The 54,399-nt window shown below is 67.9% G+C and carries 54 protein-coding genes and 1 pseudogene (1 of these 55 only partly in view); 23 read left to right on the top strand and 32 right to left on the bottom strand.

Annotation, left to right across the window (positions count from 1 at the left end; translation table 11 throughout):
- On the bottom strand, window positions 1-522 hold the 5' portion of the coding sequence (gene rsmG, locus VNT59_RS15990; protein ID WP_325499853.1) for a 16S rRNA (guanine(527)-N(7))-methyltransferase RsmG. 132 nt of this gene lie to the left of the window's left edge; 522 of the gene's 654 nt are visible here — the first part of the coding sequence; its start codon is at window positions 520-522; the stop codon falls past the left edge of the window.
- A gap of 20 nt (window positions 523-542) precedes the next feature.
- The gene (gene mnmG, locus VNT59_RS15985; RefSeq protein ID WP_325499851.1) at window positions 543-2,495 is read right to left on the bottom strand and encodes a tRNA uridine-5-carboxymethylaminomethyl(34) synthesis enzyme MnmG; all 1,953 of its coding nucleotides are present in this window, start codon (window positions 2,493-2,495) and stop codon (window positions 543-545) included.
- A gap of 138 nt (window positions 2,496-2,633) precedes the next feature.
- Here mnmG and VNT59_RS15980 point away from each other — a divergent pair, with 138 nt between their 5' ends.
- Complete coding sequence (locus VNT59_RS15980; RefSeq protein WP_325499849.1) at window positions 2,634-3,215, top strand: NAD(P)H-dependent oxidoreductase; 582 nt, start codon at window positions 2,634-2,636, stop codon at window positions 3,213-3,215.
- Entirely contained in the window at window positions 3,212-3,490 is a 279-nt protein-coding gene (locus VNT59_RS15975; RefSeq protein WP_325499847.1) for a YkgJ family cysteine cluster protein, read from the top strand. The genes VNT59_RS15980 and VNT59_RS15975 overlap by 4 nt, the downstream gene beginning before the upstream one ends.
- A 165-nt stretch (window positions 3,491-3,655) precedes the next feature.
- Here VNT59_RS15975 and VNT59_RS15970 read toward each other — a convergent pair whose 3' ends face one another.
- From VNT59_RS15970 to VNT59_RS15960, 3 genes are all read right to left on the bottom strand, one after another.
- Window positions 3,656-5,110, bottom strand: coding sequence for an aldehyde dehydrogenase (locus tag VNT59_RS15970; RefSeq protein WP_325499844.1), 1,455 nt, complete (start codon window positions 5,108-5,110; stop codon window positions 3,656-3,658).
- Window positions 5,111-5,264: 154 nt separating this feature from the next.
- The gene (locus tag VNT59_RS15965) at window positions 5,265-6,110 is read right to left on the bottom strand and encodes a transglutaminase family protein (protein ID WP_325499841.1); all 846 of its coding nucleotides are present in this window, start codon (window positions 6,108-6,110) and stop codon (window positions 5,265-5,267) included.
- Between the two features lie 105 nt (window positions 6,111-6,215).
- Window positions 6,216-7,481, bottom strand: a complete 1,266-nt coding sequence (locus tag VNT59_RS15960; protein WP_325499838.1) for an AsmA family protein — start codon at window positions 7,479-7,481, stop codon at window positions 6,216-6,218.
- A gap of 81 nt (window positions 7,482-7,562) precedes the next feature.
- On the opposite strand from VNT59_RS15960, the gene gstA reads away from it, so the two are divergent.
- Window positions 7,563-8,171, top strand: coding sequence for a glutathione transferase GstA (gene gstA / locus VNT59_RS15955; RefSeq protein ID WP_325499836.1), 609 nt, complete (start codon window positions 7,563-7,565; stop codon window positions 8,169-8,171).
- A 161-nt stretch (window positions 8,172-8,332) separates the two neighbouring features.
- Window positions 8,333-9,445 carry an alkene reductase gene (locus VNT59_RS15950; protein ID WP_325499833.1) on the top strand — a complete coding sequence of 371 codons (1,113 nt, stop codon included), beginning with the start codon at window positions 8,333-8,335 and terminating at the stop codon, window positions 9,443-9,445.
- A 15-nt stretch (window positions 9,446-9,460) separates the two neighbouring features.
- On the opposite strand, the gene VNT59_RS15945 is transcribed toward VNT59_RS15950, so the two are convergent.
- A complete protein-coding gene (locus VNT59_RS15945) occupies window positions 9,461-11,656 on the bottom strand; it encodes a heavy metal translocating P-type ATPase (protein ID WP_325499830.1) in 2,196 nt (731 codons plus the stop codon).
- 147 nt (window positions 11,657-11,803) lie between these two features.
- On the opposite strand from VNT59_RS15945, the gene VNT59_RS15940 reads away from it, so the two are divergent.
- The 3 genes from VNT59_RS15940 to VNT59_RS15930 are packed head-to-tail and all read left to right on the top strand — an operon-like array spanning window position 11,804 to window position 13,379.
- Complete coding sequence (locus VNT59_RS15940; protein ID WP_325499828.1) at window positions 11,804-12,001, top strand: heavy-metal-associated domain-containing protein; 198 nt, start codon at window positions 11,804-11,806, stop codon at window positions 11,999-12,001.
- A gap of 7 nt (window positions 12,002-12,008) precedes the next feature.
- Complete coding sequence (cueR, locus tag VNT59_RS15935) at window positions 12,009-12,440, top strand: Cu(I)-responsive transcriptional regulator (protein WP_325499826.1); 432 nt, start codon at window positions 12,009-12,011, stop codon at window positions 12,438-12,440.
- A 60-nt stretch (window positions 12,441-12,500) separates the two neighbouring features.
- Entirely contained in the window at window positions 12,501-13,379 is an 879-nt protein-coding gene (locus tag VNT59_RS15930) for a pirin family protein (RefSeq protein WP_325499824.1), read from the top strand.
- A gap of 12 nt (window positions 13,380-13,391) precedes the next feature.
- Here VNT59_RS15930 and VNT59_RS15925 read toward each other — a convergent pair whose 3' ends face one another.
- Complete coding sequence (locus tag VNT59_RS15925; protein WP_325499822.1) at window positions 13,392-13,787, bottom strand: hypothetical protein; 396 nt, start codon at window positions 13,785-13,787, stop codon at window positions 13,392-13,394.
- A 197-nt stretch (window positions 13,788-13,984) separates the two neighbouring features.
- Between VNT59_RS15925 and VNT59_RS15920 the strand changes: the two genes are divergently transcribed.
- Window positions 13,985-14,491 (top strand): Spy/CpxP family protein refolding chaperone, encoded by a 507-nt coding sequence (locus tag VNT59_RS15920; RefSeq protein ID WP_325499820.1) that lies wholly within the window; start codon window positions 13,985-13,987, stop codon window positions 14,489-14,491.
- A gap of 65 nt (window positions 14,492-14,556) precedes the next feature.
- On the opposite strand, the gene VNT59_RS15915 is transcribed toward VNT59_RS15920, so the two are convergent.
- Together VNT59_RS15915 and VNT59_RS15910 are read right to left on the bottom strand one after the other, a co-directional pair.
- Window positions 14,557-14,991 (bottom strand): hypothetical protein, encoded by a 435-nt coding sequence (locus VNT59_RS15915; RefSeq protein WP_325499818.1) that lies wholly within the window; start codon window positions 14,989-14,991, stop codon window positions 14,557-14,559.
- A gap of 123 nt (window positions 14,992-15,114) precedes the next feature.
- Window positions 15,115-15,654, bottom strand: coding sequence for an acyloxyacyl hydrolase (locus VNT59_RS15910; RefSeq protein WP_325499816.1), 540 nt, complete (start codon window positions 15,652-15,654; stop codon window positions 15,115-15,117).
- Between the two features lie 202 nt (window positions 15,655-15,856).
- Here VNT59_RS15910 and VNT59_RS15905 point away from each other — a divergent pair, with 202 nt between their 5' ends.
- The 5 genes from VNT59_RS15905 to VNT59_RS15885 are packed head-to-tail and all read left to right on the top strand — an operon-like array spanning window position 15,857 to window position 20,319.
- Complete coding sequence (locus VNT59_RS15905) at window positions 15,857-16,615, top strand: endonuclease/exonuclease/phosphatase family protein (RefSeq protein WP_325499814.1); 759 nt, start codon at window positions 15,857-15,859, stop codon at window positions 16,613-16,615.
- Between the two features lie 10 nt (window positions 16,616-16,625).
- Window positions 16,626-17,861 (top strand): cardiolipin synthase ClsB, encoded by a 1,236-nt coding sequence (gene clsB, locus VNT59_RS15900; protein ID WP_325499812.1) that lies wholly within the window; start codon window positions 16,626-16,628, stop codon window positions 17,859-17,861.
- 2 nt (window positions 17,862-17,863) lie between these two features.
- Window positions 17,864-18,910 carry a lysylphosphatidylglycerol synthase domain-containing protein gene (locus VNT59_RS15895; RefSeq protein WP_325499810.1) on the top strand — a complete coding sequence of 349 codons (1,047 nt, stop codon included), beginning with the start codon at window positions 17,864-17,866 and terminating at the stop codon, window positions 18,908-18,910.
- Between the two features lie 48 nt (window positions 18,911-18,958).
- A complete protein-coding gene (locus tag VNT59_RS15890; protein WP_325499808.1) occupies window positions 18,959-19,642 on the top strand; it encodes a TIGR03915 family putative DNA repair protein in 684 nt (227 codons plus the stop codon).
- On the top strand, window positions 19,639-20,319 hold the full coding sequence (locus VNT59_RS15885; RefSeq protein WP_325499806.1) for a UdgX family uracil-DNA binding protein: 681 nt from the start codon (window positions 19,639-19,641) through the stop codon (window positions 20,317-20,319). The genes VNT59_RS15890 and VNT59_RS15885 overlap by 4 nt, the downstream gene beginning before the upstream one ends.
- A 318-nt stretch (window positions 20,320-20,637) precedes the next feature.
- Here VNT59_RS15885 and VNT59_RS15880 read toward each other — a convergent pair whose 3' ends face one another.
- A complete protein-coding gene (locus VNT59_RS15880) occupies window positions 20,638-21,084 on the bottom strand; it encodes a hypothetical protein (RefSeq protein ID WP_325499804.1) in 447 nt (148 codons plus the stop codon).
- A 153-nt stretch (window positions 21,085-21,237) separates the two neighbouring features.
- Here VNT59_RS15880 and minC point away from each other — a divergent pair, with 153 nt between their 5' ends.
- The 4 genes from minC to VNT59_RS15860 are packed head-to-tail and all read left to right on the top strand — an operon-like array spanning window position 21,238 to window position 23,653.
- A complete protein-coding gene (gene minC, locus VNT59_RS15875) occupies window positions 21,238-21,987 on the top strand; it encodes a septum site-determining protein MinC (RefSeq protein ID WP_325499802.1) in 750 nt (249 codons plus the stop codon).
- Between the two features lie 32 nt (window positions 21,988-22,019).
- Window positions 22,020-22,835: a septum site-determining protein MinD gene (gene minD, locus VNT59_RS15870; RefSeq protein WP_325499800.1), complete on the top strand. Its 816-nt coding sequence runs from the start codon at window positions 22,020-22,022 to the stop codon at window positions 22,833-22,835.
- A 3-nt stretch (window positions 22,836-22,838) separates the two neighbouring features.
- Window positions 22,839-23,114, top strand: a complete 276-nt coding sequence (minE, locus tag VNT59_RS15865) for a cell division topological specificity factor MinE (protein WP_325499798.1) — start codon at window positions 22,839-22,841, stop codon at window positions 23,112-23,114.
- A 44-nt stretch (window positions 23,115-23,158) separates the two neighbouring features.
- Window positions 23,159-23,653, top strand: a complete 495-nt coding sequence (locus VNT59_RS15860; RefSeq protein ID WP_325499796.1) for an SRPBCC domain-containing protein — start codon at window positions 23,159-23,161, stop codon at window positions 23,651-23,653.
- On the opposite strand, the gene VNT59_RS15855 is transcribed toward VNT59_RS15860, so the two are convergent.
- From VNT59_RS15855 to VNT59_RS15840, 4 genes are all read right to left on the bottom strand, one after another.
- A complete protein-coding gene (locus VNT59_RS15855; RefSeq protein ID WP_325499794.1) occupies window positions 23,631-24,590 on the bottom strand; it encodes an alpha/beta hydrolase in 960 nt (319 codons plus the stop codon). The genes VNT59_RS15860 and VNT59_RS15855 overlap by 23 nt on opposite strands.
- Before the next feature lie 148 nt (window positions 24,591-24,738).
- Window positions 24,739-24,966, bottom strand: a complete 228-nt coding sequence (locus tag VNT59_RS15850; RefSeq protein ID WP_325499792.1) for a hypothetical protein — start codon at window positions 24,964-24,966, stop codon at window positions 24,739-24,741.
- 98 nt (window positions 24,967-25,064) lie between these two features.
- A complete protein-coding gene (locus tag VNT59_RS15845; protein WP_325499790.1) occupies window positions 25,065-25,715 on the bottom strand; it encodes a 3'-5' exonuclease in 651 nt (216 codons plus the stop codon).
- Entirely contained in the window at window positions 25,715-26,293 is a 579-nt protein-coding gene (locus VNT59_RS15840) for an NnrU family protein (protein ID WP_325499788.1), read from the bottom strand. The genes VNT59_RS15845 and VNT59_RS15840 overlap by 1 nt, the downstream gene beginning before the upstream one ends.
- A gap of 182 nt (window positions 26,294-26,475) precedes the next feature.
- On the opposite strand from VNT59_RS15840, the gene VNT59_RS15835 reads away from it, so the two are divergent.
- Entirely contained in the window at window positions 26,476-26,874 is a 399-nt protein-coding gene (locus VNT59_RS15835) for a DUF3175 domain-containing protein (protein WP_325499786.1), read from the top strand.
- A 45-nt stretch (window positions 26,875-26,919) separates the two neighbouring features.
- Here VNT59_RS15835 and VNT59_RS15830 read toward each other — a convergent pair whose 3' ends face one another.
- The 7 genes from VNT59_RS15830 to VNT59_RS15800 are packed head-to-tail and all read right to left on the bottom strand — an operon-like array spanning window position 26,920 to window position 35,340.
- A complete protein-coding gene (locus VNT59_RS15830) occupies window positions 26,920-28,494 on the bottom strand; it encodes an FGGY-family carbohydrate kinase (protein ID WP_325499784.1) in 1,575 nt (524 codons plus the stop codon).
- Between the two features lies 1 nt (window position 28,495).
- Window positions 28,496-30,019: an alkaline phosphatase D family protein gene (locus tag VNT59_RS15825; protein WP_325499782.1), complete on the bottom strand. Its 1,524-nt coding sequence runs from the start codon at window positions 30,017-30,019 to the stop codon at window positions 28,496-28,498.
- Window positions 30,020-30,027: 8 nt separating this feature from the next.
- Window positions 30,028-30,792: a glycerophosphodiester phosphodiesterase family protein gene (locus VNT59_RS15820; protein WP_325499780.1), complete on the bottom strand. Its 765-nt coding sequence runs from the start codon at window positions 30,790-30,792 to the stop codon at window positions 30,028-30,030.
- Between the two features lie 25 nt (window positions 30,793-30,817).
- On the bottom strand, window positions 30,818-31,702 hold the full coding sequence (locus VNT59_RS15815; RefSeq protein ID WP_325499778.1) for an ABC transporter permease subunit: 885 nt from the start codon (window positions 31,700-31,702) through the stop codon (window positions 30,818-30,820).
- A 6-nt stretch (window positions 31,703-31,708) separates the two neighbouring features.
- The gene (locus tag VNT59_RS15810; protein ID WP_325499776.1) at window positions 31,709-32,617 is read right to left on the bottom strand and encodes an ABC transporter permease subunit; all 909 of its coding nucleotides are present in this window, start codon (window positions 32,615-32,617) and stop codon (window positions 31,709-31,711) included.
- 16 nt (window positions 32,618-32,633) lie between these two features.
- On the bottom strand, window positions 32,634-33,956 hold the full coding sequence (locus VNT59_RS15805) for an extracellular solute-binding protein (protein WP_325499774.1): 1,323 nt from the start codon (window positions 33,954-33,956) through the stop codon (window positions 32,634-32,636).
- A 16-nt stretch (window positions 33,957-33,972) separates the two neighbouring features.
- Window positions 33,973-35,340: an iron-containing alcohol dehydrogenase gene (locus VNT59_RS15800; protein ID WP_325499772.1), complete on the bottom strand. Its 1,368-nt coding sequence runs from the start codon at window positions 35,338-35,340 to the stop codon at window positions 33,973-33,975.
- Window positions 35,341-35,444: 104 nt separating this feature from the next.
- Here VNT59_RS15800 and VNT59_RS15795 point away from each other — a divergent pair, with 104 nt between their 5' ends.
- Both VNT59_RS15795 and VNT59_RS15790 read left to right on the top strand, forming a co-directional pair.
- Window positions 35,445-36,389, top strand: coding sequence for a sugar-binding transcriptional regulator (locus VNT59_RS15795; protein ID WP_325499770.1), 945 nt, complete (start codon window positions 35,445-35,447; stop codon window positions 36,387-36,389).
- A 172-nt stretch (window positions 36,390-36,561) separates the two neighbouring features.
- Window positions 36,562-38,325 (top strand): DEAD/DEAH box helicase, encoded by a 1,764-nt coding sequence (locus tag VNT59_RS15790; protein ID WP_325499768.1) that lies wholly within the window; start codon window positions 36,562-36,564, stop codon window positions 38,323-38,325.
- A 70-nt stretch (window positions 38,326-38,395) separates the two neighbouring features.
- Here the strand turns inward: VNT59_RS15790 and VNT59_RS15785 are convergent, their stop codons facing one another.
- Window positions 38,396-40,375 carry a DUF2075 domain-containing protein gene (locus tag VNT59_RS15785; RefSeq protein ID WP_325499766.1) on the bottom strand — a complete coding sequence of 660 codons (1,980 nt, stop codon included), beginning with the start codon at window positions 40,373-40,375 and terminating at the stop codon, window positions 38,396-38,398.
- Between the two features lie 357 nt (window positions 40,376-40,732).
- Here VNT59_RS15785 and VNT59_RS15780 point away from each other — a divergent pair, with 357 nt between their 5' ends.
- Both VNT59_RS15780 and VNT59_RS21895 read left to right on the top strand, forming a co-directional pair.
- Window positions 40,733-42,451 carry an AAA family ATPase gene (locus tag VNT59_RS15780; RefSeq protein ID WP_325499763.1) on the top strand — a complete coding sequence of 573 codons (1,719 nt, stop codon included), beginning with the start codon at window positions 40,733-40,735 and terminating at the stop codon, window positions 42,449-42,451.
- Between the two features lie 876 nt (window positions 42,452-43,327).
- On the top strand, window positions 43,328-44,290 hold the full coding sequence (locus tag VNT59_RS21895; RefSeq protein ID WP_414708401.1) for a metallophosphoesterase family protein: 963 nt from the start codon (window positions 43,328-43,330) through the stop codon (window positions 44,288-44,290).
- Here VNT59_RS21895 and VNT59_RS15775 read toward each other — a convergent pair.
- The 10 genes and pseudogenes from VNT59_RS15775 to VNT59_RS15735 form a co-directional block, all read right to left on the bottom strand.
- Window positions 44,180-45,022: a hypothetical protein gene (locus VNT59_RS15775; RefSeq protein WP_325499761.1), complete on the bottom strand. Its 843-nt coding sequence runs from the start codon at window positions 45,020-45,022 to the stop codon at window positions 44,180-44,182. The genes VNT59_RS21895 and VNT59_RS15775 overlap by 111 nt on opposite strands.
- Before the next feature lie 264 nt (window positions 45,023-45,286).
- Window positions 45,287-45,556: pseudogene (locus VNT59_RS21890) on the bottom strand (hypothetical protein); the annotation flags it as partial.
- Window positions 45,544-47,046, bottom strand: a complete 1,503-nt coding sequence (locus tag VNT59_RS15770; RefSeq protein WP_325499759.1) for a TniQ family protein — start codon at window positions 47,044-47,046, stop codon at window positions 45,544-45,546. The pseudogene VNT59_RS21890 and the gene VNT59_RS15770, both read right to left, overlap by 13 nt.
- Window positions 47,030-48,025: a TniB family NTP-binding protein gene (locus tag VNT59_RS15765; RefSeq protein WP_325499757.1), complete on the bottom strand. Its 996-nt coding sequence runs from the start codon at window positions 48,023-48,025 to the stop codon at window positions 47,030-47,032. The genes VNT59_RS15770 and VNT59_RS15765 overlap by 17 nt, the downstream gene beginning before the upstream one ends.
- 12 nt (window positions 48,026-48,037) lie before the next feature.
- The gene (locus tag VNT59_RS15760) at window positions 48,038-50,092 is read right to left on the bottom strand and encodes a hypothetical protein (protein WP_325499756.1); all 2,055 of its coding nucleotides are present in this window, start codon (window positions 50,090-50,092) and stop codon (window positions 48,038-48,040) included.
- Window positions 50,089-50,808, bottom strand: coding sequence for a Tn7 transposase TnsA N-terminal domain-containing protein (locus VNT59_RS15755; RefSeq protein WP_325499754.1), 720 nt, complete (start codon window positions 50,806-50,808; stop codon window positions 50,089-50,091). Before VNT59_RS15755 ends, VNT59_RS15760 begins: the two co-directional genes overlap by 4 nt.
- Window positions 50,809-51,113: 305 nt before the next feature.
- Entirely contained in the window at window positions 51,114-51,548 is a 435-nt protein-coding gene (locus VNT59_RS15750; protein ID WP_325499752.1) for a helix-turn-helix transcriptional regulator, read from the bottom strand.
- A gap of 1,145 nt (window positions 51,549-52,693) precedes the next feature.
- A complete protein-coding gene (locus VNT59_RS15745; protein WP_325499750.1) occupies window positions 52,694-52,849 on the bottom strand; it encodes a hypothetical protein in 156 nt (51 codons plus the stop codon).
- 116 nt (window positions 52,850-52,965) lie between these two features.
- Complete coding sequence (locus tag VNT59_RS15740) at window positions 52,966-53,451, bottom strand: helix-turn-helix domain-containing protein (RefSeq protein ID WP_325499748.1); 486 nt, start codon at window positions 53,449-53,451, stop codon at window positions 52,966-52,968.
- Between the two features lie 31 nt (window positions 53,452-53,482).
- On the bottom strand, window positions 53,483-53,755 hold the full coding sequence (locus tag VNT59_RS15735) for a PsiF family protein (protein WP_325499746.1): 273 nt from the start codon (window positions 53,753-53,755) through the stop codon (window positions 53,483-53,485).
- A gap of 269 nt (window positions 53,756-54,024) precedes the next feature.
- Here VNT59_RS15735 and VNT59_RS15730 point away from each other — a divergent pair, with 269 nt between their 5' ends.
- The gene (locus tag VNT59_RS15730; RefSeq protein WP_325499744.1) at window positions 54,025-54,306 is read left to right on the top strand and encodes a hypothetical protein; all 282 of its coding nucleotides are present in this window, start codon (window positions 54,025-54,027) and stop codon (window positions 54,304-54,306) included.
- Window positions 54,307-54,399: the final 93 nt, after the last annotated feature.

The following is a 54,399-nucleotide window of genomic DNA, read 5'->3' as shown; positions in this document are numbered from 1 at the left end:
CTTCATCGCCAGCCAGACGCCGTCAGCCGCCAGCGCCGCCGCCGACCAGCCGACGAAATCCGCCAGCGACGCGAAGGCCCGCGAGGTCACGACGTCATAGGGACCGGCGAGCCGCTCGACCCGGTCATGCAGCCCCCGCAGGTTCGGCAGTTGCAGCGTCGCGGCAACCTGCTGGATGAATGCCGCCTTCTTGGCCACCGTGTCGACGCAGTCGACCCGCAGCTCGGGCCGACAAATGGCAAGGACGACACCCGGCAGTCCGGCGCCCGAGCCGACATCGAGCACACGCAGCGCCCTGCCCTGCGTCCGGCGCAGCAGCGGCGGCACCACCGCCAAGCTGTCGAGCAGATGCTGCGTCAGCATCTCGGCCGGCGCGCGCACCGCGGTCAGGTTGTAGACCCGGCCCCACTTCTGGATCAGCTCGAGATAGTCGAGCAGCTGCTCGACCTGCCGGTCGTCGAGCCCGATGGCGAGCGCGTCGGCGCCGGCACGCAGCGCCCGATCGAGCCCCGGCCGGTCCATGGCGGCAACGGCGTTCGGACTCAAGCGGCCGCCTTGTCGCCCTGGTTCGCCGCCTCGGCAAAGCCCTTGAAGCGGTGCTTCTTCAGATGGATCAGCAACAGCGAGATGGCGGCCGGCGTGACCCCGGAAATGCGCGAGGCCAGGCCGAGGGTCTCGGGCCGGTGTTGGCTCAGCTTCTGGCGGACCTCGATCGACAACGCCTCGACCTGCATGAAGTCGAGATCGGCCGGCAGCTTCAGCTGCTCATAGGCGGCCGCCCGCTCCACCTCGTCCTTCTGCCGCTCGATGTAGCCGGCGTACTTGGCGGCGATCTCGATCTGCTCGATCACCGGTTCGCGCAATGCGCCCAGGGCCTCGACCGAGGTGTCGGGACTGGCATAGACGCCGCCGTTCAGCGACATCAGCGCCGCATAGCTCACGTCCGGCCGGCGCAGCAGGTCGGCCAGGTGGTACTCGCGTTCGATCGCCTTGCCCAGCACGCGCTCGGACTCCGAGGCCGGCAGGGTGCGCGGATTGACCCACACCGAACGCAGGCGCTGTGTTTCACGTGAAACAGCGTCCCGCTTGCGGTTGAAACGGTCCCAGCGCGCGTCGTCGACCAGACCGAGCCGGCGGCCGGCCTCGGTCAGCCGCATGTCGGCGTTGTCTTCCCGCAGCTGGAGCCGGAACTCGGCCCGGCTGGTGAACATGCGGTACGGCTCGGTCACGCCCTTGGTGATCAGGTCGTCGACCAGCACGCCCAGGTAGGCCTCCTCGCGGCCGGGCACCCAGGGCTCGCGCCCCTGGCTGTGCAGCGCCGCGTTGACGCCGGCGAACAGGCCCTGGGCAGCGGCTTCCTCGTAACCGGTGGTGCCATTGATCTGTCCAGCGAAGAACAGGCCGCCGATCTGCCTGGTCTCGAAGCTGCGCCGCAGGCAGCGCGGATCGAAGAAGTCGTATTCGATCGCATAGCCCGGCCGCAGGATGTGGGCGTTCTCCAGTCCCTTCATCGAGCGCACCAGCTGGTACTGGATGTCGAACGGCAGGCTGGTGGAAATGCCGTTGGGATAGAACTCGTTGGTCGTCAGTCCTTCCGGCTCGAGGAACACCTGGTGGCTGTCCTTGCCGGCGAAGCGGTTGATCTTGTCCTCGACGCTCGGGCAGTAGCGCGGCCCCACCCCCTCGATCTTGCCGGTGAACATCGGGCTGCGGTCGAAGCCGGAGCGGATGATCTCGTGGGTGCGTTCGTTGGTGTGGGTGATCCAGCACGGCACCTGCCGCGGATGCATGGCGGCGTCGCCCATGAAACTGAACACCGGCACCGGGTCGAGATCGCCAGGCTGCTCCTCGCACTGGCTGAAGTCGATGGTCCGGCCGTCCAGGCGCGGCGGCGTGCCGGTCTTCAACCGGCCCTGCGGCAACCGCAGCTCCTTCAGCCGCGCCGACAGCGACACGGCCGGCGGATCGCCGGCGCGGCCGCCGGAATAGTTGCTGAGGCCGACATGGATCTTGCCGTCGAGGAAGGTGCCAGCGGTCAGCACCACGGCGCGACCGCGAAAGCGGATGCCGGCCTGGGTGACGGCGCCGACGACCCGGTCGCCCTCCACCATCAGGTCGTCCACCGCCTGCTGGAAGAGCATCAGGTTGGGCTGGTTCTCCAGCCGCCGCCGGATCGCCGCCTTGTACAGCACGCGGTCGGCCTGGGCCCGGGTCGCCCGTACCGCCGGACCCTTGGAGCCGTTGAGGATGCGGAACTGGATGCCTGCCTCGTCGGTGGCGATCGCCATGGCCCCGCCGAGGGCGTCGACCTCCTTGACCAGGTGGCCCTTGCCGATGCCGCCGATCGACGGATTGCAGCTCATCTGGCCCAGCGTTTCGATGTTGTGGCTGAGCAGGAGCGTGCGGCAACCCATGCGGGCCGCGGCCAGGGCGGCCTCGGTCCCGGCGTGGCCGCCGCCGATCACGATGACGTCGAATTCCTGGGGATAGAGCATGGGCGGGGGCCGCGGGCCGGGCGGCGGCGGCGCTGGGGACAGGGGCGTCGATTTTACCGGCCGCGACCCGCCGGCGCAGGCTGCCCGCCAAAGCACCCGCGCAGCCATGGCCTCGCAGTGCTGTGGTGCAATCAGGCCATGAAGCTCCTCGTCTTTGCCGGCAGCACCCGCCTCGGCTCCTGGAACCGCAAGCTGGCCAGCGTGGCCGCCCGGCTCGCCGCCCAGGCCGGTGCGGAGGTCACCCATCTCGAACTGGCCGACTTCGAGCTGCCCATGTACAACGCCGACCTCGAGGCGCGGGGCACGCCGGCCGACGTCCTGAAGCTCAAGCAGATCTTTTTCGAGCATCCGGCGTGGCTGGTCTGCACGCCCGAATACAACGCCAGCTACCCGGCGCTGGTGAAGAACACCTTCGACTGGATCTCCAGTCCGGTCCAGGGCGATCCGGTCTGGGGCGATGGCTTCCGGTCCACGCGCGGCAAGGTCGCCGGCGTTCTCAGCGCCTCGCCCGGGGCGCTCGGCGGGCTGCGCTCGCAGAGCCACCTGGTGCCGCTGCTGTTCAACCTGCACTGCTGGGTGGCGCCGACGACCTTCGGGCTGTCGCGGGCGGCGGAGGCGTTCGATTCCGACGGCGGCCTCGCGAGCGAAGCCGCGCGGGCCAGCGTCCAAGCCGTCATCGATCAGTTGCTGTGGGCTGCAATCCGCATGAATGCTGAATGACGCGCTCCGTTTTTGATAGCACTCCGTGCCGCGCCGGCTGCGGCGCCTGCTGCATCGCGCCGTCGATCACGTCGCCGATCCCGGGCATGCCGGACGGCAAGCCGGCGGGCGTGCGGTGCGTGCAGCTGGACGAACGGCAACGCTGCCGCCTCTTCGGCCATCCCCAGCGCCCGGCCGTGTGCTCGCAGCTGCGGCCCTCGCCAGAGATGTGCGGCACCGATGCCGGCGGCGCGCTGCAATACCTCGCCCGCCTGGAGCTGCTGACGCAGCCTTGAAGCGAATTCAAACCCAACGGCCGAACGCAGAGGGCGCAGAGACCGGCGGAAGACGCAAACGACCAACAAGTGGACGAAGAAGCGCTTTCGTTGGTCCACTCTTCTGCAATTTTCTGCGTCCTTCGCGCCCCGTTTGCGTCCTCGGCGTTGGGGTGATCGTCCGATTCAGAACGGATAGTGCCGCGGCGAAGTCTGGACGGTGATCCAGCGCAGGTCGGTGAACTCCGCGATGCCGGCCCTGCCGCCGAAACGGCCCATCCCGCTGCCCTTGACGCCGCCGAACGGCATCTGCGCCTCGTCGTGCACCGTCGGCGCGTTGACGTGGCAGATGCCCGACTCGATCCGGCGCGCCACATTGAACGCCCGCGCGATGTCCCGGCCGTACACGGCCGCCGACAGGCCGTACTCGTTGTCATTGGCGCAGGCGATCGCCGCTTCGGTGTCCGGCACGCGCACGACGGCCTTCACCGGCCCGAACGTTTCCTCGTGATAGATCCGCATCTGCGGCGTGACGTAATCCAGCACGGTCGCCGGCATCAGGGTCGTGTCGGCGCGGCCGCCGCACAGCAGCCGGGCGCCCTGCGCCAGCGCGTCGTCGATCAGCGCGTTGCAATGCTGCACCGTGCCCATGCCGATCACGCTGCCCAGCACCACCGGGTCGGCGCCGCGCGGGTCGCCCAGCGGCAAGGCCCGCGCCTTGGCGACGAACTTGCGGACGAACTCGTCGGCCACCTTCTCGTCGACGATGATGCGTTCGGTCGACATGCAGATCTGGCCGCTGTTGGCAAAGCAGCCGAAAGCGGCGCCATTGACCGCGTCGTCGATGTCGGCGTCGTCGAGGACCAGCAGCGGCGCCTTGCCGCCCAGCTCCAGCACGGCCGGCTTCAGGTACCTGGCGCAGGTCTGCGCGATCAGACGCCCGACCTTGGTCGAGCCGGTGAAGTTCACCCGGCGCACGGCCGGATGGGCCACCATCGCCTCCACGACGGCAGCGGCGTCGGCCGGCGCGTTGGTGACGTAGTTGACGACGCCGGGCGGAAAGCCCGCCTCCTGGAAGGCCTCGACGATCAACTGGTGCGTGCGCGGACAGTTCTCCGAACCCTTGAGCACCACCGTGTTGCCGCACGCGAGCGGCGTCGCCACCGCGCGCACCGCCAGGATGATCGGCGCGTTCCATGGCGCGATGCCGACCACCACGCCAGCCGGCTGGCGCACGCCCATGGCCAGCGACCCGGGCACGTCGGAGGGGATCACTTCCCCGGCGATCTGCGTCGTCAGCGACGCCGCCTCGCGGACCATGCCGGCGGCCAGCATCACGTTGAAGCCGGCCCACATGCCGGTGGCGCCGGTTTCGGCGGCCACCGCGGCGGCGAACTGCGACCCTTTCGCCTCCATCTTCTCGGCCGCCTTCAGCAGCAGCATGCGCCGCTCGCCGGGGCCGGTGTCGCGCCAGGTCTTGAAGGCTTCGGCGGCCGCCTCCACCGCCCGCACGGCGTCGGCGGGCGAGGCGGCGGGCGCCCGGGTGGCCACGCTGCCGTCGAGCGGGTTGCGGCGCTCGAACGTGGCGTTCTTTTCGGCGTTGACTTGCAGGCCATTGATCAGCATCGAGAGGTCGGACATGGGGGCTCCAGTGGGTGGCGGCAGGGGCCCGCGCGCCGGTGCGGCCGCGGCCCAGGCGGCGTAGTGTGCGCCAAGCGCGCGGCCCGGTCACCGCCTCAGGCATCGCGCCCCATGGCGGCGCCCACCGCGGGCCGGGCCGAGGCCGCCGTGCCCCTCAGCCGCCGACCGCGGCCAGCTCCACCACCGCCGCGCCGCTGTCCGCCGTCGCGCGCGGCTCGTGTTCCAGCACGTTGACCTCCTTGCGCGTCATCTGCACCGAACCGAAGAAGGTGCTGAAGGCGACGTCCTTGGCATCGCGCCCGGTGCCGATGCGCACCAGGCGATCGACCGGCGCCATCCCGGTCGCATCGAACAGCACCCAGCGGCCGCCCAGCCAGGCCTCGAAGATCGCGTGGAAATCCTGCGGCGGCTCGTCGAACCACACGTAGCCGACCACGATGCGCGCCGGGATGTTGAGGGCGCGGCACAGCGTGATGCCCACATGCGCGAAATCGCGGCAGACGCCGACGCGCTGCTCGAACACTTCGTGCGCCGTCGTCGTCGACGTCGTGCTCCCGGGCTGGTACTTGATGTTCTCGTGCACCCACTTCACGATCGCGCGCACCCGCGAGATGCCAGCCGGCTCGTGGCCGAACAGGCGCTGCGCCTGCGGCCCCAGCAGGTCCGACTCGCAGTAGCGGGTGGGCAGCAGGTAATGGAAGATGTCGTCGGGCAGCTGTCCCACCGGCACCTCCGGCAGGTGCTCGTCGACGCTCTGCGAATGCACTTCCACGTCGGCCTTGTAATTCACCAGCAGCGGGCCCGGCAGCGCATCGAAGCGGAAGAACCGGTTGCCGCTGCCGTCGTCGGTGAACCTGTGCGGCGCGACGCCGGAGGACACGGCCAGCCGCTCGCTGACGATGCGCTGGGTCGGCCACTTGGCCGCCTCGATGTTGAAGCAGAAATGGGTCGGGACCTTGACCTCGTACTCGAGCACGGTTTCGACCGTGGATAGATGCATGACGACAGCCGGTGGCGCAGGCACCGCGCCTGCATCCGCATCGTCGCAGCCGGCGGATCGCCGGCGAATCGGCGCCCGGCCCAGCCAGCTGTAGGACGCCGGCTGTTACTTCCCGAACAGGCTGCGCAGGCCTTCGCCGAGCCGGTCCCCCAGCTTCGCGCCGGCGCCGGTGCCCACCCCTGGCGCGATCGCCGTGCCGATCGCCGCCCCCAGCAACGCGCCGCGGGTCAGCGTCACCGACGGCGCATCGAGCGTGCCGCCCACGGCCAGCGGCACGCCGATCGCGCCACCGGCGGCCGCCGCCGCCAGGTCGACCGAGAGCCGCCCGCTCAGGCTGCGGTTCGGGGCCATCGCCACGGTCCCCGTCATCGACATCGCGCCGGAGGTGGCGACCAGGTTGTTCAGCTGGAGCGAGCGGCCCTGGCTCACCACCTGTCCGGCCAGCGTGTCCAGGGCCGTCTGGCCGCCGCGACTGAGTCCGATCGTCTTGACCGCCTGCGCCAGGTCGACGCCGTGCACCACCGCGTTGCGCACGCTCAAGCGGGTCTGGCTCTGCAGCGAATCGACGAAGCCGACGCCGCCGCCGACCGTGGCGCGCAGGCTGGTGTGGGCGTCGAGGCGCCCGGTCAGCGTGCGGCTCGGTGCGGTGAGCGCCGCCACTTCGACGGCGTTGGTGTCGAGCTGGGCCTGCAGGCTGATCGCGCCCGCCGGCCCGGGCTGCTGCCGCACCTGGCCCTTGACGGTGCCGCCGCCGATCTGCGCCTGCAGCGTCCAGCCGCCGTCGGCCCGCTCGAGCGCCGCCTTGGCGCCCTGGAACTTGCCCTGGCGCACGGCGACGCGGGCCTCGCCCGGCAGACCGTCGTCGTCCATCCGCAGCTGGGCGTCGATGGTGGTGCTGCCGCCGCCGGCCGCCACCCAGGTGACGCCGTCGAGCACGGCCCGACGCGGCCACGCGGCCGGCGCCGCCGCAGGGGCCGGCGCGCCCGCGGCGCCCCGCTGCTTCTGCGTGCCCGCCAGCAGCACGGCGATCGCCTGCTCCGGCAGGACCGCCCGCCGCACCACCAGGGTCGCGATCTCGAGCCGGCCGCGCAGCAGCGGCGCCCACCGCGGTCGCGCCTCGATCCGCTCCAGGGTGACGGCCGGTTTGGTCCTGACCTGGACCCGATCGAGGGCGACGGCCGGCACCGGCCACACGTCGACGGTGATCTGCCCGAGCTCCACCGGCACGCCGACGGCGGCGCTGACCTGCTGCGCCACCCGCTGGCGGAAGTCGGCGCTGCCCACCCAGTGCTGCAAGGCCAGCGCCACGCCCCCGAGCAGCAGCGCCAGCGCCACCAGCCCACCCACCAACCACTTCAGCACCCGCCTCATGGTCCGATTGTGGCCGCTCGTGCAGGGAAAGCGGCCAGCCGCTAGCATGGGCGGCTCCTGTCCACTGCACGAGAACAACACATGAAGCTTTACTACTCGCCGGGCGCCTGCTCCCTGTCCCCGCACATCGCCCTGCGCGAAGCCGGCCTCGCCTTCGAACCGGTGCTGGCCAGCACCAAGAGCCACAAGCTGCAGGACGGCACCGATTACTACGGGATCAACCCGCTCGGCTACGTGCCGCTGCTCGAACTCGACGACGGCACCCGGCTGCGCGAAGGTCCGGCCATCGTGCAGTACGTGGCCGATCAGGCGCCGTTGAAGAACCTGGCGCCGGCCAACGGCACGCTGCCGCGCTACCGGCTGCAGGAATGGCTGACGTTCATCGGGACCGAGATCCACAAGACCTTCTCGCCGCTGTTCAACCCGGCGATCCCCGACGACGTCAAGCAGATCTTCCGCGACAAGCTGGTTTCGCGCTTCAGCTGGGTCGATGGCCAGCTGGCCGGCAAGGCGTACCTGATGGGCGACCACTTCACCGTGGCCGACGGCTACCTGTACGTGGTCACGCGCTGGAGCAAGCCGATGAGCGTCGACATCGGCGCGCTGGCCAACCTCGCGGCGCACCACGAGCGCGTGACGGCGCGCCCCGCCGTGCAGGAAGCGCTCCGGGTCGAAGGGTTGCTCAAGTAGGCATCGGCGGGTGCCGGGGGCGCATCGTCGCGCAGCGCGCCGGGCCGATTCTCGGGAACAGTTTGCGCTGGCGCAAACTGCAACGCCGTGCAATGGGCCAGAACTCCGCGAGGCGAATAACCTCCTTCGTAGCACCGCACACCAACATCAAGGAGCCCTGCATGCCGAGCCTGTTCGATCCCATCCAGGTGGGAAAACTGCATCTGCCCAACCGCATCGCCATGGCGCCGCTGACCCGCAATCGCGCGCCCGGCGCCATTCCCACGCCGCTGATGGCCGAGTACTACGCCCAGCGCGCCAGCGCCGGACTGCTGATCACGGAAGCGACCGCGATCAGCGCCCAGGGCCAGGGCTACGCCGACGTGCCTGGCCTGTACGGCACCGAGCAGCTCGACGGCTGGAAGCAGGTGACGCAGGCGGTGCATGCGCGCGACGGCCGCATCGTCGTGCAGCTCTGGCACGTCGGCCGCGTCTCGCACGTGGACCTGCAGCCCGAGGGGCAGGCGCCCGTGGCCCCGTCGGCGATCGCCGCGCACACCAAGACCTACCTGATCAAGGACGGCGTCGGCAGTTTCGTCGCCACCTCCGAGCCGCGCGCGCTCGACCCGACCGAGCTGCCCGGCATCGTGCACGACTACCGCCATGCGGCCCGCCATGCCGTCAGCACCTGCGGCTTCGACGGGGTCGAAGTGCATGGCGCCAACGGCTACCTGCTCGACCAGTTCCTGAAGACCGGCGCCAACAAGCGCACCGACGACTACGGCGGCCGGATCGAGAACCGCGCGCGGCTGTTGCTGGAGGTGATGCGGGCGGTCGTCGGCGAGGTCGGCGGCGGCCGCACGGGCGTGCGCCTGTCGCCGGTGACGCCGGCCAACGACGTCGAGGACGAGAACCCGCAGCCCTTGTTCGAGTACGTGGTGCGCGAGCTGGCGCCGCTCGGGCTGGCGTACATCCACGTCATCGAGGGCGCCACCGGCGGACCGCGCGAGATCGCGGAGCGCCCGTTCGACTATGCCGCCCTGCGCAACGCCTACCGTTCGGCCGGCGGCAAGGGCGCCTGGATGGTGAACAACGGCTACGACAAGGCCATGGCCGAGGCCGCGCTCGCCCATGGCGCCGACCTGGTGGCGTTCGGCAAGGCCTTCATCTCGAATCCGGACCTGGTGGAACGGCTGCGCGCCGGCGCGCAGCTCAACGAATGGGACAAGGCCACCTTCTATGGCGGCGGCGCCAAGGGCTACACCGATTACCCGGCGCTGAAGAAGACCGCCTGAAGACCGGCCACCCTCTCAAGCGCGCCGCAGCCGCCAGCGCTTGAGCAACAAGGCGTTCGACATCACGCTGACGCTCGACAGGGCCATCGCCGCCCCGGCAATCACCGGATTGAGGTAGCCCAGCGCCGCCAGCGGGATGCCGGCCACGTTGTAGGCGAAGGCCCAGAACAGGTTCTGCCGGATCTTGCGCACGGTGCGGTGCGAGATGTCCAGTGCGCCGCCGACCAGCGCCACGTCGCCCCGCATCAGCGTGATGCCGGCCGCATGCATCGCGACGTCGGTGCCGGTCGCCATCGCCATGCCGACGTCGGCGGCCGCCAGTGCCGGCGCATCGTTCACGCCGTCGCCCACCATGCAGACCAGGTGGCCGCCTTGCCGCAGCGCAGCCACCCGCGCCGCCTTCTCGCCGGGCAGCACTTCGGCCAGCACCTCGTCGTCGCGCAGGCCCAGCCGCGCGGCCATCGCAAGCGCCGCCGCCCGGTTGTCGCCGGAAATCAGCACCAGCCGCAGGCCGCGCGCGCGCAACCCAGCCAGCGCTTCGCGCGCGCCGGCCTTGGGTTCGTCGGCGAAGGCCAGCAGCGCCAGCGGCGCCAGCCCTTCGGTGCGGCGCTCCGCCAGCAGCGACAGGGTCGCGCCCTCGCCCTGCATCTGCGGTATCGCATCCTGCAGCGCGCCCGGGGCGACGCCCAGCTCCTCCATCCAGCGCAAGCTGCCCAGCAGCAGGCTGCGCGGCCCGACCTGGCCTTCGGTGCCGCGGCCGGGGACCGCCCGGGCACTGTCGGGCGGGCCGAACGCCAGGCCGCGCTCGGTGGCCGCGGCGAGCACGGCGCGCGCCAGCGGGTGCTCGCTGCCGCTTTGCAGCGCCGCCGCCGCCGCCAGCGCATCGGTTTCGTCGACCCCCGGCGCCGGCACGAAGGCAGCCAGCCGCGGCTGGCCGACCGTGAGGGTGCCGGTCTTGTCGAACGCCACCGTATCGACCCGGTGCGCGATCTCCAGTGCCTGCGCGTCCTTGATCAGGATGCCATGCCTGGCCGCCACTCCCGTGCCGGCCATGATCGCCGCCGGCGTCGCCAGCCCGAGCGCGCAGGGACAGGCGATCACCAACACCGCCACCGCCGGGATGAGCGCGGCCTCGACGCCGGCGCCGGCCCACAGCCAGCCCAGCAGGGTCGCGAGCCCGACCAGCAGCACCACCGGCACGAACACCGCCGAGACCTGGTCCACCAGGCGCTGGATCGGCGCCTTGGCGGCCTGGGCGTCCTCGACCAGCCGGATGATCCGCGCCAGCACGGTCTCCTGCCCGACGGCCGTGACGGCCATCACCACCCGGCCCTCGCCGTTGATGCTGCCGCCGGTGAGCTTGGTTCCCGCGGCCTTGGCCACCGGCAGCGGCTCCCCGGTCAGCATCGATTCGTCGACCTGGGTCTCGCCCTGCTCGACCACACCGTCCGCCGGCACGCGCTCGCCCGGCCGGACCACCAGCCGGTCGCCGGTCAGCACCTCCGCCACCGGCACGTCGCTCTCAGCGCCGCCGCGTCCGACCACGTGGGCGATCTCCGGCTGCAGCGCGTGCAGCGCGCGAATCGCCGCGGTGGTCTGGCGCTTGGCGCGGGCTTCCAGCCACTTGCCCAGCAGCACCAGCGTCACCACCACCGCCGAAGCCTCGAAGTACAGGTGATCGGTTCCGGCGCTCAGCCACAGCCAGACCGAGAGGCCCCAGCCGGCCGACGTGCCGATCGCCACCAGCAGGTCCATGTTGCCGGCGAGCGCCTTCAGCGCGTGCCAGCCGGCCTTGTAGAAGCGGGCCCCGAGGATGAACTGGACCGGGGTCGCCAGCACGAACTGCAGCCATGCCGGCAGCATCCAGTGCAGGCCCAGCGGCTGGGCCAGCATGGGCGCGAGCAGCGGCGCCGACAGCAGCAGCCCGGCGGCGACGGGCGCGAAGCCGGCCCAGGGCGACGCCTCCGGCGCCTCGGCCGCGGCGACCGTGCGCGGCTCGTAGCCGGCATCGCGCACCGCACGGCGCAGCCGCGCCTCGATCTGTTCGGACGGGGCGTAGGTGACCCGTGCCGACTCGGTGGCCAGGTTGACGGTGGCCTCCTGCACGCCGGGCACCTTGCGCAAGGCGCGCTCGACCCGCGACACGCACGAGGCACAGGTCATCCCGCCGATCGGCAGGTCCAGGGTGGGCGCAGCGGTGCTCGAGTTCATGGGTCGGAGAATGGACCTTGCCATCGTAGGAAGGTCAAGTCTTGATCTGCATCAACCCTCGGCCCGGCACGGTCGCAGGGCCCGCGGTTGACCTTCCCACGGTGACAAGGTTCAAGCTATTCTTCGATCAACCGACAGGAGCGCAATATGAACCAGATTTTCAACGTGCAGGGCATGACCTGCGGCCATTGCGAGCGGGCGGTCACCCAGGCGGTGCAGTCCGTCGACCCCCAGGCCCAGGTGACGATCGACCGGCCGGCCGGCAAGGTCGAGGTGCAGACCACGCGGCCCCGCGAAGCGATCGCCCGCGCGATCGCCGAGGAAGGCTACGAGGTGGCCGCCTGAGCGAGCGATGAACGCCGCCGCCCTCGCCTGGCCAGTCAACATCGGCATGGCCTCCCGCATGTCGGGCGTCACGCCCAAGATGATCCGGCACTACGAAACGCTGGGCCTGCTGCCGGCGGTGGGCCGCACCGACAGCGGCTACCGCCAATACGGCGAGGCCGACGTCCACACGCTGCGCTTCATCAAGCGCGCCCGCGAGCTCGGCTTCGCGATGAGCGACATCGGCGAGCTCGTCGGCCTGTGGCGCAATCGCCGCCGCGCCAGCAGCAGCGTCAAGCGCATCGCCCAGAAACACACCGACGAGCTGTCGCAGAAGATCGCCGCGATGCAGGCCATGCAGCGCGCACTCGACCAGCTGATCTACTGTTGCCAAGGCGACGAGCGGCCGGACTGTCCGATCCTGGACGACCTCGCCGGCCTGCACGACGACCATCCCTAGCCCCCGCGCTCCTTGCACCCGAGGCGGGCAGGGGCTTGGCCCGTGCTGTGTAATCGGCCGATGAACCAGACCCTCCAGCAGCCGCGCCGCGTGGAGCGGCTCGTCACCGGCCAGCGCACCTCGGATGGCGCCGGCGTCAAACTCACGCGCGTGCTCACGTCCGACCTGCAGCAGCGGCTCGATCCCTTCCTGATGCTGGACAACTTCGCCAGCGACGACCCCGAGGATTACGGCGCCGGCTTTCCCGACCACCCGCACCGGGGCTTCGAGACCGTGACCTACATGATCGAGGGCCGCATGCGGCATCGCGACAGCGCCGGCCACGAGGGCCTGTTGCGCAACGGCGGCGTGCAGTGGATGACGGCCGGGCGCGGCCTGGTCCACAGCGAGATGCCGGAACAGGAGAACGGCCGCATGGAAGGCTTCCAGCTGTGGCTGAACCTGCCGGCCAGCGACAAGCTGCGCGACCCCTGGTACCGCGACATCGCGAGCGAGGAGATTCCCGAGTTCACGACCGCCGAGGGCGTGCTGGTGCGGGTCATCGCCGGCCAGAGCCAGGGCGTGGCCGGCGCGGTGCAGCGCGAGCGCACGCAGCCGCTGTACCTCGACTTGCACTTCCCGCCGGGCGCGATCGAATTCCGGCAGCCGCTGCCGGCCGGCCACAACGCCTTCCTGTGCGTCTACCGCGGCCAGGTGGAGGTGCTGGATGCCGGCGGACAGGCGACGCCGGTGCCGCGGCAGTCGATGGCGGTCCTCGGCCAGCAGGGCGACGGCGTGGTGCTGCGCTCGGCAGCCAACGGCGAAACGCCGGCGCGGGCGCTGCTGATCGCCGGCCAGCCGCTGCGCGAGCCGATCGCGCAATACGGACCCTTCGTCATGAACACGCGCGAGCAACTGCTGCAGGCAGTCCAGGACTTCCAGAGCGGCCGCCTGGGCTGAGCTGCCCTGGCGCTACCGCTGATTCAGGCTGGCCGCGCCGCGGCCCTGCAGCTCGAGCGCCTCGTTCAGGCGCACGGCCGCGAGGTCGGCCTCGGTCTGCTGGCGCATCGTGGCCCGCAGCACGCCGCGCCCGATGGAAGCGACGCCGGTGCGCGAAGCCGAGCGCTCGAAGGCATGCTCGCGCTGTGCGCGCACCAGCGAGTTCTCCAATACCACCGCGCCGGTGCTGGCGCGATCCTCAGCCGGGGGCGGCGCGACGTCGCTGACCACCGGCGCAACGCCGGGCGTGGCCGGCGGCGTCTGGCCTCCGGTCGTCTGCGCGAGCACGCAGCCCGCGCCGAGCGCAGCCGCGAGCGTTGCGGCACGCAGCAGATTGCGGTACATCATGAGGTGCTCCTTGGTTTGCATTCCACTGCATGGTGGAATGCCGGGCGCCGGCCGGCTGTGGGCCAACCCGCGTCAACTGCGGTAGGAACCTTCCCACAGTGGGTGGCGAGCTTTACACGTCGGCTACCTGCGCGCCAACGCCGGGAAACACAGCGGATGCACACTGATCGTCACCGCGGGCCTTCGCCCGCCGGTCCGGGAAGCAGAAAGGAAGCCTCATGAAACTCCGACAGCAGCTCATCGCCGCCGCCGCGCTGGCTCTCCTCGGCCTGGCGGCTGGGGCCCAGACGCCGCCGCAGCCGGCAGTGGTGGCGCCGCGCGCCGCCGCGGCGCCGAACGCCGCGCCCATGGGCGGCCGCCCCATGATGCAGGAGCACATGGCCCGCATGCAGGAGCACCGCGCCCAGCGCCAGGCTGCGCTCAAGCAGATCCTGCAGATCACGCCGGCCCAGGAGAACGCCTGGAACACCTGGATCGCCAGCCGCCGGCCGGCCGACGTGCAACGTCCAGCTCCCGGCGCCTGGGCGCAGCTCAGCACCCCGGAGCGCATCGACCGGATGCGTGCGCTGCGGGCGGCCCGCACCGCCGAAATGGATCGTCGCGGCGAGGCCACCAAGGCGTTTTACGCGGCGTTGACCCCGCCCCAGCAGAAGGCGTTCGACGCGCTCGCGCTGCAGCGTGGCGGTCGCGGCCGGCACGGCGGCTGGGGCCCGCACCACGGCTGAACGCCAGGCGCAGCAACGATAAAGCCTGTGCTCGCGCACAGGCTTTCTTCATGGGCTGGCCCCGGCTACTGCGGGCCGACCGCGCCGGTGTAGCCCATCTGCTGCGCGTTGTGCCGCACCGACTCATACAGCCCGCGCCGTGCCAGCAGTTCGGCGCGCACGTCGGCCCGCGATTTCGCGACCTGTTCGTTCGGATCGGCGTTGGGCCGGCCGTGCACCATCGTCGTGGCCTCGCCCGCCTTGCCCGGCACCGGCGTCGTCACCGACGCGTTGCTGAGGCCGTGCGCATCCTCGCGGATCTGGTCCTTGGCGGCGACCGGCGCCTCGGTCACCGGCGAGTTGGTGGTGGCCTGGTTGGGCACGCCGCGGGTCTGCGTGCTGGCTTCACCCGCCTTCGGCGGCAGGTCCGAACTGCCGCTGGCCGAGGTGCTCTGCGCATGGGCCGCACCCATGGCGAGCAGGGCGGCGGCGAGGATGGAGAGATGCTTGGACTTGTTCATGTGGGATCCTCCTTGGCGTTCAAGCTGGCGACCTCCGGCGGAGGCGTCGGACGACCATAGGACGATGTCCGGCCCGTGCTTATCGGACAGGCACCAAGCCGACTGTAGGACGTCCCGGCCCGGCTAGAACATCCAGCCGTAGCGCAGCCGCACCATGTTCAGCCCCGGGTTCGGGTGCTTGACCCCGCCGTTGGAGAAGTGCGTCAGCCGCAGCGTCACCTCCTGTCGCTGCTGCTCGCCGAAGCTGCGCCCCACGCCGACCACGTCGGCGAAGTTGAAGCGCGTGCTGAACTGCTTGTCGCTGGCGCGAAACATCCGATCCATGAAGGTCAGCCCGATGCCGCCTTCGACGAACCACGGCGACGCGCCGGCCGCAAAGCGGTACCGCAGCATCGGCACCAGGCCCAGGTGCGTGAAGTCGACGCGCTGGCCATTGTCGCTGGCGCGCCAGTGGCTGACATAGGCCTCGGTGTAGCCGCCGATGCGCCCCGGGCCGACATCGCGCTGCCATGCCCACGGCCACACCGCGCCGATCGACACGGCCTTCGTGGCACTGTCGCCCGCGCCCGCCTGCACGAACATGCCGCCGGGGCGCAGGTCGGCCGCGGCGGCGGACAGCGCGAACAGCGCGCCGGTGGAAAGCAGCAGGGATCGGATGGTCATGGTGGTGTCGCGAGGCCGGGCGGCTGCGGCCAGGCAAGGGATGCGCGCCGCTCAGCCACCGGAAATCTACTCCCATTCGCGCACGCCGTGGGCCGCCGCCAGCGCGCCGGCGAGAGCGACAAGAAGTCTGCGCGCCGTCCTACACCCCCGTCGCGAGCCCGGCAGTACAAAAACTGACCATCGCGAGCACCAGCCAGAACACATGACCGAAACCGTGGCCACCGTCCCGGCGCTGACCGTGATGACGGTCAACACCCACAAGGGCTTCACCAGCTTCAACCGCAAGTTCATCCTGCCCGAACTGCGCGATGCCGTGCGCACGGTCGGCGCCGACATCGTGTTCCTGCAGGAAGTGCTCGGCACCCATGAGGAAGAGGGCCGCACCATCAACGGCGCGCCCCATTACGAATTCCTCGCCGACGAGATCTGGCCGCAGTACGCGTACGGGCGCAACGTCGTCTCGCCCAAGCACCATCACGGCAACGCCGTGATGTCCAAGTTCCCGATCCTGCACTACCAGAACCACGACGTGTCGATCGCCGGCCCGGAAAAGCGCGGCCTGCTGCACTGCGTCGTCGACGTGCCGGGCCACGCGCAGGAAGTGCATGCGATCTGCGTGCATCTGGGCCTGGCCGAGGCGCACCGCCAGCAGCAGCTGGAGCTGCTGTGCGAGATCGTGCGCACCGAGGTGCCGGAGCGCGCGCCCCTGATCGTCGCCGGCGACTTCAACGACTGGCGCCGCCGCGCCCACGATCTGCTGTGGCGCGACGCCGGCCTGAAGGAGGTGTTCGTCACCGCCTACGGCGAGCCGGCCAAGACCTTTCCGGCGCGTTTTCCGCTGCTGGCGCTGGACCGCATCTACGTGCGCAACGCCTCGGTGCACCTGCCGGTGGTGCTGCCGCGCCGCCCGTGGTCGCACCTGTCGGACCACGCCCCGCTCGCCGCGGAGATCCACCTGTGAGCACGACGCCATGAACGGCCGCTGGATCGAAGGCAACGACATCCGCCTGCTGGAGAACGGGGAGGAGTTCTTCCCGCGCGTGTTCGCGTGCATCGCGAATGCACAGCGCGAGGTCGTGCTGGAGACCTTCATCCTGTTCGAGGACAAGGTGGGCCTGCAGCTGCACGAGGCGCTGGTCGCGGCCGCCCGCCGCGGCGTCCAGGTCGACGTCACGATCGACGGCTTCGGCTCGCCCGACCTGTCCGACCGCTTCATCGGCTCGCTGGTCGAAGCCGGGGTGCGCATGCACGTGTTCGAGCCCGGCACCCGGCTGTTCGGCAAGCGGCTCAACGTGCTGCGCCGCATGCACCGCAAGATCGTGGTGGTCGACGGCGCCGTAGCCTTCGTCGGCGGCATCAACTACTCGGCCGACCACCTCGCCGACTTCGGCCCGCAGGCCAAGCAGGACTACTCGGTCGAGATCCGCGGGCCGCTGGTAGCGGACATCCACCGCTTCACCCATGCGGCGCTGGCGCAGGGCCAGCGCTACCAGCGGGTGCGGCAGTGGTGGCGCCGGCGCAAGCACCTGCGCAGCACGCCCGACAGCCTGCCGCGCCTGGGCAGCGCCGCGGCGATGTTCGTCGTGCGCGACAACACCGAGCACATGAGCGACATCGAGCGCCATTACCGCATCGCCATCCGTGCCGCGCGGCACCGCATCGTCATCGCCAACGCCTACTTCTTCCCCGGTTACCGCTTCATGAAGGAGTTGCGGCGCGCCGCCCGGCGCGGGGTCGACGTGCGGCTGATCCTGCAGGGCGAGCCCGACATGGCGATCGTCAAGACCGCGGCCGGCATGCTGTACCACCATCTGCTGGCGGCCGGCGTGCGCATCTACGAATACCGCGACCGGCCGCTGCACGGCAAGGTGGCGCTGATGGACGACGAGTGGGCCACCGTCGGTTCCAGCAACCTCGACCCCCTGAGCCTGGCGCTCAACCTCGAGGCCAACGTGATCATCCGCGACGGCGCCTTCAACGCCCATCTGTACGAGCGGCTCGACTGCCTGATGCGCAACAGCTGCCACCAGATCGAGCGCGAAGCCATCGGCGAGCTCAGGGGCTGGCACCTGGTGCGCAGCTTCCTTGCCTACCACTTCACGCGCCGCTACCCGGGCTGGGCCTCGTGGCTGCCGCGCCATGCGCCGCGCCTGCAGCCGGCGCTGTCGCAGCGGCTGAGCCCCGCCTACCACGGGCCGAAGGAGTGAACTTGGAGCCGCGCACCTATCCCCGCGACCCCGGTGCGCGCCGGCCCGAGCGCGGCCCGCCGCGGCCGCACGCGCATGGGGAGGACCAGCATCGGCGCGCGCGCCAGGGCTGGCACTGGGCCAAGCGCGGCTTCTCGATCCTGTTCTTCGCGGCCGTGGCCGCGCTGCTGGTGCGCTACGGCAGGAACGTCGACTGGGAAGACGTCCTCGACTCGGTGCGCACCCTGCCGGCGCCGGCGCTGCTGGCGGCGATCCTGCTGGCGGCGGCGAGCCACCTCCTCTACAGCTGTTTCGACCTGATCGGGCGCCGCTACACCGGCCACAACCTGCCGACGCGCACCGTAATGGCGGTCAACTTCATCAGCTATGCCTTCAACCTGTGCATCGGCTCGATCGTCGGCGGGGTCGGCTTCCGCTACCGGCTCTACTCGCGCCTGGGGCTCAAGCCCGGCGTGATCACGCGCATCGTGTCGATGAGCATGTTGACCAACTGGCTCGGCTACAAGCTGCTGGCCGGCTTCCTGTTCGTGGTGCACCCGCTGGCATTGCCGCCGAGCTGGCACATGGGCAACCACGGACTGCAGTGGATCGGCTTCGCGCTGATGGCGGTGTCGCTGGGCTACATCCTGGCCTGCCACTGGTACGGCGACCGGGTCTGGACGGTGCGGGGCCACGAGTTGTACCTGCCGCCCTGGCGCATGGCGGTGCTGCAGATGCTGATCTCCTGCATCAACTGGAGCCTGATGGCCGGCGTGATCTACGTGCTGCTCGGCCAGAAGATCGCCTACGCCGACGTGCTCACCGTGCTGCTGATCGGCGCCATCGCCGGCGTGGTCGCCCACGTGCCGGCCGGCCTGGGCGTCTTCGAGTTCGTGTTCGTCGCGCTGCTGTCGCACATCGTGCCGGAAAGCCGGCTGATCGGCGCGCTGCTCGGCTACCGCGCGATCTACTACATCGGCCCGCTGATCGTCGCCGGCCTGATGTATCTGGTGATGGAAGTGCAGGCCAAGAAGCAGCGCCGGGCGCTGCGCCGCGCCGGCCGGGTGTGAAGCGAACCGGAGCCGCCATGCCTGCCCTGCCCCCTGAAGGAACCTGAGATGCAAGCGCGGCTGGCCAGCGAAACCGATCTCGCGGGATTCCGCGAGGAGGCTCGGCTGCTGCTGCGCCGCCAGGTGCCGCCGGAGGCGGTGCATTGGGAGACCGCGCAGGCGCAGAACAGCGACCAGTTCGCCGACCCGGCCGGGGAGCGGCCGCGCGACATGCCCAAGGCCGCGTCGGCGATCGTGCCGGCTTCGTTCCTGCGCCTGTGCGAGGTGGTGGTGCTGCACCACGATCCCGACCGCTTCGCCCTGCTGTATCGGCTGCTCTGGCGGCTGGTGCACGAGCCTGGGCTGCGCAACGACCCGGTCGACCCCGACATGCTGCACGCCCACCAGATGGCGCAGTCGGTGCGGCGCGACCTGCACAAGATGAAGGCGTTCGTGCGCTTCCGCGCCATACCGCTGGAACAGGCACCGCCGCTGCACCTGGCGTGGTACGAACCGGCCCACCATCTGCTGGAGGCCGCGGCGCCCTGGTTCGCCAAGCGCGGCCCGCCGGGCCGCTGGGCCATCTTCACCCCCGAGCGTTCGGTCGAATCGGACGGCCAGCGGCTGCACTACGGACCGGGCGTCCCGCGGTCGCGCGTACCGCCGGCGGAGGCGAGCGACGCCGCCTGGCTCGATTGCTACCACGGTGTCTTCGACCGCCAGCCGACGCCGGGCGAGCCCCAGACGCCATGACGGCCCGGCCCCGTGGCGCGGCGGCCGGGGCGCGACAGCCGGGGCCAACCGCCGATGCGGCCGCCGCGCTGGCGCGCGACCGCATCGCCTCCCTCGACGATCTCAAGGCGGCGACCATGCGCTGCCGCGAATGCCCGATCGGCGAGTTCGCGACCCAGTCCGTGATCGGCGCGGGACCCCTGAAGGCCAGGCTGCTGCTGGTGGGCGAGCAGCCGGGCGACCAGGAAGACCTGCAGGGCCTGCCGTTCGTGGGACCGGCGGGCCGGCTGCTGGCCAGGGCGCTGGAGCAGGCGGGCATCGCGCGCGACGCGGTGTTCGTCTCCAACGCCGTCAAGCATTTCAAGTACGAACTGCGCGGCAAGCGCCGCATCCACAAGAGTCCCACCCAGCGCGAGGCGGCCGCCTGCCTGCACTGGCTGGAGGACGAGATCGCGCTGGTCCAGCCGCCTGCGCTGGTGGCGCTGGGGGCGGTCGCGGCCCGCTCGCTGCTCGGGCGCGCGGTGCCGGTGCTGGCCAACCGCGGCCGGTGGCTGCCTCGTGCCGACGGCCGGCAGGTGCTGATCACCGTGCATCCGTCGTCGCTGCTGCGCGGGCCGCCCGAGGCGCGCGAGCAGGCCTTTGTCGCCTTCGCGGCGGATCTGGCGCTGGCACGGACAGTGGTGCGCCAGGGCCGGTAAGCGCTGGCGGCGCGCCGCGCCGGCGCTCCGATCCGCGTCGCCAGGGCTGCCGCTGTTGTTCTTCTATATTTCTATTTCAAAGTAGTAGTAGCTAGTAGAAGACCGGCCAGTTCTGTGGACAAGGGCATTTTTCCCCTGCGGCGACTGGGACTTGCGGCGCTCCAAACCCTGTGCGCCGACCCCCGCGCGCGCTGCGTCGCGAAACTGGACAACTTGGCCCTGGCGCCGCCCGCTGTGGATAACTGCCCAGTTATCCGGAAACTGTCCCCAGCGTTGTTCAGGCTGCCGCCGGGAATACCGGCGCGCGCAGCGCTCGGGTCAACGTGCGTCGCCCGACCGGCTGTCGATCTCGGAGGTTCCGGTGCGCGCGCGGCGCAGCGTGCGCTTGGCGGCGCGTTTGGTCTTGCGAACGGCGCTGCGCTCCTCGCGCGCGATGCCCGGCTCCTTCGGCACGGCGGTGTCCTGGCGCTTGGCCGCGGCCACCGCGTCGTCGGCGGGCTGGCCCTGCGGCATGTCGGCGAGTCCCGACGGGCGACGCAGCCGCAGGTTGCGCTCGGCCGCCTCCGTGCCCTGCACGCCGATGCCGCCTTGCGACGGGCCGGCCTGGGCCCCGAGGCCGGCCTGCGCGCCGGCCATCGCCGGGCGGCCCTCGAACACCGCCGCCGCGCCGGCGCTCTGTCCGTGCACCTCGGTCAGCGTGAGCAACAAGGCGGCCAGCACCAGGGCCACCAGGATCCAGTGAGACGGGGGGTGATGCATCCTCATGGCGGTTCCTCGGGACTGTGTTCGTTGCCGATCTGACCGCGCGCCGGACCGCGGTGGCAGGAGCATTTGGCAACAGAATGTGTAGGACTTCGCCGGCAGCCCGCTGTTAAGATTCGCCGCTTTGCGACCGGCCTCCGCCCTGCCTCACGCTGTATGTCCGTAGCCCTCGCAGGACGCGCCCCTGCCACGTTCGAGATCAAGAGCGCCACGCTGCCGCTGGTCTCGCTGCTGCTGAAGTCCGCCGACATGCAGGCCCTGGCCGCGGAGCTGGCGGCGCGCTTCGGCGAGCACCCCGATTTCTTCGACAACGACCCGCTGGTCCTGGACCTCTCGCCGCTGCAGACGCAAGGCGATGTCGCCGTCGACTTCAGTGCCCTGCTCGATCTGCTGCACCGATACCGGGTGCTGCCGATCGCCGCCCGTGGCGGCAGTCCGGCGCAAATGAGCGCTGCGCTGGCGGCCGGGCTCGCGGCGGCGCCGGAAGCCGTGGCCCCGCCGCCGCCGGCGCGCCTGCCGACGCCGCCGTCCCCGTCCCCGGCCCCGGCCGCCGAAGCGGCGCCATCGACCGCGCTGGTGATCGACCGGCCGCTGCGGTCGGGGCAGCAGGTGTACGCCCGCGGCCGTGACCTGGTGGTGCTCAGCATGGTGAACGCCGGCGCCGAAGTGATCGCCGACGGCAGCATCCATGTCTATGCGCCGCTGCGCGGCAAGGCGATCGCCGGCGCGCGCGGCAACAGCGCGGCGCGAATCTTCTCGCTGTGCCTGGAACCCGAGCTCATTTCCATCGCCGGCGTGTACCGCACCAGCGAAGTGCCGCTGCCGCCCGATGTGCTGTCCAAGCCGACGCAGGTCCGGCTGGTGGGCGGCGTCGACGGCAAGCTGGTGATGGACCCGCTGACCTAGACCGGCCCGAATACACAAGGACTCAGAAACACATGGCAAGAATCATCGTCGTGACCTCCGGCAAGGGTGGCGTCGGCAAGACCACCACCAGCGCCAGCTTCGCCTCGGGACTGGCGCTCGCCGGCCACAAGACGGCCGTGATCGACTTCGACGTCGGCCTGCGCAACCTGGATCTGATCATGGGCTGCGAGCGGCGCGTGGTGTACGACCTGGTCAACGTGATCCACGGCGAGGCCAACCTGCACCAGGCGCTGATCAAGGACAAGCAGTGCGAGAACCTGTTCGTGCTGGCCGCCTCGCAGACCCGCGACAAGGAAGCCCTGACCCGAGAAGGGGTCGAGCGGGTGCTGGACGACCTGGCCGGGATGGGATTCGACTACATCGTGTGCGACTCGCCGGCCGGCATCGAGACCGGCGCGCTGATGGCGATGCACTTCGCCGACGAAGCGCTGGTGGTCACCAACCCGGAGGTTTCGTCGGTGCGCGACTCGGACCGCATCCTGGGCATGCTGGCGAGCAAGACCAGGCGCGCGATCGAGGGCAAGGAACCGGTGAAGGAGCACCTGCTCATCACGCGCTACAACCCGAACCGCGTCGACCAGGGGCAGATGCTGTCGCTGGAGGACATCAAGGACATCCTGCGCATCGACCTGATCGGCGTGATTCCCGAGAGCGAAGCCGTGCTGCAGGCGTCCAACCAGGGCACGCCGGCCGTGCACCTGAAGGGCACCGACGTCTCCGAGGCCTACCGGGACGTGGTCGACCGCTTCCTGGGGCAGGACCGGCCGCTGCGCTTCATCGACGCCCAGAAGGCCGGCTTTCTCAAGCGCCTGTTCGGGAGCAAGTGACGCATGGCCTCGTTCCTTTCTTTCCTGCTGGGTGAAAAGAAGAAGACGGCCACCGTTGCCAAGGAGCGCCTGCAGATCATCCTGGCCCACGAGCGCAGCGGCCGCAACCCGGGCCAGCCCGATTACCTGCCGGCGCTGCAGCGGGACCTGGTGGCCGTGATCTCCAAGTACATCAAGATCGACCCGCAGGACATCAAGGTGCAGCTGGACCGGCAGGACAACCTCGAGGTGCTCGAGGTCAAGATCGAGCTGCCAGACCAGAAGCCCGCCGCGGCGTGACCGCAGGGCTTGACACTGCCGAGCTGGCGGAAGATAAACGCAGGATGGCTCGCTCCGTCTTCGTGCACGAATCGCACAGCTTTACCGTGCCGGCCGAACGCGTGTTCGACGCGTGGCTCACGCCGGCCCAGGCCGGCCGCTTCCTGTTCGTGAGCCGGACCGGCGTCGTGATGCACTGCGAGATCGATCCGCAGGTGGGCGGCACCTTCACCGTGACCGATCGGCGGCCCAACCCCGACGGCGACGAGAGCTTCTTCGAAGCGCAGCATCGCGGCCGCTACGTCGAGATCGACCGGCCGCGCCGGCTGGTGTTCGACTTCAGCGTCGAGCCCTTTTCCGACCGCACCACCCGAGTCTCCATCGACATCACGCCGTCCGGTGGCGGTTGCGAGCTGATGCTCACCCACGACCTGGGCGAAGGCGACGAGGCCCTGGCCTACGCGGAGCGCACCCGGCGCGGCTGGAGCGCGATGCTGCGCCAGCTGGAGAAGGTGGTGACGACGCGGCTGTGGGGCCTCAGAGCCCCAGGAACTGCCTGACCTCCGCCAGCGTCCGCTGGGGGTCCTCCTCCTGCGGCAGGTGGCCCAGATCCCCGAAGACGACCAGCCGCGCGTGCGGAATGTCACGCTCGAAGCGCTGCCCCATCTCCGGCGGCAGCAATCGGTCCTTGCCGCCCCACAGCACCAGGGTCGGGGCCTTGATTTCCTTGAGCAGCGACAGCCGCGGCGTGGCCGACTGTTCGAGGCGCCGCGCCAGCGCCTGGCGATTGCCTTCGCGCCGGGCCAGCTCGACATGCCGGTCGACCAACTGCGGCGTGACCTTGGCCGGATCGCCATAGAGCTGACGCAGCGTGCGCTCGACCACGCCGCGCGGCAGCACGTACTTGACCAGGCCCCGCAGGCCCGGCGTGCGCGCCAGCCGGAAGCCGAGCGGCAGCTCCTGCGGCACGCCGAACAGCTCCGGCGGGTAGCCGCTGGCATCGACCAGGATCAGGCGATCGACCCGCTCCGGCAGCTGGGCGGCCGTGATCCAGGCGATCTGCCCGCCGAGCGAATTGCCGGCCAGCACGAACCGGTCCACGCCCAGCTTGTCCGCCACCGCCCGGACGACCATCACGTAGCGCTCCATCGAATAGTCGTTCTGCCGGTTGGGGCCCGTGAGGCCGAAGCCCGGCAGGTCGAAGCGGATCACGCGCCGGTGCTCGCGCAGACCTTCGGCCCAGCCCTGCCAGGTGTGCAGGCTGTCGGAAGTGCCGTGCAGCAGGATGATGGGGGCGGGGTCGTCGTGCGGCCCCTCGTCGCGGACGTGGATCTGCTGGCCGTTGACCTCGACGAAGCGCGAAGGCGGGGCGGCCCAGCGCATCTTGAGGTCGTCGACCGGGACGTCCGGCGCCCAGGCCGCCACGACGGCGATCGCCGCGAAGAAGAAGATGCCGGCCAGGACCAGCCACAGCGATCGCAGCCACAGGCCGTTCATGCCAGGACTGTAACCGGGCGCCGTCCGGTCATGGGGCGGCTGGTGGCCGTGATTCCGGTCGGAGCGGAACCGGGGCCGCCTGCCGGCGCGGCCGCCGGAGGCCAACGCCGTCGGGGAAACGGGCGCGGGGACGGCCCCGCCGCGGGCCTTAGGGGCGGTTCCCGCTCTTGGGCGCCATGCCGCCGCCGGGGGGGCTGCGCCGGCTCTGGCTCTGGTTGTCGCCGCCCAGGCGTGCCTCCCGGTCATGCCGGCTGTCCGGCGTGCGCCGGCCCTCGTTCTTCTGCGTCGGCCGGGTCTCGCCGAGCTTGTTGGTGTCGTTTTCGACCTTGCCGCTCTGGCCGGCCTGCTTGTCGCGCGGGTTGGGGCGCTTCGCCATGGGATCCTCCTGTCGGTTGAAGCGATGAACCCATTCTGGGAAGGCGGCCGCCGCCGTGGTGTCGGACGGCTTCGCCTCTGCCCAGGCGGCGTGGGCGGTCAGGCCCGCACCGCGATCGGCCGCAGCGCCGGGCCGGCCGCGCCGGCCAGGTGGCGCTCGATCGCCTTGGGCAAGGCCTTGCGGCTGCACGCCTGCAGCTGCATCAGCAGCGCGTGGCGCGGCTCGGGCACGCCGTAGCGGGCGCGCAGGTCGTGCCGGATGCGCCCGAACAGGGCCGCCGCCGTCTCGGCATCGGCCAGCGCGCGGTGGGCCCGGCCATTCGATGGCAGGGCGTGGAAGGAGGCCAGCGCGCCGAGCCGGAAGCTGCGCGCTTCCGGATACAGCCGGCGCGCCAGCAGCAGCGTGCAGGCGAACGGCTGGTCGCCGGCCTGGCCCAGCCGCTCCAGCTCGGCGCACCAGAAGCGCCGGTCGAAGGAGGCGTTGTGGGCCACCATCGGCCGGGCCCCGACGAAGCGATTGGCCTCGGCCATCACCTGCGCCGCCGGCGGCGCCGCGGCGATCATCTCGTTGCTGATGCCGGTGTAGGCCTCGATGAAGGACGAGATCCGCACGCCGGCATTCATCAGGCTCTGGTAGCGGTCGACCACCCGGTCGCCCTCCATGATCACGATCGCGATCTCGGTGGCGCGGTCGCCCATCGCCGGCGACAGGCCGGTGGTCTCGAAGTCGATGACGGCGACGGTGGTCATCACCCCAGCGGCCGCACGCCGATCAGCGGCCCGTGCAACATGAATGCGAACACCGCCCAGGCCAGCAGGCCGACGACCACCGTGATCGCCGTGCCGCTGACGGTGCCGGGCGGGTAGACGGTCCGGGCCGCTCGGTCGCGCTGGCGGGCGGCCCGGTAACTGAGCACCGCCCATGCCAGGAAGGCGCCGAACAGCACCACGTCGGCGGCCACGCCGTTGGCCAGCAGGTGGGCCAGCGCCCAGACCTTCACGCCCAGGATCATCGGGTGGTGCAGCCTGGCCTTGATGCCGTTGCCCGGCACATAGGCGGCGACCAGCAGGACGAAGGACACCACCATCAGCAGCGCCGCGAGGTGGCGTGCCCACACCGGGGGGGCGTAGAGCACCAGGGTGTCGGCCCGGGCGATCCGGAAGCCCCAGATCAGCACCGCGAAGCCGGCGATCGACAGCAGCGAGTAGAGGCCTTTCCACGGCATGGCGCCCAGCCGCCCGATCATCCGCGTGCGCCAGCCATCGGCAACGATGCGCGTGGAGTGCACGCCCAGGAACAGCACGAGCCCGAGAATCAGTAGCGCCATGGGAGCTTTCCTTGCCGAGTGGAGCGGTGATTATGGGCTCGTCCGCAGCAAGCGCGACAGCGCAATGCCACAACGGTACAGGATGCCCGCCTACAGCCGGGGCGCGCGCCGCGCGTCACACTGGCTGCAAGACGCGGCGCCCTGCGTCCCGCAGTCGCGCCGCGCCAGCAAGGAGTCACGCCATGGGCCGTGCCAGCATCGCCAGACCGACGCCCGAATCCGCCACGCACGCCGGCGCGCAGGAGGACCGACGGGCCGCCTTCGCCCTGAAGACGCCCAAGCGCATCGCGGCCCGGCTGAAGGAGCTCGCGGAACACCCGGAGCGCAGCCACGACCCGTACCGCGCTGCCATGTCGACGCTCACGGCGCGCAGCAGCCGGGGCGCGGCAGGGCTGGCGGCGGACGAGAAGCGGCGACTGGACAAGGCCAAGGACGAATTGCGTGCCCTCTTTCAACGGCCGTCGTCGGGGCGCACGACGAAGATGGGCCGCAAGGTGGAAAAGCCCGGCACCGGCCGGCAGTCGGGCCCGAGCGGTCAGACCGACGGCGTGGAGCACGATCGCAAGCACGCCAACAAGTGAGGGCCTGCGCCGGCGCCGGCCGCGCGCCGCGCCGCGCCGATCGGTTCAGGCGCCGGCGGCAGGCGCGGTCCGGCCAGCGCAGCCGAGTTCGCGCAGCCGGTGCATCACCGGCCGCAGCGCCCGGTAGGCCGCCCGGTACTGCCGGTACAGCTCGGCATAGCGCCCGACGTTCGCAGCCAGCGGCTCGGCGCGGACCCGTGCCGTCGCCCAGCCGGCGCGCGCGCCGGCTTCGTCCAGCATGCCGATGCCCAGCGCCGCCAGCATCGCGGCGCCCAGCGGCGCCTCCACCTCCGGTCCCATCGTCGCCACCGGCCGGCCGCAGGTGTCGGCGATGAGCTGCATGCACAGGTCGGACCGGGTCAGGCCGCCGACCACGAGCAGGCGCTCGTCGAGCGCCTCGGCCCCCAGTGCGCCGGCGTCGATCGTCTGTCGCAGCGCGAAGGCGATGCCCTCCAGCACCGACCGGTAGAGCTCGCCCTTGCCGTGCGTCAGCCGCAGGCCGATGAAGGAGCCGCTCGCCTGCGCGTCCCACACCGGGCTGCGCTCGCCCATCAGGTAAGGCAGGAACAGCACGCCGTCGCTGCCGGGCGGCACGGCGGCCGCCTGCGCTTCCAGCAGCGCGTGCACGTCGGCACTTTGCTCGCGCGCGGCGCGCGCCTCGTCCTGGCAGAACGCCTCGCGGAACCAGCTGATGGCGCCGCCGGCGGTCATCGCGCCGCCAAACACGTAGAGGTCCTGCAGCGGGTTGAACACGTGCGGGAAGCTGACCAGCCCGTGGTCGGCGTCGACCCGCTGGCGGATCGTGCCCCAGCACATGCTGGTGCCGAGCATGGCCACATGCTGGCCCGGCCGGGTGGCTCCGGCGGCCAGCGTGGCCGCGCTGGCGTCGACGCCGCCGGCCACGACGGGCAGGCCGGCCGGCAGGCCGAGCCGCGCCGCCCAGCGCGGCTGCAGCGCGCCGATCACCTCGCTGGAAGGCAGCAGCCGCTGGGGCATCAGGTGCGCGGGGATGCCGAGCATGTCCAGCGCTTCGGTCGACCAGGCGCGGCGCCCGATGTCGTAGACCGCGCCGATGTTGCCGGCCGAGCTGTGGTCCATCGCCAGCGTGCCGGTCAGCCGCAGGTTGACATAGCTGTTCGGCGACAGCAGGTGCCGCGTGCGCGCCCACACCGCCGGCTCGTGGTCGCGCAGCCACAGCATCTTGGTGAAGCCATAGAAGCTGTCGATGCCGTTGCCCGAAATCGCGCGCAGGCGGCGCGCGTCCAGGTGCTGCTCGACGAAGGCGGCCTCGCGCTGCGCCCGCCGGTCCATCCAGATCAGGCAGGGATGCAGCGGCGTGCCCGAGCCGTCGACCGGGACACCGGCGCCGCCGCCCAGGCTGCTGATGCCCAGCGCCTGCACGGCGGCCGCGGCGCCGGCGCGCGCGACCGCTTCGCGGATGCTGGCGACGCTGGCCTCGAGCCACACGTCGGCCGATTGCTGCGCCCAGCCCGGCTGCGGCGTGTCGACCTGGTAGGCGGCCGCGCCGGTGCCAAGCACCCGGCCCGTGGCATCGACCACCAGCGCCTTGGTGCTCTGGGTGCCGATGTCGACGCCGACGACGCAGGGAACGCGGCGCATGTCAGGACGCGCCCAGGTGCACGCCGGGCGCGCCGTCGGCGACGGCGAAGCGCTGCAGCGTGCGCACGGCCGACGCCCGGTCCTTTTCGTCGTCGACCGCCCGGAACTCCACGTCGCAGCCGCGGCGGTCCAGCGCCATCATCGCGTAGCCGCGCCGGTCGGCGTGGCCGTAGCGCAGGTGCGGATTGCGCGCGAGCATGGCGGCCACGCTGGCCGCGCTCGGCCCTTCCGAGGTGATGGCGCCGCCCACGAACTCGGTCGCCACCACGGCGTCCTGCCCGGCGCGGCGCAGGTCGGCGGCCCAGAAGGCGTGCACGTCGCCGCCGATCACCAGCGCGTTGCCGGGCCGGCCCGCGAGGGCGCCCAGCAGGCGCTCGCGCGCGGCGGGATAGCCGTCCCAGCCGTCCATCCAGTAGGCCGGCTGCAGTCCGGCGCCGCGGTCGGCGGTCGCCAGCAGCGTCGGCTGGGCCAGCACCGTCCAGCGCGCCGGCGCGACCGCCAGTTGCGCCTCCAGCCAGGCCTCCTGGGCCGCACCGAAGAAGGTGCGCGACGGGTCCAGCCGGTCGCTGCAATCGACCAGCGGCGACGCGCTGCGGCCCGGCAGGCAGGCGTGGTGCGAGCGGTACTGCCGTCCGTCGAGCATGAACAGGTCCAGCATCTGGCCGAACCGCCAGCGGCCGTGGATGCGCGCGTGGGGCCCGCGCGGGCGCATGCTGGCCGGCACCGGCATGTGCTCGTACCAGGCCTGGTAGGCGGCGGCCCGGATCGCGAGGAACTGGGCCGGGTCGGCCGTGCGGGGCGAGACGTCGTCGGTGTAGTCGTTGGCCACCTCGTGGTCGTCCCACACCGCCAGCCAGGGGCAGGCGGCATGCGCCGCCTGCAGATCCGGGTCGCTCTTGTACAGCGCATAGCGGTCGCGGAACTCGGCCAGCTGGGTCGGGATGCCGCCCTCGTGGCGCCGCACGAACCGGGCGCCCCAGGAGGATTCGTAGATGTAGTCTCCCAGGTGCACCACCAGGTCGAGCGGCTGCGCGGCCATGTCGCGGTAGGCGGCGTAGTAGCCCTGCTCGTACTGCTGGCACGACGCGAAGGCGAAGCGCACCGGCGCCATCGCCTGCGCCGCGGGCGCGGTCCGCGTGCGTCCGGCCGGGCTGCGCGCGCCCAGCGCGGTGAAGCGATACCAGTAGTGGCGCGCTGGCTCCAGGCCGGTGAGTTCGACGTGGACCGAGTGCGCGTCGCCGGCGGTGGCCTGCGCCGTGCCGCGCGCCACGATTCGCCCGAACTGCTCGTCGTCGGCGAGTTCCCAGGCCACCGCGACCGGTGCTTCGCCCAGGCCGCCGCCTTGCAACGGCTCGGGTGCGAGCCGCGTCCAGAGCACCACGCCGTCCGGGCGCGGACAGCCCGAGGCCACGCCCAGGGTGAACGGGTCGCGTCCGCCCTGCCCCCGCGACCCGAACGCGGGCAACGCGAGCGCCGCCGCCACGCCCGCGCCGAGGACGCGGCGGCGCGACAGCGGCGGCGACATGGAAGCGCTCAACGGCTCAGCGCGGCGCGGGCCGCCAGCGCCAGGTCGGGCCGGTCGGTCGTGATCTGGCGCACCGGCATGCGCAGCCAGTGCGCGATCTCGTCGGGCTCGTTGATGACCCAGGCGCCGAGCCGCTCGCTGCCCAGCGCCCGCAGGCAGCGGTCCCAGGTGGCGGCCAGCAAGGTCTTTTGCACCGCGACGAGGCAACCCGGGATCGCCGCATAGCGCTCCAGCGCGCGCCCGATGCCGCCCAGCATCTCGGCCGACCGGTGATCGAGCGACGCCAGCACGCGGCCCTGCGGCCACACGGCCAGCACCTGCTCCAGCACCCCGGGCACGAAGCAGGTCAGGATGCTGCGCTCGGCCACGCCGGCAGCGTGCAGCCTGGCCACCAGCCTCGCGATGGCGCCGGGCGGCAATTCGCCGGCGGCGTCGGTCTTGATCTCGACGTGCAGCTCCATCTTCGTGGGCCGGAACAGCGCCAGCACCTCGTCCAGCGTCGGCACGCACTCGCCGGCGGGGCCGCCCTGCTCGCCCTGGCCGGCGCGCAGCCGGGCCGCCAGCACCTGGGCCGCATCGAGGTCGCGGATGGCGCCGCTGGCCTCGGTGGTGCGATCGAGCTGGGGGTCGTGGATCACGACGGCCGTGCCGTCGCGCGTTTCGTGGACGTCGAATTCCACCGCGTCGGCCCCGGTGGCGATGAGCCGGCGAAACCCCGACAGGCTGTTCTCGGGCCACAGATTGCGGGCGCCGCGGTGTCCCACGATGATCATGAAGGCGTGCTCCTGGTTGCGGTTGTCACTTGCTGCTGTCCACCAGCCCCTTGACGAACGAGCGCTGCAGCACGACGACCACGACCACCGGCGGCAGCATCGTCAGCAGGGCGGCGCTCATCGCCACGTTCCAGGCCGGCTGCGAGTCCGAGCGCGGGATCAGGTGCTTCAGGCCGATGACGGCCGTGGCCATGTCCGGCTCGGTGGTGAACAGCAGCGGCCACAGGTACTGGTTCCAGCCGTAGAGGAACAGGATGATCGCCAGGGCCACGATGTTGGAGCGCGACAGCGGCAGCAGCACCGTCCAGAAAAAGCGCATCGGCGAGGCCCCGTCCAGTCGCGCCGCTTCGCACAGCTCCTCCGGCACGGTGAGGAAGAACTGGCGGAACAGGAAGGTGGCCGAGGCCGAGGCGATCAGCGGCAGGATCAGCCCGGGATAGGTGTTGACCATGTTCCATTCCAGGTGCACGTCCAGGCGCAGCAGCTCCGCCAGCCACTGCAGCGGCAGCGCCGCGTTGGCCACCGCCTCGTAGGTCGGCGAGATCCGCACCTCGATCGGCAGCATCAGCGACACGAAGATCAGCCAGAACGCGGTCATGCGGAACGGGAAGCGGAAATAGGTGATGGCGAACGCCGACAGCAGCGACACCGCGATCTTGCCCACGGTGATGCCCGCCGCCACCAGGAACGAGTTGAAGAACAGCCGCTCGAAGTTGGCCTTGGTCCAGGCGGTGTGCACGTTCTCCAGGAACCGGTCGCCGGGCAGCCACGGCAGCGGCACCTGCTGCACTGCCTCGATCGTCAGCGAACCGGCGACGAAGGCCAGATAGAGCGGAACGCACACGGCAGCCACGCCGACGAGCAGGATGGCGTGGCAGATGCCGTTGAGAATGGGGGTGCGCTCGATCATCGCTGCTCAGACGTCGTAGTTCACGCGCCGCTCGACGTAGCGGAACTGCAGCAGCGTCATCAGCAGCGCGAATGCCATCAGGATCACCGATTGCGCGGCCGAGGAGCCCAGGTCGAGGTTGACGAAGCCGTCGGTGAAGACCTTGTAGACCAGGACGTTGGTGGCGCCGGCCGGCCCGCCCCGGGTGACGGCGTCGACGATCGCGAACACCTCGAAGAAGCCGTAGACGAAGTTCATCACCGCCAGGAAGAACACCGTCGGGCCCAGCAACGGCAGGCACACCGAGAAGAAGCGCCGCAGCGGCCGGGCGCCGTCGACGGCGGCCGCCTCGATCAGCGAAGCCGGGATCGCCAGCAGGCCGGCCAGCAGGAAGATGTAGTCGTAGCAGATGTGCTTCCAGGACGCCGCCAGCACCACCAGCAGCATGGCGTCGGCCCCGCGGCGGTTGGGATCCCATTCGAAGCCGGCCGCGTGCAGCAGCTGCGCCAGCGGGCCGACCGCGGGGTTGAACAGGAACGCCCACAGGATGCCGGCGATCACCGGCGCGATCGCGTACGGCAGCAGGATCACCGCCTTGTACAGCTCGCGGCCGCGGATCACGCGATCGGAGGCGAAGGCCAGCACCAGCGCCACCGCCATCGTGAACGCGTTCTGCGCGATGGTGAACACCACCGTCACCTGGACCGACTCGCGGTACGACTCGCTCGCGAGCAATTGGGTGAAATTGTCCAGGCCGGCGAAGTGCACCGTGTTGCCGAACGGATCGGAGAGCAGGAAGGCCTGCGTCAGCGCGCGGAACGACGGAATGAAGAAGAACAGCAGCAGGATCGCCAGCTGCGGCAGCAGCAGCAACGCGGGCAGGCGCACCTGCCGGAAGTGCGCCCGCTTGAGTCCTGCCTCGCCGCCTGCCGCCATCGCGCCCGCCGTCGCTTCAGTATTTGCCCTTGTTGAGCTTTTCGTACTGGCGCAGGATCTCGTTGCCGCGCGCCACGGCGGCATCCATCGCCTCCTGCGGCGTCTTCTTGCCGGCGAACACCGCTTCCACTTCCTCGCGCTGGGCGAACATCGTCTGCGTGAAGTTGCCGAAGTGGAAACCGAGCGAGTTGGCCGTGGGCGTGCCGCGGCCCAGTTGCAGGATGGCGATCTCGCGGGTCGGATGGTCCTTGTAGTAGCCGGCCATCTTGGCCACCTGGTAGGCCTTGTCGGTCAGCGGCACGTAGCCGGTGGTCTTGTGCCACCACACCTGCGTCTCCGGCTTGGCGAGGAAGTCGATGAAGGCGGCCACCGCCTCGTACTCGGCGGGCTTGCCGCCCTTGAGGATCCACAGCGCGCCGCCGCCGATGGTGCTGTTCTTCGGGGTCTTGCCCTGCTCCCACGGCAGGTAGGTGGCGCTCCAGTCGATCTTGGCATTGCGCTCAATGCCGCTGTGCGCCGCGGTCGAGGCGAAGAAGGTGGAGCACTTGCCGGACGTGAACAGCTGCTCGGGGCTGAAGCCCTGGCCCGCCATCTGCATGACGCCGTCGTCCAGCCACTTCTTGATGCGGGCGACCTGCTGCACCACCAGCGTCTTGTTGTAGACGAACTCGGTGTCCAGGCCCTGGTAGCCGTTGCCCTTGGTCGCGTACGGCAGGTCGTTGATCGCGCTGTAGTTCTCCAGCAGGCTCCAGTGGTAGTCGCCGGCCAGGGCCGTGCCGCACTGGGAGATGCCCTTCTGCTTGATCGCGTACAGCTGCTTTTCCAGCTCCTGCCAGGTCTCGGCCGGCTTGGCGAAGCCCGCCTTCTCGAAATGCGTCTTGTTGTACCAGAGGATCGGCGAGGACGAGTTGAACGGCAGCGCCATCAGCTTGTTCTTGTAGCTGTAGAAGCCGGCCACCGGGCGCACGAAGTCGTTCCAGTCGACCTTGTAGCCGCGCTGGGTCATGAAGTCCTGCACCGGCAGCGTCGCGTCGGACAGCAGCATCGTCATGAAGCCGCGCTCGTAGATCTGCACCAGCTGGGGTGCGCGCTTGGCGCGATAGGCGGCGATGGTGGCATTGATCACCTCGTCGTAGTTGCCCTTGTTGGTGGCCACCACCACGTACTTCTGCTGCGAGCTGTTGAAGTTCCTCACCAGCTCGTCGACCCGCTCGCCGAGCGTGCCGCCCATGGCATGCCACCATTGGATCTGCACCGGCGGCGCGGCGGATGCGGGCAGCGCCGCCAGCAGCGCGGATGCACAGGCCGCCAGGGCCAGTCGACGTGTCAGGACATGCATTTCATCTCTCCTTGGGTCATGGTTGCATCGGAGCACCAGCGGCTGCCGCTGGCGTGACAGGTGAACGGCTCCAGAAGCCCTGCGCGCCGAACAGGTCGGCGATGGCCCGGTCCAGCCAGCCCAGGTCTTCCAGCAGGTCGAGCAAGGTGTAGCGGCGGCGGATCAGGCGGGCCCGGCGGTAGTCCGCGGCCAGGGTGGCGAGTTCCAGGCCCAGTGCCGCGGGATGCGCCGGCGCCCCGGCCTCCTGCAATTGTTGCTGCATCCGCGCGGCGCCGATCAGGCGCGCCGCCACCTGCCCGCGCAGCTGCGGCCAGGCGGCGACGAAGCGCGCGACGCGCCCCTGGCGGCTGCCGAGCGCGCGCTTGGCGGCCATCTCCTGCCGCGCCGCCGCCGCGACCTCGCCGGTGCCGAGCGACGCTTCGATCTCGGCGTCGATCGCTCGGCGGTCGTCGAGATCCTCGACCTGGACCTGTCGCAGCATCGCCTGCGGCTGCGCCAGCAGCCAGTCGTAGAGCGCCAGCATCGCGACGCAGCCGACGCCGACGCAGGCGCCGTGGGCCGCCGGCTCGCCGTCCACCTGCAGGTTCTCCATTTCCCACAGGTGCGAGAACTGGTGATCGCTGCCGCTGGCCGGGCGCGAGTTGCCGTGCGCCTGCATGGCGAAGCCGCTCACCAGCAGCCCGGAGAGCAGCGCGCCCAGTGCCTGCGGATCGCGCGCCGCGAGCCGGCGCGGCTGTCCGAGCCACTCGCCCAGATGATCCTGCACCAGCGCGAACGGCGCCGCGTTGATCGGCTCGATGCCCAGGGCGTCGGCCAGCAGCCAGTCGGCGCCGGCGACGAGCTTGCCGGCCAGGTCGCCGTAGCCCCACGCCGCCATGCGCGCCGGCGCGCCGGCCAGCACGCCGGGGTCGGCCAGCACCGCCACCGGCGGCGGGCAGGCCAGGGTGCGCTTGAACCCGTCCTGCAGCAATGCGGCGCCCGAGGCGGCGTAGCCGTCCATCGAGGGGGCGGTGGCCAGGCACAGGTAGGGCTTGCCGGCCAGTGCGGCGGCGTACTTCACCAGGTCGTTGATGACGCCCGAGCCCGCGGCGACGGGCACGGCGTCCTGCGCCTGCAGTTGCTGCGCGATGGCCTGGGCCGTCTCGGCGCGCGGCTTCAGGCGCGGCTGCGCCGGCAGCACCAGGGGCGACACCGCGCCGGCGGCGTGCGCCTGCAGCGCGGCCTGGGCCGCGGCCCCGGCCGCCGGCCAGGTGTTGCCGTCGGCGATGACCATGCAGGGGGCACCGGGCGCGCACCGGCCGGCGACTTCGGGCAGGCGGCGCGCGACGCCTGGCTCGATCGCGACCTCGCGCGTGACGGCGGCATCGCGCAGGGCGTCTTGCAATACGGAAATTTACGGCCTCCACTCGGCGCCGATGCGGCGCGGTGAACAAGTGTATCGTCGGAAATACGTTTGTCTAGTAGCATCATCGCGCCGGGGGAAGATGCATGGAAGACGATGAAGCGGCCGTTCGCGCGGCCTGGCTCTATTACATGGAGGGCCTGACGCAGGACCGGGTGGCGGCGCGCCTGGGAACGACGCGCCTGCGCGTGAACCGCCTGCTGGGCGAGGCGCGTGCCAGCGGCCTGGTCGGCATCACCATCAACTCGCGGCTGGCAAGCTGCCTGGCGCTGGAAGGCGAGCTCAAAGGCGTCTGCGGGCTGAACGAGGCCGTGATCGTGCCCACGCCGGAAGATGCCGACCTGCTGCCGGCCCTGCTCGGTCGGGCCGCGGGCGAGTTCCTGTCGCGGCATCTGGAGCAGCATCGCGTGCGCGGCATCGGCGTCGGCTGGGGCGCGACGCTGCGCGAGGCGATCCGCTTCGTGCGGCCCGCCCAGCGCCCCGCGCTGAACGTCAATTCGATGATGGGCGGCCTGACGCGCGGCCTCGAGATCAACACGTTCGAAACCGCCAGCGCCCTGGCCAGCCGGCTCGGCGCCAGCTGCACCTATCTCGCCGCCCCGCTGTACGCGGGCAGCCAGCAGTCGCGCGACCTGCTGGTCGCGCAGGACGTGTTCAAGGAGTCGTTCGCCGGCATGGCGGCCAACGACGTGGCGCTGCTCAGCGTCGGCGACCTGAGCGAGCGGTCGCTCCTGATCCGCTACGGGCTGCCGAAGGACGTGACGGTCGCCAGCCTGCGGCGTGCCGGCGCGGTCGGCGACATCCTGGGGCGCTTCCTGGACGCCGACGGCCAACCGGTGGCGCACCCGGTGAACCAGCGCGCCATTTCGCCGCCCCTGGAGCTGCTCGCCAACATCGCGACGGTCATCGTCGCCTCGGGCGGCCAGAACAAGGCGCCGATCATCGCCGCAGTGCTGCGCGCGCGGCTGGCCTCGGTGCTGGTGTGCGACGAAAAGACGGCGCGGGAGGCGCTGCGGTTGTACCAGGGCTGAAGCTAAAGGGCGTGCCGGCCAGCGAGGACCGCCACTCTCAATGTGAACCCAGCGCGTACTTGACCAAGTGCGCCCCCGCCCTTGCCTAGATCAAGCTCTGCCTTCATGATCCGTCTCGGAAGGAGAAGCGGTGGCTGTCCTCATACCCGCCCTGGGCTCGTGCGCGGCGCGCATGACCGCCGGGGAACGCCGCCTGGCGGAGCGGCTGGAACAGAAGCTCGACGACGATTACCTGCTCTGGTACGACGTGCCCGTCGGTCCGATGCGCACGCACCCGGACTTCGTCGTCATTCATCCGCGCCGCGGCATCCTGATCCTGGAGACCAAGGACTGGAAGCTGGAAACCATCCTCAAGGCGTCCAAGCAAGCTTGGGACATCGTGCCCGATGGCCAGCACAAGGTCGTGAAGAATCCGCTCGAGCAAGCCCGCCACTGTGCGATCCAGGTCGTGCGTGCCTTGGAGCAGGACGCACAGCTGATTCACGAGGATGGCCCGCACAAGGGCAAGCTTGCGTTCCCGTGGGGGCACGGTGTCGTCTTCACCAACATCACCCGCAAGCAATTTACGGACGCGGGGCTGGATCAGGCAATCGACGCGCACTACGCGATCTGCAAGGACGAGATGCTGGAAGCAGCGGAAGCCGAGGAATTCCAGCAGCGCCTGTGGCACATGTTCCCGCATGCGTTCGGCAAGGTGATTTCCCTGCCGCAGCTGGAACGGGTGCGCTGGATCATGTTCCCGGAAGTGCGCGTGCCGGTGCAGACCGCACTGTTCGCCGCGGACAAGGACGAACTGCCGGACATCATGCGGGTGATGGACCTGCAGCAGGAGCAGCTGGCGCGCAGCCTGGGCGAAGGCCACCGCGTCATCCACGGCGTGGCCGGCTCGGGCAAGACCATGATCTTGGGCTACCGCGCCGAGCATTTGGCCAAGTTTCCTTCGGCCAAGCCGATCCTGGTGCTTTGCTACAACAAGCCCCTGGCGCAGAAGCTGGAAGCCACCTTCGCGGCCAAGGGGTTGTCGGACCGAGTGCACGCGCGCAACTTCCACAAATGGTGCCGCGACCAGCTGGTCGCCTTCGGGCAGCCGGTGCCCGAGGGCTTCGGCGACAAGTACGCGCAGGCGTTGGTCGACAACGTCATCCGCGGCGTAGAGCGCAAGCAGATTCCCTCCGGCCAATACCAAGCGGTGCTGATCGACGAGGGGCACGACTTCCAGCCGGAGTGGCTCAAGCTCGTCACGCAGATGGTGGACCCCGAGACGAACAGCCTGCTGGTGCTGTACGACAGCGCGCAGGACATCTACGGCAAGAGCAAGGCGCGCGGCTTCAGCTTCAAAAGCGTCGGCATCCAGGCTTCGGGCCGCACGACCATCCTGCGCATCAACTACCGCAACACCAAGCAGATCCTGCAGACGGCCAATATGGTCGCCGCCAAGTTCCTGAGCCCCGAGGAGCAGGATGACGACGGCGTGCCGGTGGTCCGCCCCGTCAGCTGCGGTCGCGAAGGCGAGGAGCCGCTGATCATCCGCCTGCCCAAGGCGAGCGACGAGCCCGGCAAGATCGCCGAGATCCTCGCGAATGCGCACGAGGAGGGCCATGCCTGGGGCGACATGGCCGTTCTGTGCCGCAAGCAGGCGCAGATGGACGAGGTTGGCCGGGTGCTGACGCTGCGCAAGCTGCCGCACCAGGTGCGCAAGTCCTCAGGCGGCTATGACCCGCTCGCCAACACCATCAAGGTGATGACGATGCACGGCAGCAAGGGCCTGGAGTTCCCCGTGGTGGCGCTATGCGGCGTAGGGCAAATGGCGGGCGAGGGAGAGGACGAGAAGGACGAGGCGCGGCTGTTTTATGTGGCGGCGACGCGGGCGACGCAGAGGTTGGCAATCGCTGCTGCCGAGGGGGGCGAGTTGGTCAACCAGCTTGTTGCCGGCTAGCACCAGTCCTGTCGTGGCAAGGCGCCGAGCATTGGCAGTATCCGAATGCGTGCCGTTGCGCAGGGCCGACTCACTCTAAGAGCGATAGGCCCAGGCTTCGCAAATACGAGAACGTACCGTCGTAATAGGCAGGAAGGCGCGTCGAGTCTTGGTCGTCTCCCTCTGGAACAACTATGACCATGCCTTGCCGGGCCCGCGTGAGGAGAACACGATAAGCGTTCTTCTGAAATGCACGACGCTCCGGCATCTTGATGTTCTGCCAACGACTGCCGACAAACGAGAAATGCTCCCATTGGTTGTCGACGTGCCGAAAGTCACCATCCCAGACAACACAAGTCCAGTCCAGCTCCAAACCTTGCACATGGAATTCGGTTGCAACCTCTTCCAAGTAGTAGGAAGACCGGACATCATCTTTGTCGTCCAGAAACCAATGAACGGGATCCATCGGTGATCTGACGTCGATCGCATGCGGTCTCAGCCGCTGCGCCTGGGAGGACACCACAATCCCAAAACGTTCAGTCCCACGAGCTTGCTCGCGGAGCCAGCGCTTGGCCCGAGTCAAATTGCGGCAGAGAACAATTGGGTATCGTGTACGTAAACGGTCAAACGTTTGACGCGCAGTATGTACGTCCAGATCGAGAATGCTTTTAGCCAAGTCCGACACGTGTTCGGCTCGGAACGAACGCATCGATACTGAAAGATGCAAATCCGGATTGAACTGGGTCAGCGCGTGCTCCCGCGCTGTCTGCAGGGCATTCCCAGAGTCGTATTCCGAACCGTGCAGTTCGGGTGACATGAATACATGCCACTGCTCGAACGAGCGCCGAATCGCTTGGATCCACTCCGTGATGCCGGCTTCACCAGTATTGATTTCCTGCCCGCCCCCGACGAGGCAGACGATCACGGCCCAGTCTTGGTGACGATCCAAACAGGAGATGAGGAACTCTGGTTCCGACTGCGCGAAGCCGGGCCTGCTCTTCTTGCGCTGCATGAACATCGCCGTTTGCTGCAGATTCCAGGCGCGCTGGGCTTCGTCGAAGACTGCGACGTGGTCTGACGGCGGTCCCGGATCACGCAAGTATTCGTCCCGGAAGTGATGCACATTCTGCACAAAAGCGCGCACGCGACTCAATGCCTCACCCTTCCTCACCGACTTCCCGCGCTGATGCTCTCGCTCTACGTGATCTCTCGCCAGGGCTTCTCTGAGGACCGACACCAAAGGTCCATTGCCCGAAAGAAAGACGCTGTGCAATTCGCCCGGAGCCGTGTGCTTTGTCGCAACGTTGAGCCCGATCAATGTCTTGCCTGCACCGGGCACTCCGGTGACAAAGCAGATTGCTTTCTGGTTCTGCGCTTTGCACTGTTCAATGATCCGGTCGACAGCCGATGAAGTGAGATTGAGGTTGTCCTTCCCGGCACCGCTCCTCGCAATTTCTTCAACGCCGTGGCCCGCGTACAGCGCTCGTGCTGCTTCCACAATCGTCGGAGCCGGCAGATAACGGCCGGCCTCCCATTCCTCGACCCCAATTGGTGGTGCCGGGGACCACTGGAGCACCGCCCGCAAGGCCGCGGGCAGGGTGGCTTCTGATGCGAAGATGGGCCGAAAGACGCCGTCGTTGATGGCGCTCACTTCGATGCGCATGTCCGTTGACGGCGCGCGAGTCGCCACCAGGATCGGCGCTACCGCCTTGTCGTGAGTCGATGCGTGGAAGTTCTTGAGATCAAGCGCATAGTCCCAGACCTGATCTCGCGCGGCGGTCAGGAATCTGCTTTCGCCAACCTTGAACTCCAGGACAAAGACAACGTGGTCAAGAAGAGCCACAGCATCAATTCGCCGGCCCAGTCGAGGCACCGCGTATTCGAGGTACAGCCGCCCCCTGCCCGTATGTGCGGCAAGGACTTTCTTGAGAATCTGAACTTGCTCCAGCCAAGCATCGCGCTGCGGGGCCTCAACTGGAAACTCACTACACGCCGTGAGCGTGCCGAGAATAGTCTCGGCAGAATGCCCAAGGAACTCGGATACCGGTGCGGAGTAATACGCTCGCTTCATGCTCCACAGGAGAGTAGCGAGCTGAGAGGATACTGATTTCGCAGGACTACGATGTCCGAAGAATCAACGCTTGTCCGATGAATTCAGTCCGGCCCGACATTCGCGTTCACGCAATTAACTGGACTCTCCACGCTGCCGCGACGAATTCGTCGGACATTCTCCAACCAACGTCATAAGCCATTGTTGGCGCGTCTCTGCGCCACTTGACAACTCCGATCCAAAACTTAACCTTGGCGTCGTGAGCCGTCCGAGATCGTGAAGATCTGAAGGCGGCTCACAGCGGGGTTGCTCTCCGACAGTTCGCGATCGATTAGATCGGACTTGAACCGCAGCCACTCACACAACGAAAGGTGCGTGATGGAAGCGGTAACTCGCGGTGCTGCAAGCGCCATTTTCTCCCCGGACAACTTCGTCCATCCATTGCTGCTATTGATGCCGTACGGCCCGGACGCGCCGAAGCATCTGCGGCAGCTGCAGGCATCGGTGCTCGAAGCGCTCGAACCCGAAGCGGACGCCGAGTCTCGAATCGCGGCTGCACTGGCACTGCGAGATGCCGTTCACCGGCCTGGCACAAGAATTCCCGATCCAACCGTGTTGCTGATCGAGGTGCTGAAACGCGTCACAGCTGATCTGCCTCGTCCGGCGTTGATGGAGGAACTAGCGCACGCCCACCTCCTTCGCATTGGAATTCGCATCGACACAGATCACCTGATCGACCCCCTCGTCAGCCCCGTACCGCGGTTGCTACGCGATGAACCGCTGAAATCTTCGCCCACTGATGTTCGCGACTCCAACGAGCTCAACGACGCGCTGGACGTATGGTCGGAAGTCATTGCCAAGCTCATGGCGGGCGATGCTGAACAGCAGCTGAAGTCGATGGACGCGGATGATCTGTACGCCTGCCTTCGAGTGCTCGTGCTCTATCTGCTGTACAAGCGTGCGCCCGACTACGGTGACGACGAGAAGCATCGACTGGAGTACTTCGAGTCTATCGGGTTGTCGCTCTGGAATCTCGTGCGCGAGCGCGCCGTGGAGTTGGCCGGTTCAAGTGCTGATTTCGAGAGTTGCTTCGGCGACGCGGCACAACGTAGCGTGTGGCACCGCCTTCGTGCCGAAGTGTTGCTCAGGCAGAACGTTCGGCCATCGTCTGCACAAGGAGCTGAGGCCCCTACACGGGGGCGTTTGCCTGGAACACACCTTGTGATTGCAGGGAAAATTCCACCAGGTGCGAACGATGATGATCGCGAGACGTTGAAGCGCTACGCGCGGCTTCAAAGGCCGATTCCAATTGCAAAACTGCCAGACGTCACGGGCATCGAACACCTGGTCGACACGCTGTCTGAAGAGTTTCCTTGGGCACGCTCGGCGATCGAGGAACTCGCGGCAGACATCTCATCTCGGCGCCTATTTGGCGCCATTGAATTGGGAATGACACCTACGCTGCTGGTTGGCATGCCAGGATGTGGCAAGTCACGCCTCGTTCGCCGCATCGCAGAGGAGTTGCGCCTCCCTCTGTGCCCGATGGCCCTCGCCGGCATGAACGACTCGATGGCGTTGCTGGGTACAGCCCGAGGTTGGGCGACTGGGCAGCCCTCACCACTCATTGACGTGATGCTGCAGCACTTGTCCGCGAGCGCGCTCGTGCTACTCGACGAAATCGACAAGGTGGGGGGGAGCACCCGCAATGGCGTGCCCCCAACTGTCGCCTTGCTCAATCTATTGGAACCGGAAAACGCCAAGCGGTGGTATGACACCTATCTCCAGACGACCTGTGATCTGAGCAAGCTGATGTTCTGGGCCACGGCCAACACGTTGGGGTCCCTTTCGAAACCCCTGCTGTCTCGCCTCAGAATTGTGATCGTCGAAGAACCGCGCCCGTCGGACTTCGGCGCAATCGCACGTGGGGCACTGCGCGACATCGCAGTTGAATGGGGATTGGATGAAGCGACCCTTATTGAACTCGCGCCGGAGATTCCCGTTCAAGGGGTCCGAAATGCGAGAGAAGTTCGGACGCTCGTTCGCGCGTACCTGCACAGGTGGTCGCGGGAGCATCTCGGGCAAAGGCATCTCCACTGATCCGGCGGCCGCCCCACGACCCTAATCACCATCGGCCGGACCGATCTAATCTGGCAACTTAGCGCGCGAGCCCTTGGATTCGGCGCTCAACTAATACAGAATTGCGATTGAGAGGACAACAGAGGAGGGCTATGCTATGCAGGCCGATCTCGATAGTGCTCCAGGAACTTCAATACTGAGGTCTGGCAGTTCTGCCTTGACGGCAGCGGCAATTCCTTGCGGGTTCGCTGCCACCTTGTACTTAGCGGTTGCGAGTGTCTTTATGCCAATCCGCTATCAGCTGGGGTTCAGACCATCATCAATCTTTCCGGGTGGCGGGCCCGCGTGGATCGACCTAGGGGTGGCGTTCGCATTCGCACTGCTGCTCGGACTCGTGCTCTTACCCAGTCTGCGCAAGACGGCTCGTGTGGTGGGCCGGAGTACGCTGGGCTTGCTTCTGTCTCAGGCGTTTAGCCCCACCTACACCCTTGTCGGGCGCTGGTTCTGGGAACCAGCGGCAGCAAGCATGTTCGATACAGCCACTGGCGGCTCACGTTCTACATACCGTATCGCGACGGTGTCGCTCCTAATTTCGGCAACCTTAGCGAGCCACGCAGCGTTGGTCCTGCTACTGACGGTGATTTTCTCGCTCCCTGTGTGGATCACTCACCTCTCCGGGGATCCGGCCACAATGCCCTGCATTCTCATCTGGGCCATGGGCAGCCCCAATGGGGTGATCCGCGTCAAGTGCGATCCACTTCCGTTAGGGCAGTGGTACGACGAGGACGCGTTGTATTTTTTTGGTGCGCTGTTCCTCGCCTGGGCAGTACTCAGTATTGTTCTTGGATGTTCTGCAATGATTAGGTCAGCGTCGGCGGTGAGACGATATCAGTAGCAATGTTGAAAATCCTCCATCTCTCCGACCTGCACTATGTGGACACAGAGAGGTCCCCACGAGTTGAAGCTGGGGAGCGTGGCCCGACGGGGAACCGAGCACTCGAGAGGACCCTTGATCTGCTTCGAGATGAGCTGAAGGAGGCTGATTTCGTCGTCATCTCAGGCGATTGCACTGACACGGGCTCTCGTGCCCAGTGGGAGGCGTTTCTCGCCTCGATCGCCCGGATACCTGGGATTACCCCGAAGATCGTCCTCGTACCTGGCAATCACGATCTGAACTTCGTCGCGCGTGGCTTAGATGCATTCACTAGGACAGATACGAAGGATTTCGAAGGTCGCGACGCACGAGTCCGAAATTTCCTGTGGGCTCGCGCGCGGCTGGCAACTGAGCAGGTCTGCGAGAAGCCGGACGATACTCAGTCGGTGGACATCGATGATGCATTTCCCGCCGTCACAGTGAGGCGATGCCCAAGCGGGCTCTCGATCGCACTGATAGCAATCAACACTGTCGCTCCTTCAATCACCTCATTCGGAAACGCACTGGGTCGTTTTCTGGTGGGGCGAGTGTCGTCACTAGTCCAAAATTACCAAGAACAAGGCTTTGTTGTTGTAATCGTTGGGCATCACCATCCTCTGCCTTTCTTTGACGCTGCCGCTGCGGCCAAGTCGCTGCGGCAGCGTCTAAAAGACGTCCTTTTTGGCGCTGGAATGGAGTCCATCGACGGCATCAGGTTTTTGGACCAACTTGACGCTGTCGCGCGCGATGAGGTGCTCTATTTACACGGTCACAAGCACGTATTTCGGTCCCATCGCATGCGCTCAGGGCTTGTGCGGATTTGCGGAGCACCCTCGCTATTGTTCGGTGACGAGAGTACGGGAGATCGCGTCTGTGTGGCGGCACGGCACCATATCCGAGCTGCTGGGGGGCAGACGCGTTTCGAATCTTTCGCCGTAAGGACTTAGTGGAGGCCGCGTGCGACGTGACTCCAGCGCGTTGAGGGCTCCCAATGCGTCAACGGCCTCTCGTCGGAACTGCCACACGGGGTGTCCGTCGATGTCCGGGCCTGCGATCGCGGGGAGTTGCCCGGCTGCCATGAGCCGTTTGGCGGCCTTCTTTCCAATGTGGAGCGACTCGCAAGCTCTCACGAGATCCATCCACGTACTGGCATCGGCTTTCAGTCTTGCAAGCGAGCTGCTATGCACGACACCAGAGACACGCCCGGACGCGCGTTCAACGAGCCGTCCTTGGAGCAGGCCGCGCTCGATGGCCGAACGGACCCGCTGCGGTCGCCAGTGCAGCTCCTTTGCCGCCTTGGAAACCGGAATCCACACGTGCTCCTCGATCGCCGATTGAGAGAGGCGGCGGTTGCGTGCGGCGAGCTGTCCTGGCCATCGCTGCAGCACATAGGATTCGAATCCGGCACGAAGATCGGCAAAAGCTTCCTTGCGGCTTGCTGCAAACACTTCCCTGTACAGGCCGCCGAAGCGATCCGTCAGCCGCGTGGTACCGGCGTTGCCGTACTTCGCTGCGACATCGTCCAGCAACGCAAAGAAGCCAGCCGGCCAGTGGTCCAGCGCGGCTGCTGCTGCGTCCACCACGTTGCCGGCCGCTTCGAGGCGTTGGAGGTGGGCCAGCTTCTGAGCTCGTCTGGTCAGCCCGACGCCGTATGCCCCGAGCAACCAGACGCGATGCATCACCGCCTCAATTCGACCGGAGGTTGTGTCGCTGTTTCCGATCAGATCGTGCTGCCACGCATCCGCTATCGCAGAGGAGATCCGCAAACGGCCGGGCGCGCTGGCACGAGTCGGCCCCGCTCGCAGGTCTGCTCCGCACTCGCACGCCATCAGTTCTCCCCTGGCCCATCGAAGTGGTCGCAGGCATTCGGGACAGGTTTCGACCAAGTCGGTTCTGTGCACATGGCACGCCACGTAGAAAACAAGCTGCCAGAGCGCTTGCCAGATGGGCGATCTTTGCAGGCACACCGGGCAGTAACGCGGTTGCCGCGTGTTCCAGTAGCGGCCGGGCAGACCCTGCGGATCAGGGCTGCTCAAATGGCCAAGCCATGCCACGGGCCCCCTCATCCCGCCTGACGTCGGGCAAGGATGATCGCGGGAGTCAAATATTGTGCACAGGCGTGTCGGTGAGCCCAAGGCATTCGCGTCAGTCACCCGCAAGAGATATCCCTGGCGGCTCTCGCCAGGCTGTGGAATCGGCCTTATGAGGAGCATGGTGACCTCCTCGAGACATGCCGCTCGCCATCCGCGTCCCTGTAGCGCGCGGCAGCGGTGGCAGGAATGGACACTGTCGCCAAGCTGGCGTCAAACGAGTATGGCCATGTGAAACAGGGCGTCCTACCCGTACGTATGTCGTGAAGGTGCCTTGCGAGCGCCTCACCAGAAGTCTGGCTGATTTGCGACAGTGGCACGATCTCGTGCCGTTCGCTCATGGCGAACCGCCGCTTGCGAGCCTGGGCGACCAATAGTTGCAACGCGTCGTCCAGTTCGGCTCCTGTTCTCCACGCTCGATGCTGCGATGAGAGAACACCAACGCTCTGGAGCAGCTCAAGTTGATGCGGTGTCGCACGCAGCAGCTCCCCAACCGCCCGCTCAGAGAAGCGGCTCTTAGCCAAGTCCTTGCGGCTGCCCCGGGCGCGTATGTGCGTCAGCAGAGGCAGAGAACGCGTCGTGTCAGAACGCAACCTTCCCGTCGCATACAGGTGGCGACGCCCCACCTCGAGCACGCGCGCCTCTAGATAGGCGCGCGCCTGAAGACGCAGAAGCCGCGGGTATTCGGCAGCCACTGACTGTTGCAGCTGCCCGATGGCCAGTAGCGGCGCGAGGGCCTCCTGGTAGGTGACGATGCCGTCCTCCTCGAACGGGCCGCCGGAAAAATGAGCGGCGTTCACGCGCTCTTGCAGCGAGCGCCATCCGACGGGCCATCGACCCAATGCGTCGGCCGCGCTGCATGCTGTAGCGGCCTCGGCGCGAAGACTGTCGGTCGCGTTTTCCATGACGGGCACCGCGCTGCAGACCCGTCGCAGCTTCACATTCGTCAAAAGATGCAAGATCCCGAGCATCTGATTGAGTGGAATCTTGTCGAGCATTGCGGGAAACCCGAACCGTCGCCCCGCCTTAGTGGGAAGCTCCCCGCCCAATCGCTCCTCAATGGTGACAGTCAGTGCACACACGGCATCCGGCGCGGGCGAGGTGTGCGCGGCGATCAGATCGAAGCCACAGCGGCACGTCGCCACGCCAGCCCGCCGCCAGGACAGCGTCACCTTGCATCGCGGGCATCGATCGATCAGCCAGCATCCATGCCTGGGACAGGCGACAACGGCGCTCAACTCCCAGGACGCATGTAGTGCTCGCGCCAAACGCATGCACTTCGGGCAGATGGCGCAGCGCTCGAGCCGAAGCCGAGTCAAGGCGATCCGGTGGCCGGCGAAGCGGCAGGTCCGAGCGGCAGCGTTGGACAATCCTCGCGAATCGAGCGCACCGAGCGCCGCAAACGGCACGCCCGTCGCTTCAGCAGCCTGGGCCAGCCGTGACTTGGTCGCAGCCGCATGCTGGCGGCTGCCTAACAGCATCAGGTACAGATCGATATTCGGCAGCAACCCGTTGTCCTCTGCGAGGCGCATGAAGTACCCGCGCAGGCCCTCGCCCGTCATCGGAAAGGGCCGCGCGAGCAGCGGCCCCGCCAGTTCAAGCGCCGAAGCCATGAAAGGGCTCCTCGGGGCCGGTCAGCGGCATGCAGTTGAACCGCTTGTCGAAGGGATTGCGGTTGCTCGGACAGCGCGGGTAGATGACCTCGGCGAACGCCTGATGCAGCGCCTCGCGCGTCAGCTGCGTTGCCCTGGCGAGCAGCGTGTTGCGCAGGGCGCATTCCACGAGCTGGATCAGCAACCCAACGAGACCGAAGCTGGCGAAGTGAAGCGCCTCCGCCGTCTGCGGATCAATCAGCGCGGACGGTCCCGTGAAGGGGAGCTTGTGATGCAGCGCCAGGAGCAACCGCAGAAAGTCCGTACGATCTGCCGCAGTACCAAACCCGAAGGGCCTGATACCGATCTTGGGACTGCAACGCCGCCCAAGCTGCTGGTTCTGGACGAAGTACGCGCGACAGGACGGCGTGCCGATGAAGACGCAGGGGATGCCTGTGTCGTTCATGAGGTTCTTGATCGTATCCGCAGCGATGTTCCGATCACGCCCGTTGAGGTTGTCAGTGATGTGCTGGAACTCGTCGAGGATCACCAGTTCAACCTGGCACTCCTTGAACAGCTTGCGAACCCGGTTCATGCGGAACTCGGCCGATCCGGCGTGAGGCAACGGATCGCCGAGCGCGATGAGAATGGCCTCACCGATCGCCTTGGCCGTGGGATGTCCGGGCAACTCGACCCGCAGCACTGGAATGAGCACCCGATCACTCGCCTGACTACGCGGATAGCGCTGCTCGTACTCCTTGGCAGCGGTCGACTTGCCCGTGCCGGTCAACCCGTAGATCAACATCCCGCGGGCCTTTCCGCGGTGATGACGCGCAGCGCTGTGCATTGCATGGATCTGCGACAGGCAATCGTTCAGCACGGTGTGTTCCACGAGTGTCGCGACGAACTGGGCGACCTGCAGTTCGACGTCGTCGTGCGCAGCCGATTCCATGGTCGCCCGGTGCTTGTAGGCGGCCGACGGTGCAACGGAAATGTTCATGATGTGGTCCTTTCAGAAGAGATCAGATTGGCCAGTTGCAAACGCTTCCAGCCCTTCGAACGAAACCGGGGAAGGTGCGGGCTCGCGGCGAGGCTTTTCGCTGCGGACGGCAGCCGCAGCTTCCGCGCGAGACTGCGTGGCCACCCCAGAGCGACTGGCCCTCGGCGTCTTGTTCGCCTTGCTCTTGGCCTTCGCGGGCACCTGCACCTCCTGTTCGGCGAGCGCGAGCAGGTTCTGATGCCGTTCGTGCATCTGCCTGGCCTCGTCGAGCATCTCCTGCTTGGACGCAAGCAGCGCGCTGCGGTATTGCAGCGCCTCGTACCTCTCGCGGGCGAGCGCGCGGCACCACTCGTGCTGCTCCTGCGTCAGGCCGTTCGCGTACTCGGGCCAGGTGCACGGGGCCTTGAAATACGTGTTGGTCCGCGGATCGAGCACATGGATGAAGCCGAGATCGTCAGCGTTCGGCTTAACTTTCAGGCGCCGGGACGAGGCAGGGCGCTGACTGAGCTCGCAGTAGAGATCGTTGAGCTCCGCACCGGCATAGTGCAGCGAATTGATCTCGATGCCCTTCGAACCGAGCGTGCGCTCCTCCGTCGCCGTCAGGTACACGTCCAGCACCTCGATCCGCCGCGGCAGAACGGGGTGGTCCACGTTGCCGTCACGCTCGTTCCACTTCTCCAGCGGGCACGTCTGGATCCCGCGGTGGAATTTCTTGTTGTACACCTCGACGATCCAGCGGTACACCAGCCGGCGCAGGTCCTCCACCGGAATCACGGCGTTCTTCAGCGAGTCGTAGTCCTCCCGCAGCCAGTACTTGGCGAACGTGGTCCCGGGCAGCAGGTGAATGAAGCGGTAGTTGATCTCCTGCAGGAAGCGTTCAATGACGCCCTTGTAGAACGGCTGCCGAGGCGGACAGTAGACGAGACTGACCCCGAGGTCGAGCGCTGCGCCTTCCAGCGCGTTCGAGTGCAGCTCCTTGCCGTTGTCCAAGACAATCTGACTTGGGACACCGCGCGCCGGCCAAGGCCCCTTGATCCTGTAGCGCTTCAGCAGCTCGTCCTTCGGCAGGATGGCATGCTTGAGGGCGCGCAGTACCGTTGCCGCATTGGGCGGCCGGAAGCTGATCCACGCGCCGACAATCATCCGTGAAGCGACGTCGATCAGCACCGTCAGATACGGGCGGCCGACGACGAGACCGCTTTCGTCCGCGGTGCAGATCACGTCGAGCGGCGAGTGGTCGATCTCAACGCGTTCGAGCAGGCGTGTGGGCTGGTTATTGCGCGTGAAGATCCTGGTCGCTTTGCGCGCATACGCGGTGCTAAAGCGAGCCTGCAGGGTCACGAAGCGATCTGCCTTGTCGATCAGGCGCTGCAGCTGCCGCCTCGTCGGCCGCGGCAGTTGATCCACTGGTGGCCTCACGAGGTTCATGCGATCGACCTCGGCTTCGGCGCGTTCCAAGGTCTCCGAGACCGACGGGCGGTTTCCGGTTGCATAGAACTCGTCGATCACCCGCTCCAGAACAGGCACCAGACCCTCGGGAATTGGCGCCGGGCGACGGCCACGAAGGTCGTGCCGGTTGATCAGATGCCTGGCGCTGAAGTCGGAACAGACCCACGCGCGCCGCCACGCGTAGAAAGTCGAAACGCTTGGCGGGCTTGAGCGTCGCGCGACATCCGGGAGCTTGTCCGGAAGCTCCCTGTGCAGTTTCAGTATCGCCTCGTGAACTTCCGAGCGCCGGAACAGGACACGTCCTCGCGGACAGATGCCGTTGAGGAAATGCAGTTTGACCTTGACCTCACCCCGAGCTTGCTCGCTGCAGTCGGCGAGCGACTTCTCCAGCGCCTTGTCGCACGTGTTGTGCGGCGCGTCAGGTGCGGAGAACAGATCGAGGAATTCGATCGCGCCGGCCTCGTATTGCTTGCGCAGCTGGGCGGCGCTACGGGTCGTGACCTCCTGCGTGGCCAGGTCCCTCAGGACACGGTTGCGGGCACCCTGCTCTATGACCAGGAAGCTTCTGTCCTGCTCCCGGAACCTTGTCCCGGTCGTGAAGTTGCCATCGCTGCTCATGACAGTCCCCCGCGCATGCCTGAGAAGTTGCACCGGCGGTCGGCAATACAGTGCGGGTCGGCAATGCCAGGCGTCCGCAGCAGCCGCAGTGACGGGGATTCCTCGAATGCGCGGGCAAGCACCTTCTGGACTCGCGATTCGATCTCACCGGTTTCGCCGGGGTCGTACGTGGCAGTGTCGGTAGCGCCGTCGCCAAGGCTTTCAACGTACTTCGCCTTTCGGCTGTCGAGCGCGCGACGCACGTCGTTCATTCCGGCTGCTCGCATGTGGTCTTCCGTGAGAACCACGAAGTGGAATCCCTTTCGCACTGCAGCCATTGCTGCTCGCGAGAGCTTCGTTTGCCAGCGCTCGGACTCTGCTATCTGCCGCGGCTTTACTTCCACTAGCCACGGAATCCAGCCTGTCCATTCGACGTGAATGTCCGGCGTGTACTGAGACGAGCGAGCCGGTTGGCCCATCTTCAGTCGCAGCGCTGGCGGCTGTTCCGTATATCTTGCGACTCCGCTCACCAACTCGAACATCTGCATCGCGTGCATTTCGAGCAGGGACTCGCACCTGATGAATCGCTGGTTCTTCACCGACGAGAACTTCGCGCGGAAGCTCCGACCGCTCATGCAGCGGACGGGGTCGCGCGTGGGGCCGACGACGAGATTTCCGCCGGACGCAGGCGTTCCGACGACCGCGGCCGCAACCGCGGTGAAGTTTGTTGAAGACATAGCTGAATTCCTCCGCAGCGTCAGCTCCGCCATCGCGGAACGATGACGCCGCAATTGCGTTGCCCAGGACGAGCACGACCGTCGCGTCAGCGTCGACGGCTCCCTACCAGGCGCGGTATGTTGCAGTCAAAGCGCGCACGAGCGCGGGCAGAGTGCTACCCGGCACGCGGCTCAGGATGTGCGCGCGCTCGAAAAAACGCTTGACCGCACGGCGAGGAAGTTGCGATACTTCAGTTGTCGAAGCTAAAGGTAGCGCAAGCTAACTCACCACGCGGGGCAAGCCGAAAGGTTTGTCCCGTTTTGGTTTACGGCATCGATTCCTCCTTCCATACCTTGTCCTTGCGCCACACGCGATGGCGCGTCGGCGTCAACGCTGGACGTGTCGCCGGCGAAAAGCCACGCAGGACGCTCAGGAGCGCATCCAGCTGGGCCTCTGGCATGTGATCCAGCCAGTCAAAGATCTCTCGGGCGAGGCGGTACGCCTTCGGAGGTGCTTCGGAGGGAACAACATAGCTGCGTTGTGACGTGCGTGCCGCCTGGACCAAGTCATGCGCCTCGATCGCGGACAGAGCGAGAGCCGCGGAGAGCTCCCGGACGAACTCCTCCGAAACGCCCTCGCGCAGGTCGTTCTCAAGCGCCGAAATCTTGCTGCGGTCGCAGTGCAGCAAGTCGGCCAGTTCATCCTGGCGCAGCCCCCGGGAAACACGTAGGGCTCGCAGCGTTTCGGCAAATGGGCTCAAGTCTTCTCTTTCGGGCGCACGAGCCGGCGAGAGAGCCGCCAAACTCGTGCGCGTTCATGTTCCGGCAGAAAGGCCGAGTCGCGCAAGGGCTCTGCCGCGGCCGCTTTTTGCGCCCGAAGACGTGTGCGAGATACGCCGTATGCGGTGCGGTCAGAGGCGGAGCCTTCACTGAATCAGAGCCAGCCAAGTGATCGCAAGACGATCGCCCGGCCCCCTATGAGATATTGGGTACGCGTTCGGTGCTTTCGGAGAGCGAGTCACATGGGAGACTCACGCATCTGTCACGCGGACCAAGACCTCGGTTTGCTGCCGGCGTCAGTGCGTCAGTTTTGGCGCATTGGCAGGCGTGGTGTGCCGTCTCAACTCTGGTCTAACGCTTGGGGACGTACTCTTCACGCGGTGCTTGCGCGACGTAGTAAGGTCAGGGATGGACCACTGACTGCTCGCTGGTGACCCGGTTCATCCTGCTTTCTATGCTGATCCAGCATGCGCGGTCCAACAGATGGACGCTGTGACAGTCATGCTGGCAGGTCTCGCTGCAGGAGCGAAGCTTCTGTTCTTTCTGACTCGCCGCGGCTCATTCAGCGGCGCTACTCCGCTCGAGGCACTCGCGCTTGGTGAGTTCGCGAGAGTATGTGCTGCGACATCTGCGGCAGCGGAATCCTGACGGCGAAACACAGTCATAAGTTGGCGCGCATTCGAGGCGTTGGCTGAATTGGTGGACGCCCTTGGCGCGGTGCTTGGATCATTGCCCCAGGAGCGTTTCGGTCATGCGTGGGCGCACTGGCTGCGGGTGGGAGCCAAGAGGGTACAGTTGCAACGTGGAAGATCTTGAGCGAATGGTGTCCAACCCGCTCTATAGCGGGATTGATCAAGTCATGCGCGTGCTTGCTCCCCTCCCCGATGGCGCAAAGCTGGAATTCTTGTGCAGTCGCCGTGGCTCGTTGGGCGGGGCCGCAGTGCTGGACGCACTTGCGATGGGACAACTTGCACGGGTCCTTGCAGCAGCGGAGGCGTTCGTCCAAGGATGATTTTGTCAATTGTGGCGGCGGCGGGAGCGCGCGGACGGCCCTGGCACATGGGGCTCGGCTTCGGTGCACTGAACATAACTTTGAATTGCATGGCACCGCAGCGCGCCGTGGCATTCAGCGCAGCCAGCCAGGCTTGCCGCTGACGATCGCGATGGCGCAAGCGATCAGCAAGGCCACTTGAGCGCCGCCAAATGCGGCCATGACTATTCCGCGGGCGTCACCGCGTTGCGCGTTGGCGATCGCCTGGGTGCTCTCGTCCCAAGCCGCCATACCACTGCGTAGGCGAGCCACAGTAGGAACAGCGCGAGTGAAGACCTGATCACTGCGATGAACCGGACCCCCGTTGGTGGTTCCACTGCGGCGATCCCCGTGACCTCGCGCGGATGTCAGGACCGGCGAGGGCGCTTCTTGGCAGCGGGCTTCTTGACGGCAGGCTTCTTGGGTGCCTTGTCAGCGAGGGCGGCGAGCCGCTGGGCCGCCTCACGCTTACCTATGCCGCGCACAGCGGCGAGCGCCTGTAGTTGCGCCGCACGCGGGCGCTGCCCTTCTTCCCAGTGATAGATCGTCTGGCCCGACACGCCGACCAGCGCACCGTAATCCGCCGCGGAAAGACCAAGCCGCTTGCGGTGGACGGCCACACCCGCAGACCTGAACCTGCGCTGCACCGACTCTTCGGTTGCAGCGGGCGCCGCTCGCGTCGCCTTTCCCGAAGAACGAACTTGCTTGCGCAGTTGTTCGACTTCTCGCCGCAAGGCTGCGATGGTCGATCGGTGCTGGCTGGACGCCTTTCGCAGCGACGCTAGCTCACTTCGGATTTCCCGGCGCGCAAGCCGCGCGATTTCGGATTTAAGTACGGAAGCGATGTTGGCCATAAGCCGTATTGTTGCACCGCCCCGTGTGCCGTCATTTCTTAAGGCACTGGCTCATGAACTTCTTGCGCTCGTCGCCTTTCATGTCCTTGGCTTCGGCATTGCACGATTTCATCTTCGCCTGCTGCGGCGTTTCCTTCTTCGCGCTCAAGCACTCTTTCATGAACGCCTTGCGCTCGTCACCCTTCTTGCCCGCAGCCTGCGCGTTGCATTCGGACATCTTCGTCTGCTGCTTGTTCTCGACCGCATGCGCTACGCCAGTGCTCAGGGCTACCGCCAGAGCGAACACACCGATGATGCTTTTCAAACTCTTCTCCTTGAGCGCTGGATTGCGCCGTGGAATTGCAGCACACGGCCGGGATCCGATCAACTCTCAGGACAGCCGCAGGCCAAGGGGCCCAAACGGACTATCGTCAAGATCCATCACGTCGAAAGCTTCGGCGACCGCGAGGACGCTCTTCGGGTGAGGCCTGCCCGGCGCCAATAAGCTTAGTATGGCTACACTTATCAGACGAGCGACGGCGCTTGGCGCGGTCAGAGGGCTCGCCTTCGGCTACACGAATCGGAGGAGATCAATTGCAGGACTTCTACTCGTTCCACTTCCTCGAAACGATCTCAAATCAGCTGAAGGCGCGTCTAGATCTGTTGACCGAAACACAGCTGGACGGCGCCTCCTTGGCAACCCTTAGGGACTATCAGATCGAGAAGGCATCCTGCCAGGGCGTGTACTTGCTCCAGTATCACGGAGTGCCGGCGTATTTGGGCAAGGCCACGGACGTTTGCGATCGACTGGGCCAGCATTTGGAAAAACGTGAGCGTCCAGCCATCCCACCTTGTCTTGCGCTGACGCGCCAGTGACGATGCTGTCCATCAAAAATTGATGGACAGCAATGCAATCGCAAACATCTCAATCGCGCAGACGCCGCACGCATGACGCGCAGTTCAAGGCGG

The sequence above is a fragment of the Ramlibacter sp. genome (assembly GCF_035554825.1).
Taxonomy (GTDB): Bacteria; Pseudomonadota; Gammaproteobacteria; order Burkholderiales; family Burkholderiaceae_C; genus Ramlibacter.
Note: the sequence above shows the minus strand (reverse complement) of the source record. Positions and strands in the feature narration are given on the sequence as shown.

What these genes read in the sequence shown, in the direction of transcription:
- VNT59_RS15830 (WP_325499784.1), bottom strand. Translation starts at nt 28,494, where the DNA reads ATGCGCCGCGTTCCCTGCGTCGTCGGCGTCGACATCGGCACCCAGAGC.
- VNT59_RS15965 (WP_325499841.1), bottom strand. Translation starts at nt 6,110, where the DNA reads ATGCATCTATCCACGGTCGAAACCGTGCTCGAGTACGAGGTCAAGGTC.
- VNT59_RS15940 (WP_325499828.1), top strand. Translation starts at nt 11,804, where the DNA reads ATGAACCAGATTTTCAACGTGCAGGGCATGACCTGCGGCCATTGCGAG.
- VNT59_RS15920 (WP_325499820.1), top strand. Translation starts at nt 13,985, where the DNA reads ATGAAACTCCGACAGCAGCTCATCGCCGCCGCCGCGCTGGCTCTCCTC.
- VNT59_RS15930 (WP_325499824.1), top strand. Translation starts at nt 12,501, where the DNA reads ATGAACCAGACCCTCCAGCAGCCGCGCCGCGTGGAGCGGCTCGTCACC.
- VNT59_RS15880 (WP_325499804.1), bottom strand. Translation starts at nt 21,084, where the DNA reads ATGAGGATGCATCACCCCCCGTCTCACTGGATCCTGGTGGCCCTGGTG.
- VNT59_RS15795 (WP_325499770.1), top strand. Translation starts at nt 35,445, where the DNA reads ATGGAAGACGATGAAGCGGCCGTTCGCGCGGCCTGGCTCTATTACATG.
- VNT59_RS15855 (WP_325499794.1), bottom strand. Translation starts at nt 24,590, where the DNA reads ATGAACGGCCTGTGGCTGCGATCGCTGTGGCTGGTCCTGGCCGGCATC.
- VNT59_RS15945 (WP_325499830.1), bottom strand. Translation starts at nt 11,656, where the DNA reads ATGAACTCGAGCACCGCTGCGCCCACCCTGGACCTGCCGATCGGCGGG.
- VNT59_RS15905 (WP_325499814.1), top strand. Translation starts at nt 15,857, where the DNA reads ATGACCGAAACCGTGGCCACCGTCCCGGCGCTGACCGTGATGACGGTC.
- VNT59_RS15745 (WP_325499750.1), bottom strand. Translation starts at nt 52,849, where the DNA reads ATGGCGGCTTGGGACGAGAGCACCCAGGCGATCGCCAACGCGCAACGC.
- VNT59_RS15975 (WP_325499847.1), top strand. Translation starts at nt 3,212, where the DNA reads ATGACGCGCTCCGTTTTTGATAGCACTCCGTGCCGCGCCGGCTGCGGC.
- VNT59_RS15840 (WP_325499788.1), bottom strand. Translation starts at nt 26,293, where the DNA reads ATGGCGCTACTGATTCTCGGGCTCGTGCTGTTCCTGGGCGTGCACTCC.
- VNT59_RS15740 (WP_325499748.1), bottom strand. Translation starts at nt 53,451, where the DNA reads ATGGCCAACATCGCTTCCGTACTTAAATCCGAAATCGCGCGGCTTGCG.
- minC (WP_325499802.1), top strand. Translation starts at nt 21,238, where the DNA reads ATGTCCGTAGCCCTCGCAGGACGCGCCCCTGCCACGTTCGAGATCAAG.
- VNT59_RS15785 (WP_325499766.1), bottom strand. Translation starts at nt 40,375, where the DNA reads ATGAAGCGAGCGTATTACTCCGCACCGGTATCCGAGTTCCTTGGGCAT.
- VNT59_RS15910 (WP_325499816.1), bottom strand. Translation starts at nt 15,654, where the DNA reads ATGACCATCCGATCCCTGCTGCTTTCCACCGGCGCGCTGTTCGCGCTG.
- clsB (WP_325499812.1), top strand. Translation starts at nt 16,626, where the DNA reads ATGAACGGCCGCTGGATCGAAGGCAACGACATCCGCCTGCTGGAGAAC.
- VNT59_RS15970 (WP_325499844.1), bottom strand. Translation starts at nt 5,110, where the DNA reads ATGTCCGACCTCTCGATGCTGATCAATGGCCTGCAAGTCAACGCCGAA.
- VNT59_RS15835 (WP_325499786.1), top strand. Translation starts at nt 26,476, where the DNA reads ATGGGCCGTGCCAGCATCGCCAGACCGACGCCCGAATCCGCCACGCAC.
- VNT59_RS15890 (WP_325499808.1), top strand. Translation starts at nt 18,959, where the DNA reads ATGCAAGCGCGGCTGGCCAGCGAAACCGATCTCGCGGGATTCCGCGAG.
- VNT59_RS15780 (WP_325499763.1), top strand. Translation starts at nt 40,733, where the DNA reads ATGGAAGCGGTAACTCGCGGTGCTGCAAGCGCCATTTTCTCCCCGGAC.
- VNT59_RS15765 (WP_325499757.1), bottom strand. Translation starts at nt 48,025, where the DNA reads ATGAACATTTCCGTTGCACCGTCGGCCGCCTACAAGCACCGGGCGACC.
- VNT59_RS15770 (WP_325499759.1), bottom strand. Translation starts at nt 47,046, where the DNA reads ATGGCTTCGGCGCTTGAACTGGCGGGGCCGCTGCTCGCGCGGCCCTTT.
- VNT59_RS15950 (WP_325499833.1), top strand. Translation starts at nt 8,333, where the DNA reads ATGCCGAGCCTGTTCGATCCCATCCAGGTGGGAAAACTGCATCTGCCC.
- VNT59_RS15960 (WP_325499838.1), bottom strand. Translation starts at nt 7,481, where the DNA reads ATGAGGCGGGTGCTGAAGTGGTTGGTGGGTGGGCTGGTGGCGCTGGCG.
- VNT59_RS15755 (WP_325499754.1), bottom strand. Translation starts at nt 50,808, where the DNA reads ATGTCTTCAACAAACTTCACCGCGGTTGCGGCCGCGGTCGTCGGAACG.
- VNT59_RS15820 (WP_325499780.1), bottom strand. Translation starts at nt 30,792, where the DNA reads ATGATCATCGTGGGACACCGCGGCGCCCGCAATCTGTGGCCCGAGAAC.
- VNT59_RS15885 (WP_325499806.1), top strand. Translation starts at nt 19,639, where the DNA reads ATGACGGCCCGGCCCCGTGGCGCGGCGGCCGGGGCGCGACAGCCGGGG.
- VNT59_RS15760 (WP_325499756.1), bottom strand. Translation starts at nt 50,092, where the DNA reads ATGAGCAGCGATGGCAACTTCACGACCGGGACAAGGTTCCGGGAGCAG.
- minE (WP_325499798.1), top strand. Translation starts at nt 22,839, where the DNA reads ATGGCCTCGTTCCTTTCTTTCCTGCTGGGTGAAAAGAAGAAGACGGCC.
- VNT59_RS21895 (WP_414708401.1), top strand. Translation starts at nt 43,328, where the DNA reads ATGTTGAAAATCCTCCATCTCTCCGACCTGCACTATGTGGACACAGAG.
- VNT59_RS15845 (WP_325499790.1), bottom strand. Translation starts at nt 25,715, where the DNA reads ATGACCACCGTCGCCGTCATCGACTTCGAGACCACCGGCCTGTCGCCG.
- VNT59_RS15925 (WP_325499822.1), bottom strand. Translation starts at nt 13,787, where the DNA reads ATGCAAACCAAGGAGCACCTCATGATGTACCGCAATCTGCTGCGTGCC.
- gstA (WP_325499836.1), top strand. Translation starts at nt 7,563, where the DNA reads ATGAAGCTTTACTACTCGCCGGGCGCCTGCTCCCTGTCCCCGCACATC.
- VNT59_RS15805 (WP_325499774.1), bottom strand. Translation starts at nt 33,956, where the DNA reads ATGCATGTCCTGACACGTCGACTGGCCCTGGCGGCCTGTGCATCCGCG.
- mnmG (WP_325499851.1), bottom strand. Translation starts at nt 2,495, where the DNA reads ATGCTCTATCCCCAGGAATTCGACGTCATCGTGATCGGCGGCGGCCAC.
- cueR (WP_325499826.1), top strand. Translation starts at nt 12,009, where the DNA reads ATGAACGCCGCCGCCCTCGCCTGGCCAGTCAACATCGGCATGGCCTCC.
- VNT59_RS15825 (WP_325499782.1), bottom strand. Translation starts at nt 30,019, where the DNA reads ATGTCGCCGCCGCTGTCGCGCCGCCGCGTCCTCGGCGCGGGCGTGGCG.
- VNT59_RS15915 (WP_325499818.1), bottom strand. Translation starts at nt 14,991, where the DNA reads ATGAACAAGTCCAAGCATCTCTCCATCCTCGCCGCCGCCCTGCTCGCC.
- VNT59_RS15810 (WP_325499776.1), bottom strand. Translation starts at nt 32,617, where the DNA reads ATGGCGGCAGGCGGCGAGGCAGGACTCAAGCGGGCGCACTTCCGGCAG.
- VNT59_RS15980 (WP_325499849.1), top strand. Translation starts at nt 2,634, where the DNA reads ATGAAGCTCCTCGTCTTTGCCGGCAGCACCCGCCTCGGCTCCTGGAAC.
- minD (WP_325499800.1), top strand. Translation starts at nt 22,020, where the DNA reads ATGGCAAGAATCATCGTCGTGACCTCCGGCAAGGGTGGCGTCGGCAAG.
- VNT59_RS15790 (WP_325499768.1), top strand. Translation starts at nt 36,562, where the DNA reads ATGACCGCCGGGGAACGCCGCCTGGCGGAGCGGCTGGAACAGAAGCTC.
- VNT59_RS15860 (WP_325499796.1), top strand. Translation starts at nt 23,159, where the DNA reads ATGGCTCGCTCCGTCTTCGTGCACGAATCGCACAGCTTTACCGTGCCG.
- VNT59_RS15815 (WP_325499778.1), bottom strand. Translation starts at nt 31,702, where the DNA reads ATGATCGAGCGCACCCCCATTCTCAACGGCATCTGCCACGCCATCCTG.
- VNT59_RS15775 (WP_325499761.1), bottom strand. Translation starts at nt 45,022, where the DNA reads ATGCATCGCGTCTGGTTGCTCGGGGCATACGGCGTCGGGCTGACCAGA.
- VNT59_RS15850 (WP_325499792.1), bottom strand. Translation starts at nt 24,966, where the DNA reads ATGGCGAAGCGCCCCAACCCGCGCGACAAGCAGGCCGGCCAGAGCGGC.